The following is a 45,025-nucleotide window of genomic DNA, read 5'->3' on the forward strand; positions in this document are numbered from 1 at the left end:
GTCGCTGCACAGGCAGGGGGAGCCGGCGGGCTGGTACGGCAGCAGCCAGGTGCGGGCCTGCGCGTCGAGGACGCCGATGCCGGAGGCCCATTTGATCTCGCCGAGGGGGCGGGTGAGGTCGCCCATCTCGCCGGCCCAGGACAGGTGTTTGTCGGTGCCGGTGTTGGACAGCCGGATCTGGACGACGAGGTGCTTGCCCTTGACGCGGTTGAGTCCGACGACCTCGACCTTGAGGTTTTCGGTCATGGTGCTGCGGGTTTCGGCCAGGGCCGGCCGGGTGTCCTGACCCGATGCCTCGGCGGTGGTGGGGGGTGGAGCGCTGGTGGCCGGGGCGCTCGACGCCGGCGCGGTGGTGGCGGGCGGGGGTGCGGCGGCCTTCGTCGGCAGCATCCCGCACCCGGTCGTGGCCAGCGCGAGCACGGTCGTCAGGGCCAAAATCCGGTGAGCCATGGGGGAGAACCTATCTTGTCCGAAATTGTGGCGTTCGGGCCGCATGAGAGCGCCTGAGGTGTCCCGCCCGCCGGTCGCGCATACGACACCGCCAGGAGCAGGCCCGAACCTACGGCAACTCCTGCTGGTCGGTGCATCGGTCGGCGCCCGGGATCGCGATAGTCACCCGCGAGTCCTCAGGCTGCGACATGACCCGGTTTCGTGCTGCGGGCCGGGGTGACCGAAGGACGAGCGATCAGGCGCGTTGCAGCGCCGCGCGGCGGCGGGCGTGCGTCCTGGACAGGGAGATTACCTGACTGAGCATCACCTGGAGCCGGGCTCGGGCCGGTTCCTCCGCCGGGGAGCCGGTCTCGTCGATCAGCGCACGGTCGCCGGACAGCGTGACCCCCAGCGGCGTGGGCCAGCCGCGCAACGCGTGCCCGATCGTCCTGAGCATGGCCAGGGTGGTGGTGGCGCCCTGCTCTCCCTGGGCCAGCGCCACGCAGCCGATCGGGCGGCCGTCCAGCAGGGGCCGGTCGGGGTCGGCGAGCTCGTTGACGTAGTCGAGAGCGTTCTTCAGCAGGCCGGTCACCGCGCCGTGGTAGGAGGGGGACACCAGGACCACGCCGTCGGCACGTTCCATGACGTCCAGGTACTCGCGTACGGAGGGGGGAACGTCGGCGGCCGGGCGGTAGAAGGGGAACTGCAGCTCGACCCCTCGGAACACTCTCGCCCGTACGCCTTCGCCGACGCACCGGGCCGCGCACCACGTGGCGACGCGGTCGGACTTGGAGCCGCTGGTGAGCGACCCGCTGAGCAGGACGACCTCCGGCACGGCACTCATACCGGTGCCATTTCATTCTCGACTTCGTCCGGAATGAAATTGACATTGCTCGTGTCGTATTCGAGTTGAGCAGACCCTGCGACGCCGGAGTCCATATCGAAACGGCTTTCCATGGAATCGGCTCCAGCGGTGTCGGCGCATCAAGTGGTCTTTATCTTGACAAGATCATTAATTCATGTCAATGCCCTGACCGGGGGCTTTCAAGATTGCTGCCCTCGCCAAAAGGATATTTTCGGCGTGTTTCGACAAATGCTCCGGAGATCGGAGATGCCTGGTCGCACAAATGGGTTCGAAGCCCATGGCGGGGCCTCGTCTCGAATGGCAAAACTACATATTGCCATTGGCTGATTACGCAATGTAGTGTCCCCAGGTAGAGGCCATGATCCGGCGGCGGCGGTTGTTTCGGCACGGCGCCGCTCGCTGGTGGATCGCCCACGGAAGGGGAGGTCATGCCGGTTTCACTGTCCAGCTCGGCCGCTCGGATCCACGAACCGGTCACGAGCAGTCGGCAGTCGGCCGCGGTCTGCGCGGTCGCCGACCTCGTACGGACCGGCCGAGGACCGGCCGGATGACGGCCGACGGCGCGGACACCCCGCTGGCCGTCGTGCTCTTCTCCGGCGGGCTCGACTCCACGGTGCTGGCCGCCCACTATCGCCGGACCCACCGGCTGCTGCTGCTCTCCTTCGACTACGGCCAGCGGCACGGGCCACGCGAACTGGCGGCCGGCCGGGAGGTGGCCGCGCACCTGGCCGCCGAGCACCACACGGTGACGGTGAGCGGTCTCGGCCCCCTCCTCACCGGGTGCTCGCTGACCGACCGCAGCCAGACCGTACCGAGCCTGGTGCCTTCCGAGGAGGCCCTGAGGTCGATCACCATCCCCAACCGCAACGCCTTCATCACCGACATGGCGGTGGCCATCGCGATGGCGCGCCACGCCGAGGTGGTGGCGCTCGGGGTGCACCACACGCGAGAGGGATATCCGATGCCCGACGGCCGGCCCGACTTCTTCGCGGCCTACCAGGAGATGGTGCGCCTGGCCTCCCGCGGCTTCCACACGCCCCGGGTGGAGGTCCCGTTCGTCGGCATGCAGAAGGAGGAGATCGTCGCCTACGGCGTGCGACTGGACGCGCCGATGGACAGGAGCTGGACCTGCTACCTCGACGGCCCGGTCCACTGCGGCACCTGCCTGGCCTGCCTGACCCGCAGGAGCGCCTTCGCCCTCGGCGCGGCGCCCGATCCGACCGTCTACGACAGCGAGGCCATCGATGACCCATCAGATCCGCGTCCGGCATAACTTCGAGACCGCGCACCGCCTGCCGCACCTGGCCGGCAAATGCGTCAACCTGCACGGCCACTCGTGGTGGGCCGAGGTCACCGTGCGGGCGGGCCGGCTGAGCGAGGACCAGACGGTCGTCGAGTTCGGAGCGTTCAAGAAGGCGCTGCGGGCGTTCATCGACGAGCATCTCGACCATGGCGCGATGCTGGGCGCCGGCGATCCGCTCGCCCCGCTGCTCGCCGCGCACGGCAGCAAGGTCTACCTCTTCGGCGAGCCGCCGTACGCCCGCGATCTGCCCTACCCGACGGTCGAGGCGGTGGCGGTGCTGCTGGCCAGGGTCGCCCAGGTCATCCTGGACGACCAGCCGCGCGCCGCCGGCGCGACGGTCAGCCGGGTCGAGGTGACCGAGACGCACGTCAACGCGGCCGAGTTCGTGCCCCGGTCCGGCTCGCCGGGCGAGGAGCAGGCGCCGAGCGGCGTCCCACTGGCCTCCGGGGTGGCGCCGTGACCGTCGAGGACCTACCGGAAGAGGTGGTCTCCGCCGTCGTCGCCGATCAGGCTTCGCTGCACGCGCGGCGGATGATGGCCGCGCTGGGCCTCCCGCTGGACACGCCGGGGCTCGCCGACACCCCCGCCCGGCTCGTGGCGGCGCTACGCGAGCTGACCGCCGGACTGCGCGAAGACCCGGGACGGCATCTGGAGGTCACCTTCCCCCCGGAAGCCGCCAAGCCCGGCATCATCGCGGTCACCGACATGCCGTTCATCTCCCTGTGCGAGCATCACCTGCTGCCCTTCGTCGGCACCATGACGGTCGCCTACCTGCCCGCGCCCGGCGCACCCATCGTCGGCCTGTCCAAGCTGGCCCGGATGGCGCAGGGGTTCGCCGCCCGGCCGCAGGTGCAGGAGCGCCTGGGCGAGCAGATCGTCGAAAGCCTGTCGACGCGGGCCGACTGCCTGGGAGCCGCCTGCCACGTGACGGCCGAGCACTTCTGCATGACGCTGCGCGGGGTCAAGGCGGCCGGAGCCAGGATGACCACGCTTCACCTGAAAGGCGCCTTCGACCACGATCCGGTCATCCGCGACGGCTTCCTGCGCCTGCACCAGACCTGAGGCTCCGTCACGAGCGTGTGCTCCCACCGGCGCAACCACCCGTCCGCCTCACTCATGTCGTGCTCCGCCGCCGTGGCGGAACTCGATGACGGACAGCCGGCCCACCTGACGGACCGAGGTGACGGTCAGGCCGGTGGGGGCCGCCAGATCGGCGATCTGCCCGACGCTGCGCTGGCGTCCGCCGAAGAAGACGAGCATCCGCAGGTCCACCATGGCGATGAACGGATCGGTCAGATCGGTGGGCTCGATCACCAGGACCGAGCCGGTCTCTCCCGCGGCCTCGGCGCAGCGGCGCAGGATGCGGGTGGCGTCCTCGTCGTCCCAGTTGTGCAGGATGTCGTACAGCAGGTAGCCGCCGGCGGCGGGCAGCGGGTCGAAGAAGCTGCCCGCGACGACCTCGGCCCGGCCGGCCAGTCCGGCGCGGGCGAGGCGTTCGGTGGCCGCCGCGGCCGGGAGGGGCTGTTCGAGCAGGGTCGCGGTGAGCGTGGGGTGGGCGTTCAGCAGGGCGATCAGGAGTTCGCCGGTGCCGCCGCCGACGTCGATGAAGTGGCGCAGGCGCGACCAGTCGTAGCCTGCGGCGAGGGCGGCTGCCGCGTGGGAGGTCTTGAGCGCCATGTCGGCGTCGAAGGAGCCCGACCAGGCCGGGTTGGCGGACAGATCCTGCCACAGCGGACGGCCGTAGCGTTCGGCGTAGGTGGCCCTGCCGGTGCGCACGGCCCGAGCGAGGTCCACGAAGCACAGGTCCGCGCGGCCGTGGCCGCCGTCCATGTCCAGGGCGCGGCGGGTCTGATCGGGATGCTCGTCCCGCAGACAGTCACCCAGTTCGGTCAGACGGTAACGGCCGTCCGGACCCTCGGCGAAGACGCCGACGGCGATCAGGTAGTTCATCAACCGGCGCAGCGCGCCGACGTCCGCGTCCGCGGCCCGGGCCAGCGAGTCCGCACCGTCGGCGCCGGCCGCCACGTGGTCGGCCAGTCGCAGGGTGGCGGCGGTGCGGATGGCCAGGGGCCTGGTCAGATCGGCCAGTTCCCGCATGCTTGGCGGCTCGGGCACGGACGGCTCCTCGGGTTCGTCGGTGTGGGGGAGTGCCACCGGTCGGTCAGACGAGAACGTCCGCCACGGGGTCGCCGAACAGGATGCCGCCGACCTTCTCCACGACCCGATGCTGGGCGGCGATGTGCTGGCACGCGGTGATCGCGTCGCGCAGCCGCCGCTCCAGCGGGGTCCTGCCGCGATAGACCGCCTCCCCGCCGACCAGGTCGTAGAGCGTCTGGACAATCTGGCGGGCGGTGTGGAAGGCGTGGTACCGGGCCAGTACGGGCAGCGCCTGGTCACGTGCGGTCAGCGGCACCTCGGCCGCCAGTTGGAGCCACTGGCGCTCCAGCGAGGCGTACACGCCGGCGCGTGCGGCGGCCAGGAGCATCTCGCACTCGGCGACGGTGCTCCGGACCCGCGAGGACTGCCGCCAGGAGGCGCCGCGGCGGGGCGTCTGCTCCTGGCCGAGGGCGTAGACGTAGTCGAGGGATGAGCGGGCGATGCCGAGCGGGATGCCGGACATCTTCCGCAGGAGCGCGTCCGGATGGTACAGCGGGCCGCGGCGGTGCGGGGCGCCGAGCCGGAAGGTGTGCTCGTACGGGACGAACAGGTTCTCGACCGTGTAGTGGCGGCTGCCGGTGCCCGCCAGGCCCGTGGTGTGCCAGGTGTCGTCGAGGATGACGTCGGCGGGCTCGGCGAGGAACATCAGGACCTGCGGACGTTCCCGCTCGTCCAGCACCGGCCGGCCGTCACGGTGGACGACGCAACCGCCGGTGATGCGGTCGGCGTGGGTGCAACCGCTGCCGAACGCCCAGCGGCCCTCGATCCGGAAACCGCCGTCGGTCTCGTGCGCGCGTCCGACGGTGGCCACCTGACCTGCGGTGATCATGTCCAGCTCGGGATACATCCGGCGAGCCGCGTCGGGCCCCAGGTGGCCCGCGTAGATCCCGGAGTCCATGCCGATCATGACGCACCAGCCGGTCGAGGCGTCGGCGACCGACACCTCCTCGACGAGGGCGACCTGCTCCATCGAGGTCATCTCGGGCCCGCCCCAGTCGGCCGGCATCGCCGCCCGGAACACCCCGCACGTCCGAAGCACCTCCACCAGGTCCCGCGGCAGGTGCCGCTGCTCCTCGGCCTGCTGGGCGAACTGTTCGACGTGGGCCAGCGCGCCGCGGACCCGGGCCATGATGTCGCTTCCCGTGAGAACTGCCGCCGGGCCGGGCTCGTCTGCCGGGCGGTGGACGGTTGGCGTTTCGGTGGACATGGGCTGCACATCCTTAGGCTCGATCGTGACGCCCGGTCCGCCGTCCGCGCCGCTTCCTCCGACGCGCTCTCCGAAACCGGGCGCTCGGCCGGGACGTTCGCGAGGGCAGCAGGGTCTGGTCATCGGAATGACAATGTCGCCAGCCCTTACCGGTCAACCGACATCGCCGTATGTCATGAACGAGGACAGCCAGCCCTTGCTCTTTGCATAGAGTTATCATCCGGCTACTCTCGGTGCAAGGATTTCTGTCCCGAGGAGCCGCGATGAGTCCCCCAGCCGCCCCACCTCCGCCCGCGGCGGTCTGCGCCACCGGGCGCCATCGCGACCTTCCGTACTTCCCCGCCGGATGACCCGCCGCCCCACCGCAGCGGACTGGACGGCCCTGCGCCGGCGGATGCGCGGCGAGGTCATCCTCCCCGGCGACCCCGGCTACGCGACGGCCCGGCGGATCGCCGACCCCCGCTTCCATCAGGCACGACCCCGTGCCATCGCGCGCTGCTCGACGGAGGACGACGTCCGCGCCGCGGTCGACTTCGCCCGCCGCCACCGTCTCACCCCGCACCCCCGCTCGGGCGGCCACAGCTTCGCCGGCTACTCCACCGGCCCCGGCCTGGTCATCGACGTCTCCCCGCTCGACGCGATCCGCATCGACGACGCCCGAGCCCGGATCGGCGCCGGCAACAGGAGCGGACGGGTCACCCGGGTCCTGGCCGAACACGGCAGGCTCCTGCCGGTCGGCACCTGCCCGGAGGTCGGCATCGCGGGCCTGACCCTGGGCGGCGGCATCGGCATGGTCGGCCGTGCCTACGGCCTGACCATGGACAACCTGCGGGAGGCCGACATCGTCCTGGCCGACGGCAGTGCCGTCACCTGCGGCCCCTCCGCCCACCCCGACCTCTACTTCGCCCTGCGCGGCGCGGGCGCGGGCGCCTTCGGCGTCGTCACCGCCCTGACCTTCGACACCTATCCCGCCCCCGAGGTGCGCACGTTCTTCCTCGGCTGGCCCGGCCACCGCACGGCCGAGACCATCACCGCCTGGCAGCGCTGGTCCATGACGCTGCCCGAGCCGATGAGCACCCAGCTCTGTGTACGCGGCGGCGCATCCCAGACCTTGGTGATCGCCTGGTGGTGCGGAGCGCCCGGCGCCGGTGACCCCCTCGTCGCCCGGCTCGTCGCCGCGCTCGGCGAACCTGCTGCCGCCGGCACGCACACGTCCGGCTATCCGGACGCGATCACGCACCTCTGGGAGGTGCTACGGCCCTCTCCGGAGCCCGTCTACACCTTTCAGGAAGACCACCTGCTCGCGGCCCCGCTGCCGCCGAACGCCACGGCGCTCCTCGCGCGGCGGCTCGCCGCCCGTCCCGACACCATCCTGCTCCTCGAACGTCAGGGCGGCGCTCTGGGCAAAGACCCCACCACGGCCTGGGCGCACCGCGGCTGCCCCTTCGCGATGTGGTTCTGGAGCGAGGTCGCACCCGCGGCGGGCGTCGGCCGCGTCATCGAGGCCAGGAACCGGGTCGTCTCCCTGTGGCAGGAACTGCGGCCCTGGGCGTCCGGGCAGTCGTACCAGAACAACATCTCCCCACGCCGTCCGGACTGGGCCGCCGCCTACTACGGCGAGCACCTCGACCGGCTCCGCGCGATCAAGACCCGCTACGACCCGCACGACCTCTTCCACCACCCCCAGAGCCTCAGACCTGCCCTCCTGGCCGCCCGATCCGACTGAGGACCTACTTCGTCTAGCGCACGGTCAGCCGCCCCGTGTTGTACTGCGTGTTGCCGATCCGCATGAAGCCGATATAGCAGCCACCCTTGCTGACCCACCGTCGCAGTCCGCCGGTCACGACCTGGCCGGCACTGACATTTCCCGCGTAGACCCTTCGGCCGGCGGTGTCGCAGAGTGCGACGTACAGACCGACGTAACGCTTCGGACCGCTTCTCTTGTGATAGGAGGTCCTGATGAATGTGGTCTGATCCACCCCGCCGACCACGATGCAGAGAGGTGAGCCGGAGATGTTGTTACACCTCTGCCGTGCGAGCGCCGCATCCGCCGATGTCGGCGTCATGGTCACCACCATTACGGCCGCCGCAAGGGTCGCGATGACGGATCTATTCACAGACATGTGAACGTTGCCCCCTTGTTGAGTTCTGCCCCCTGCTGTTGCGCCCTCAACTTATCGGCCGCCGAATAGTCGGGCCAGGTCAGCGACAGGGCATTTCCCGGACATCACGCATCAGAGGTCAATACTTCTTCTGCTGGTCGCCCATCGGCAACCGGATGTCGGGCACGTCGGTATCCACGACGTAAACGGTCCGGATACGTGGGTCATCGGCGATGGCCCGGACGGGGCCAGGAAGATTCCGGGTGGAGAATCCGTAGATGAGACCGTCTCTCGCGTACTTTTGCAGGTGCTCAAGCTTGAGATTGAATTGATCGAGGACCTGCGCATCATCTTCCTGCAGCAGGCTCACCCATGCCCTGAATTGTGCGGTGAGCGGCTCTGGGTGCGCGTCGAACCGGCACGTGTCGAATCCTCGGTAGTCACAGGACGCCATCGGCTCCCAGATCAATGGCTGCCCGGGTGCCACCATCACGCTGCTCGGACTCCGCCACAGGGCGTTCACCTCCCTTTCCCTGAGCGGCTTGGTTAAGAGGACGAAGACCTGAACAGGCGTGTTGGAAGGGATGGCTTCGAGCAAGGTCTCCTGATCGCCCGGGGACGTCGCCTCACTGGCCGCGCTCAATATCGAGGTCAGTCGCCATGGGAGCGTATGCGGTGCCAGTACTTCGCCCGAATCCCCCCATCGCAACGCACCGGACCATCCTGGAGCTTCCCCCATCGCGCTACGCGGCCCCAGTTCCACTGGCAGGGCCCCGTCTTCGCAGGCGCTTCCGGGGGAGGCGGCACCGCTGTCCAGCTTGTAATCCCCGTGGGTTATGGCAAAAGAGTTGAGGGCGACTACCTGAAGGCGCTTGCACGAGGCGGCTGTCGCCGCGTCTGACGTACAGGAAGAAACGTTTCAGCCGCCCTGGGCGGCGCGGTCGAGGTATTCCTCGATGTTGAGGTAGCCGTCGCCATCGCTGTCGCCGTTGTGGTCGTCAGCGTTCGGGTTGAGTCCGTTGGCGGTCTCCCAGGTGTCGGGCATGCCGTCGCGGTCGGTGTCCCATCCGCTGGGGCTGTTCACCTGTGCGGCGTTCCACAGGTTGTTCCATTCGGTGGAGTTGGGATAGTTGATCAGTGTTCCGGTGGTGGTGCGCGTCTGGCTGACGATCCTGGTGTCGACGGCGTCACGCGCCCACCAGAACGCGCCGGCCCGGTCCAGGACCTTGCTCAGCGCCGTGGACGCGGGCTCGTTGGTGACGTTGGGGACGTCGAAGCGGGTGGACCTGTGGGTCGGAATCGCGGTGAACTGGTTCCAGGTGGCGTCCGTGCCGTTGGTCAGATCGGAGTCCCCGTCGTAGTCGACCTTGTTGCCCGACTGGTAGGCGCTCGTCCCGGTCGCCCCGACGTACACCTCTGCGTTGCTGGAATTGTGCCGCAGGTACGTGTTGCCGACGAAGTTGGCGTTGGCGAGCTGGTCCGTGCCGCTGTAGCCCTTGCCCTCGAAGACGACGTTGTTGCTCCACTCGACGTAGTTCACCGCGCCGGTCTCGTTGCCCAGGCGGGGCAGGCGGCTCAGGTTGTGCGCGAACAGGTTGTGGTCGTAGGCGATGTTCGAGCCGCTCACGTCGCTGCCGACCAGTGCGCCGTAGCTGTGTCCGTTGTAGTTCAGCCCTTCGGACACGATCGCGTACTGCACCGAGACCTGGCCGGCGCCGTCACTGGTGCTGATGCCTTCGTCGTCGGCCCAACTGACCGAGACATGATCGACGATGACGTCGTCGCCGGTGATCCAGATTCCGTCGTTGGTCGCCGTACCGGGATTGGCCTGGTCCTGCCCCGGACGGAACTTCAGGTGACGGACGATGATGTCGCTGCCCGTGATCTTGGTCGCCTGGCCCATGATCGTGACGCCCGGCTTGGGCGCGGTCTGGCCGGCTATGGTCAGGTTCTTCGCGCCGATCGTCAGCCAGCCCTGCCGCCCTGGAGGGGAGAGCCTGATGGTGCCGGCCACGTCGAACACGATCGTCCGTCCGGTGGCGGGCGCGGTGCTGATCCCGTGGCGCAGCGACCCCGCCTGCGGGCTGGTGGCGTTGTCGGTGAGGTTGGTGACGTGGTAGACGTCGCCGCCCCGGCCGCCGGTCGCGTACCTGGCCGGGCCCGCGGCACCCGGGAAGGCCGCCACCGAGCCGGGGCCGGAGACGAAGTTGAAGGACCACTGCGTCTGGGAGACGTCGGAGCAGGTCTGCTGCACGATCGGGTTGTTGCCGGCGGTGCCGGCGTCCTTGTCGGTGAGGCACAGGCCGGACGACGCGTTCCTGGCCAGGTACTTTCCGGACGCCGCGGTGGATGCGGTGAACGTCCAGGTCTGGTTGGCGGCGGCCGAGCAGGCGTTCTGGTGGAGTTGGGTGCCGGCCGTGGCGTCGGGCGCCTCGACGCACCTGCCGCTGTTGGCGTTGGTGAGCGCGAAGCCGCCGCCTTGCGAGACGACCTTGAACTGCTGGTGGGTGGCGCCGGCGGCGCACGCCAACTGTATGAGGAGGGCTTTGTCGCTGGTGGAGGAGGAGGCCACGTCGAGGCACTTGCCGCTGGCGGCGGAGACCACGGTGTAGGTGCTTCCGGCGACGGGCGCGACGGCGGCCCTGGCCGGACGGACGGACAGGGCCACCGTCGCGATCGCGACCGCCACCGTGAGGGCGAGCAGGGCCGCGAGGCCGGGACGCGCCACCATGGTTAACCTCTGGTGCATGAAGAACCCTCCGACAGAAGTTGATCGGATGTCACGCGGATGGTGTCAAAGCATTGCGGACGTATCAAGCCAGCCTTTCGACCGGGAAACCGCACGCTTCGGCTACCTTCTTTCTGAGTCCGTCCACGTCAAGGGGGCTTTCAACTTCCATGAGGGTCATCCGATTCCTCGGGCGTAAGACACCAGAACGGCTTTCGACATCCGACCATTTTCATGGAATTACCTGATTACAGCCCGCCGGCGATAGCGCGCGAACCAGGCCCGCCACTCGGATTCACCCGACGGGCCTCGAAGCAGCGCCGCGCCGGCCGGGGTGGGTGCATGTTCCATACGGTCACCGCTATGACTCCGCGGGAACATTTGTCCAAGACTGCTGGTCGGCTGCCCGTGCATAGTCTCCGCATGAATGAGTACGACATCGAGCATTCGCTTGGGACGCACGTGGTCCATGACGGCCCGCGGCAGGCGCCCCGGCGGTAGGCCGCCGCGATGGCGGGGTCCAGGGCGGTGGGGCGGCCCAGGGTCTTGTCGGCGGCCACGGCGGCAGCGGCACCTTCGCGGGCGCCCTGGCCGGCGACGACGCCGGGATCAAATGACGGTCTCCGTCCTCGGATAGGCACGGGAGCAGGGCGAGGATGACGACGAAGCGGATGGTGTCGCTCCCGGCGGCCTCGCGCCGCGTGGTGAAGGCCGCACGGTAGAGGGAGAGCCGCCGGCTGGAGGGGGGTTCGTAGACGGGGGCGAGGGCGGTAGGGCGTGCCGCAGGCAGACCCGGTCAGCCACGTCCGGCATCCGTGCGGGTGACGTCTAGGGCGATGGGCAGGGCGATGGGCAGGGCGTTGCCCGCACCGGTGCCGGCCTGCCAGGCCGGCTCGACCGGCCCCTCGCCCCCTCATACGCCACCCCTCACCCCTCATCGGCTCGGTCACGGGCCGGGTCGTGACGAGATCGACGAAACCGGAGAACGATGACCACCACCAGCGACCCCGCTCGGCCGACCGAGCAAGCGCATGCCGATTCCGCGGCGGGACAGAGCATGACACGGCTGTTGCGCCCGCATCTGCGGAGTTTCGCGGCCGTGGTGATCCTGCAGGTCATCGGCGCGCTCGCGGGCTTGGCCCCGCTGCTGGCGCTCGTCGAACTGGGCCGTGCCCTGCTGTCGCCCGGCCCGATCGACCACGTTCACGTCTGGACGGTGGTGATCGCGGGTGCGGCCGGCCTGTTCGTCCGGCTGCTGTGCACCGCCGCGTCGTCGGGAATCGGGCACGTTCTCGACAGCCGGGTGCAACTGACGTTCCGCCGGCAACTCGCCGCGTCGCTGGGACGCGTCCCGCTCGGCTGGTTCTCCCGGCGGCGCACCGGCGAGCTGGCCAAGGTGGTGGGCGAGGACGTGAGCGCCGTGCACCCGTTCCTCGCCCACGCCCCCGGCGAACTCGTCGCCGCGTTCGTGGTGCCGCTGGTGTCGCTGATCTACCTGTTCACCGTCGACTGGCGGCTCACGTTGATCACGCTGATCCCGGTGGCGCTGGCGACAGCGCTGGTTCCGCTGCTGATGCTGCCCGCCAGGACGCGCGAGCAGGAGGCCTACGACGCGGCCATGGGACGGATCGCCAGTTCCGTCGTCGAGTTCGTGCAAGGCATCTCGGTGGTCAAGGCGTTCGGCGGCGGCGAGCGCGCCCACCGCACGTTCCTGACGGCCGCCGACGACTTCGTCAGCATCTTCTCCCGCTGGGTGCGCGGCATGTCCGTGATCGCCGCCGGGATGCAGTTGGCGCTGTCGCCGCCGTTCGTGCTGCTGGTCGTGCTGGTCGGAGGCACGGCTCTGATCACCTCCGGCGGCCTGGCGCCGACGGACCTGCTGCCGTTCCTGCTGCTCGGGCTGGGACTGACCGCTCCGGTGGCGGCGCTCGGCCACGGCTTCGACGACCTGCAGGCCGCCGGCCGCGCGGTCGGCCGGATCAAAGAGGTGCTCGCGGTCCGGCCGCTGCCCGAGCCCGCCCACCCGCGTCCGCCGCGGGGGCACCGGGTGGAACTGCGTGACGTCCGCTTCGCCTACGACGCCGGCCACGAGGTGCTGCGCGGCATCGACCTGGTGCTGGAGCCGGGGACGGTCACCGCGGTCGTCGGGCCGTCGGGAAGCGGGAAGTCCACGCTGGTCCAGTTGTTGCCGCGGTTCTTCGACCCCACCCACGGCTCGGTCCTTCTCGGCGGCGTCGATCTGCGCGAGATCGGCAGCCGGGAGTTGCATCGGCAGGTGGCCTTCGTCTTCCAGGACGTCCGTCTGCTGCGGGTCTCGGTCGCCGACAACATCGCGCTGGCGGTGCCGCGGGCCGGCCGCGACGACGTGGTCCGCGCCGCCCGGCTGGCCGGCATCCACGACCGCATCCTCCAACTGCCGCGCGGATACGACACGGTGCTCGGTGAAGAGACCAAGCTGTCCGGAGGCGAGGCGCAGCGGATCTCGATCGCCCGCGCGCTGCTGGCCGACGCGCCCGTTCTGGTGCTGGACGAGGCCACCTCCTTCGCCGACCCGCAGACCGAACAGGCGGTCCGCCGGGCCCTGGCGACGCTGGGCGGCGACCGCACGATCGTCGTCATCGCCCACCGGCTGGAGACGGTCGCCGGCGCCGACACCGTCGTGGTGCTGGAGGACGGAGTGATCGTCGAACGCGGCAGGCCCGCCGACCTGCTGACACGAGGCGGAAGCTTCGCCGCGTTCTGGCGATCCCCCATCGAAACCCACGATGGCGTGCTGCGAGGAGACGAGCCCCGATGATCCGTATGCTGCTGCGCGTGCTCGGAGACGAGTACGCCCGGGCGATGCGCCGCACCGTGATCCTGATGACGGTCACCGCGGTGGCCGAGGGTTCGTCCTACGCGCTGCTGGTCCCGGTGCTGCGGGCGCTGCTCGGCAACACGCCCGCGGACGCCGTGCCGTGGCTGGTCGCGTTCGGGGCCGCGGTCGCCCTCTACGCCGTGCTGCGCTACATCAGCGACCTGTCCGGCATGCGGGTCGGGACCACCATGTTGCGCGGCATGTATCACCGGCTCGGCGAGCATCTGGCCCGCCTCCCTCTCGGCTGGTACAACGCCGGTCGCATCGGCGAGGTGTCCGTCCTGGCCGGCCGCGGCCTCCTGCAGGCCATGGGTGTGGCCGCGCATCTGCTGGCACCGTTCATCTCCGCCCTGGTCACGCCGCTGACCATCGTGGCCGTGATGACCGCCTTCAACTGGCGGATGGGGCTGGCCGCGTTGCTCGCCGCACCCGGCGTGGCGGCGATCCAGGCCCGGACGGCACGCGCGACGGCCGCCGCCGACTCCGACCGTCACGAACGCGACCAGGAGGCCGGCGCGCGTGTGATCGAGTTCCTCCAGGCCCAGCCGGTGCTGCGGGCCGGCGGCCGGACCGGCGAACGCTTCCAGCGGCTCGACGACTCGCTGCTGGATGCCCAGCGCGCCTCCCGCCGTACCGTGCTGGCCACGCTGCCCGGCGCCGTGGGACTGACGCTCACCGTGCAGGCGGTCTTCACCGGGCTGCTGGTCCTGGGCGCCTACCTCGCGCTCGGCGGGAACGTCGGCGCGGCGGAGATCCTGGCGATCCTGGTGCTGGCCGCCCGCTGCGCCGACCCGCTGCTGTCGCTGTCGGACATCGGCGGCAAGCTCCGTGGCGCGCGTTCGGAGCTGGCCAGACTCGAGACGGTGCTGCGCACGGAGCCGCTGCGGGAACCCCGCGAGCCGAGCCGGCCGGCGCACCACGGCCTGGAGTTCGACGCCGTCGCCTTCCGGCACGGCGAGCGTACGGTGTTCGACGAGGTGTCGCTCACCGTCCCCGAGGGACAGCGGCTCGCGGTCGTCGGGCCGTCCGGCGCGGGCAAGAGCACGCTGTTGCAACTGCTGGCGCGCTTCTATGACGTGGACGCCGGCGCGGTGCGCGTGGGAGGCGTGGACGTGCGCGCGATCAGCACCGAGGCGTTGATGGCGCGGATCGCCATCGTCTTCCAGGACGTCCATCTCTTCGACGGCACGATCGAGGAGAACGTGCGCCTGGGCCGTCCCGACGCGGGCGTTGCCGAGGTGCGGGCGGCGGCGACCGCGGCCCGGCTGGACGAGGTGATCGAGCGACTGCCCGGAGGATGGGCGGCGAAGGTCGGCGAGGGCGGCGCACTGCTGTCAGGCGGTGAGCGCCAGCGTGTCTCGATCGCGCGGGCGCTGCTGAAGAACGCGCCCATCGTGCTGCTGGACGAGGTGACCTCGGCGCTGGACCCGGTCAACGAGGCGGCCGTCCACGAGGGCATCGAGCGCCTGATGGCAGGCCGGACGGTGGTGATGGTGGCGCATCGCATGCGGACGGTCCGGCGCGCCGACCAGATCGTCTTTCTGGACGGCGGCCGGATCGTGGAGGCAGGCAGCCACGACGAACTGCTCGACCACGGCGGCCGTTACGCCGACTTCTGGAACGTCTCCCTGGCTCCCGCCGCGCGGGAATGAGCCCGCCAGGCCCGTGTTCCGGCCTTCGGACATCGGTACAGCCGTTATGGTGACGGCCGCCGGTCTTCAGCTCCGCGGGAACATTCGTCCAAGACTGACGCTCGGCCGTCCGTGCACAGTCTCCGCATGAGTGAATACGACATTGAGTACCCGCATGGGATGCACGTGGTCCATGACGGCCCGCGGCAGGCGCCGCCGTTGTTGCTCATCCACGGGTCGGGGGCCTCGGGTGGCTTCTGGGGCCCGGTGGTCCCGGCGCTGGCCGGCCACCATCACGTCATCCGCGTCGACCTGCCGGGTTGCGGTCAGTCCCCGCCCGCGCCGTCGTATGACGTGCCCGCGCAGGCGGGCCAGGTGGCGGCGCTGCTGGACGACCTCGGGCTGCGTCACGTCGCCGTGGCCGGGCACTCCAGCGGCGGCTATGTCGCCACCGCGCTTGCCGAGCAACGTCCCGACCTCGTGGGTGCGCTCGCGTTGATCAGTAGTGGCCCGAGTCCGGATGCGCTCCTCCGGCAGCCGTTCATCCTCCGGGCCCTGCTGGCCCCGCCGTTGGGCCCGCTGCTGTGGCCGAGGCGTTCGGACGCCATGATCCGCAAGGGGATCAGCGCGACGGCCGTTCGCCCGGTGGACCTCCCGGACGACGTGGTCGCCGACGTACGGGGCATCTCCTACCGGGTGATGCGGACGGTGCTGCGCCGCAACACCGCCTACATCGCCGAGCGGAGCCTGCCCGAGCGCCTGGCCGTCCTCGACGTCCCCGTGCAGGTGATCTTCGGCGCTGCCGACCCCCGCTGGGAGCCGTCGTCGGCACACCGGTACGACGCGGTGCCGCAGGCGCGGGTCGAACTGCTGCCCGGCGTCGGGCACCTGCCCATGCTGGAAGCGCCGGAGACGGTCGGCGAACTGCTGCTGAACTTCACGGCAATGGCCGCCGAGGACCGGTGATCCCCTGATACCCGGACCGGCCAGGTGCCGCCGACCGCGCGAACTTGTCCTCGGCCAGACGGCTAGTCCGGCCGCCGCTCCGCCGCTGTGCTGCTGGAACGACTGCGATCGGCTCCTGTTCGCGGGCGTCTGCGGGATTTGGGCTTGCCGGTATGGTCCGTGTACTCCAGCCACCACTCGGCGATCAGCAGGTTGACGACCCAGCTCAGCCAGACGCCGGCGGCTCCGATGGCCTCGATCATCGCCTGTTCGTCGCCGCCGTAGACGGAGTCGAGCTGCGGAAGCTGGATGAGAAGCAGTATCCCGGCCCACAGACGACTCACGACGATGGACGTGGTCAGCGCGAAGCTGCGGATCATCCACCTGCGGTGCTCCGGGAAGCGCCGCTGCCGCGCCATCCGCCATCCGGCGATACCGGTGATCAGCCACACCAGGCCCAGCATGGTGTTCCCGGTGTTCCCCCCGAAGCCCGTGTGGCCGAACGGGGCGACTCCGAGCACGGTGATGCCGGCCGGGAAGACCCCGAGGAAGAAGTACGCCCGCCCCGTCCAGCGGTGCGCCCGGGGGAACGAGCGGCGAAACCACGGCCACACCTGGAAGCACCCCGTCAGCAGGGCCACTGTGCCGAACATGATGTGCGCCACAAGCAGGGGGTAGAAGAATGGCGGGGAACCGGACACCTCGACCCTCGATTGCGCCGGATCGAAGGTAAGGTACGGCGGCACAAAGTACGCCACGAAAGCGAGCATCACGATGAACAGCGGTGCGATCCAGCGAAGCTGGCGCCGTCGCTGTGGTCGCGCCGCCGGCTGCGGAGGCGGCGCTCCGGCCCCGCCCCCGTCGGGTACCGAGCCCGGTCCTCCCAGCATCGTGGCCACAGAAGGTCTCCTCGTCGTCGGGGCAGGCGGGAGTCACCCGCCCATTGGGGCCAGCCTCGCGGGGACGCGGATTCGGGGCCAGAGTCGAACCGACTGCAGTCATTCGGGAGACCTCCGGCGGGGAGCCGGGACTCACCGGTGATGCACGGTCGGCACGGAGAACAAGGTGCCGTCGCCCGGCTGCTCGCCGACGCGCGGAGCGGACGTAGCGGGGTGCTGGTCCTGCGCGGGGAAGCGGGGATAGGGAAGAGTTCGCTGCTACGCCATGCCGCCGAGAGCGCGGCCGCTTCCGAGCCCATGCGGGTGCTCGCGTGTGCGGGGGTGGAATCCGAGGTCGAGCACGCGTTCAGCGGGCTGCTCGGGCTGCTGCGGCCGGTGCTCGATCACCTTGACGCGCTGCCCGGCGTCCAGGCCGAGGCGCTGCGCGGCGCGCTCGGCATGACCGACTCGGCGGCCTCGGACTTCCTGGTCTCGGCGGCGGTGCTCACCCTTCTCGCGGCGGTGGCGGCGGACCGCCCGCTGCTGGTCACCGTCGACGACGTGCAGTGGCTGGACCGGGCCTCCGCCGCCGCGCTGCTGTTCGCCGCTCGCCGGCTGGCCGGCGAGCGCGTCGCGATGCTGCTCGCCGTGCGCGAACCCGAACCGCTGCCGGTCAATACGGCCGGGCTGACCGAACTGGTGCTGCACGGGCTGCCCCCCGAGGATGCCGCGCTACTGCTCGACGCGTACGGCTGGACGCTGCCCACTCCTCAACGGGACGCCCTCGTCGCGGCGACCGGTGGCAACCCGCTGGCGTTGATCGAGTTGGCCCGGCTCGACGAGCCCGAGCGGGCCCTGCCCGATCTCGCCATGACCGGAACCCTGCCGGTGAGCGCCCGCGTCCGCGCGGCGTTCCTTCGGCAGGTCGAAGCCCTGTCCGCGGAGGGCCGTGCGGCGCTGCTGGTCGCCGCCGCGGAGGAGAGCGGGAACGCCGGCACCGTCCTCGGGGCCGCCGCCCGGATGGGCCTGCCGGCCGACGCTCTGGGCCCGGCCGAGCGGTCGGGGCTGGTGCAGCTCACCGGGGCCGAGATCCGCTTCCGGCATCCCCTGGTCCGCTCCGCCGTCTACACCGACGCCTCGTTCGACCGCCGCCGTACGGCGCATCTGGCCATCGCCGCGTACCTGGGCGCCGCTGGGGAGCAGGACCAGGCGACCTGGCACCTCGCCGTGGCCACGACCGCACCGGATGAGAAGATCGCCGCCGCGCTGGAACGAGGCGGCGACGCCGCCCGGCGGCGCGGTGGCGCGGCCGCGGCGATCTCCGTCCTGCGGCAGGCCGCGCGGCTCAGCGAGGTGCCCGCCGACCGCTGCCGCAGGACGGTGACCGCCGCCTTCGTGGCGCTGGACGCAGGCCGGCCCGGCCTGGCACGGACGCTCACCGACCAGGTCCTGGCCGAGCCCGTGCCCCCCGCGGTACTGGCCCGGCTCAATGGGACCATCGAGCTGTACAGCGGGGACCCCGCGATCGCCTACGCACACCTGATGCGCTGCGCCGAGCTCATGGCATCCGCCGAACCCGAGGAGGCGGCCTGGATCTTCACCCTTGCGGCGGGGGCCGCGTTGCACGCCGGAGACATGGCGGCGACGATGCTGGCGACCGGGCGCATCACCGGCCTGGACTGCTCCCCGGCGACGCTTCGCGCCGCCGAAGGTCTGCTCAAGGGCTACGAGGGTGTCATCACCGGGGCCGAACTGTGGGAACTTCCGGGCGCCATGGCCCAGGCCGGGGGCGGGGGCGGTGAGCGGGAGTGGATGTGGGCGACCGTGATCGGCTGGATGGGGCCCGACGACCACCAGGCCCTCAGGCTCGCTGAAACCACCGGCCGCCGGGTCCGTGCCGCGGGCTTTCCCGCGCTCCTGACCGAAGTGCTGTTCTACCACGCCGACATCGAGTTCCGGCTCGGGCGCTGGACCGAGGGGGCCGCGCACGCCCTGGAGGGCTTGCGGTTGAGCTACGAGACCGGCCAGCGGGGATGGACGGCCAACTTCCTCGCCCAGTCGGCCCGGTTCGCCGCCGTGCGCGGCGAGGCCGCGGAATGCCGCAAGCTGGTCCGGCAGACGCTGGAGATCGCGCTCCCGCTGCGCGAGCGGGTCGCGGCGGCGACCGCGACCGGTGCCCTTGGGCTGCTGGCGCTGGGTGAAGACGCTTCAGGGGAGGCGTTCACGGAGTTGATGCGCCTGATGGAGCGGGGTTCGCCTCGATCCAATGACTTCGTCGCCTTCGCGATGCTCCCGGACCTGGTCGAGGCCGCCGTACGCGCCGGACATCCGGAACCGGCCCGGCGGGTCGTCGCGGCCATGGAACCTCAGACCGGTGGCATCCGCGGGCCCGTCGCCCTGGCCCGGAAGCACCGCCACCGCGCGATCCTGGCAGACGACGCGCACGCCGAGTCGCACTTCCGGAGCGCGCTCGCGGACGGCGGACTCGACCAGCACCCCTTCGACCGGGCGCGGACCGAACTTCTCTATGGGGAATGGCTGCGTCGCAACCACCGCAGGACCGAGGCCCAGCCGATACTGAGGGCCGCAGGCGAGACGTTCGAGGCGCTGGGAGCGGCACCGTGGGCACGGCGCGCGGTCGCCCAGTTCCGCGCGGCCGGCGGCGCCGTGCCCCGCAAGAGCCGGGCGGTCGCCGCGCTGCTCAGCCCGCAGGAACTGGAGGTGTCCCGGCTCGCGGCCAAAGGGCTGAGCAACCGCGAGATCGGCGACCGGATGCACCTCAGCCCGCGGACGGTGGGCTCGCATTTGTATCGGGCGTTCCCCAAACTCGGGATTTCCGCCCGCGCCGAACTTCGCGACCTCGACCTCGACTGATCTTCCAGGACGTCCATGCAGGTCAAGCGGCATGTGTGTATTCACGGAGAACGGTGTACACGCCTCGTTGCGGCGTTCTTCGACCTGGCCGGCACAATCATCACCGTCCGTAGCCTCCTCCGCCGTGCCTGGACCACCCACTGCTGGGACGGGCGCCTCACCAGGCGACCATGACTTCGGGCCCGTCGCGCGAGCATTCAGCCCGGTTGCTTGATGCTCTCGATGATTCGGGCGAAGCCTTCCGCTCCGTGGCCCGCATCGATCTGGCGCTGGATGAGCCGCTGGACCATGGCGACCACCTCGGTGCTGATGCCCTGGTCGGAGCTGGCGGCAAGGAGGTTACCGAGGTTGGAGAACTCAAGGCTCTGCTGCCCTTCGACGGTGTAGTCCCCGCCGTCGATGACCGCAGCGAACCCGTGGAACGCACCGGTCATGGCGGTCTGCCACGGTGCGGCCCTGGCGGCGAACTCGCCCGCCGTGATGCCGGCCGGCGCGACCATGGCGGCGCCGTGCATGAATCCGGCGAACATGGCGTACATGCCCGAGAGCAGGGCGAGGTCGTACAGAGACGCCAGCCCGGCATCCTTACCGAAGTAGGTACTGGTTCCCCACAGGTCGAGCAGCGGCTTGTACTGGTCGAAAACGGCGGCCGATCCGCTGTAGAGGATCGATGACCCGGGCCGGCCGATCATCGCCGGGACGGCCATGATGCCGCCGTTCAGGTACGCGACCCCAGCATCGGCGGCCCAGGCGGCGATCTCGCGCGACTGCTCCGGTGACATCGTGGTCACGTTGATCAACGTTCGTCCGACCAACTCCTCGGCGAGCGGATCGAGCACCTCGTGGACCGACGCGTGGTCCAGCAGGCATGCGATCACCAACCGGCCGGCCCGGACCGCGTCGCCTGCCGTGGCGGCCGCCTGCGCCCCCTGCGCAACCAGGTTGCCCGCCTTTCCCGCTGAGCGGTTCCAGACCGTTGTCGCGTGTCCGGACTCCACCAAGGCGGCTGCGAGAGCGTTGCCCATCGCGCCCAGTCCGAGAACGCTCACCTGAACGCTGTCGTTGGTTGTCATGTTTAGGGGCTCCCCTCGTGTTCGTCGTTCGGGGAGATCCTCTCCACTGCCGGTAGGTTTGACCAGTACCGACTAATTTGTCAGGTACCCACCTGAAGGTAAGTAGGCATGGGAGGGCGGGATGGCAACGTCAGCACGACGTGGCCCCTACTTCTGCGGCATCGATGCCGCGATGGACGTGGTCGCCGGGAAGTGGAAGTGCCTGATCCTCTGGGAACTGCACAACTACGGGACCCGCCGGTTCGGCGAGCTCCGGCGCGGCCTGCCGGGCGTCAGCGAGAAGATGCTGATTCAACATCTGCGGGAGATGGAAGAAGACGGGCTCGTGCATCGGGAGGTGTACCGCGAGGTGCCGCCGAAGGTGGAGTACTCCCTGACGGAGCACGGCGTCTCGCTCAACGCTGCCCTCGCCCTCTTGGGGCCGTGGGGCACCGAACGCATGCGGCGGATCGGGGCCGAAAAGGTCTCCGTCGACGTCGCCGCGACGGTTCGACGATAGAAGCGGATGGGTCGGATCGTAGATCGTGCCCTGTGGCAGCACCACGAATCGGTCCCCCCGGGGGGCCGGTCAGCCGTGATGGCAGTGCAGGTACAGGTCTCCCGGCGATCACAGAGCGTCGCAACTCCGTGATCACCCGGCGTGGCGTTCCCACGAACCGCTCCGCGAACGCGAAATACGGCCGCGCGGAGACCATCACGCGGAGGCGCGGGGATGGTTCTGTTCGCGCCAGGCCCGCGGTGAGATGCCGTACGTCTGTTTGAACACCTTGCTGAAGTGGGTCGCGTCCGCGAAGCCCCAGCTCCGCCCTATCGCCGCGATGGTCCGCAGTCGCCCGTTCGGGCCGGCCAACTCCCGCCTGCATTCGGCCAGACGGCGCGTACGGATCCAGTCTCCGAGGCTGATTCCCGAGCGGGACAGCACAGCGTAGAGATGGCGTACGGAGATGTCGTGCGCCGCGGCTATCCGCGCCGCCGACAGATCCCGATCAGCCAGATGCTCACGGATGTAACGAGTGACCCGCAGGCTGAGCGTCGCCTCCAAGGGCGCCTTGGCCAGGCCGGAGTCGCCGTGCTGGGACGTCAGAACGGCACGGAGGAGTTCGACGCTGGGTTGCACGGCGGCGTCGGCGTGCACACCCTGGTGCAATTCGTCGGCGACGGCCAGTTGGGAGAAGTAGGTGAAGGCGAGACGCGCGATGGGGTTGTCGGATCCCAGAGGGACCGCGGTGATGTCTCGCAGCAATCGGTCGGGGAGCGCGAGTGCCGCGCGGGGGAAACGGATGAAGCGGTGGTCGACTCCCTCGTCGAAGAGAAGTGTGTAGGGAGCGACCGACTCGAAGACGGCGCAGTCTCCCGGCCTCAGCAGGCACTCACGACCGTTCTGCACCACCATGCTGCTGCCCGCCATCTGAACACCTAGAGTGACGGCCGACTCCTCATCCTCCCGGAGGTGCCGCTCCGTCCGGCGGAGCGTGACCGCGGTCGCCCGCGCCGAACAGATCCTGAGGGGCCCGACGGCGCCGAACCCCATGCGAACGGCGATGTCCTCAGTCGGCGGACCGTGGTCGATGTCGACTGCCACCATGCCTTCCCACACCGCGTTCCGGACCACTTCCTCCCGGTCCCGCGGCGGTATGAAAGCGGTGTCCAGGACCGGGCTCATGAGGTGGACCTTCGTCCGCGTCGGTCACAGAGCCGGCCTGGCAGCACCTCGGCCCGTTCCCCCACAAAACCCCCGCTCGACACGGCCGGGTTCGACGGCACACAGGGCCGTCGCCTGATACGGCGTCTGAGCTGTGCACCACTGACAAAGTTCCCAGCATGACTGACAAAGTCCGAAACCCACGATAACCCTAAGGTCTACTGACGAGGTCAGAGAAGGGAGAGCTTCGTGGCGGCCGTGGCCGAGCGTCGTCACGGTGGATCACGAGGAGCTCGTTCCAGGGCATGCCGAGTCGCAGCCTCGTTGGTCCCGGTGTCGTCACTGCTCAAGCCTGTGGGTTTTCATGATCGGTTGCGTGGACGCGGCGGCTGTAGTCCTTGATCGTTGAGCCTTGATCCACGGACGGCCCGTCATCCCTGGATGTCCACGTGGGGCCGACAGGGGCTCGCTCGGCGGAGCAGAAGGCGTCGATCATGTAAGAGTCCAGCTCAAACTGCTCATGCGCGGAACTGATTCAGTCGATTGCGCATTCTGATCCTTTCTCATCACCCACAAACAGGGGGAAATAATGTCGTATACGGGGCGTAACACGAGGATTGCGGCCGCGGCGGCGCTGGGCGCACTGACGGTGCTTCTCGCCGCCGGATGCTCCTTCAGCATCGGCGACGTGAAGAAGAAGAATGAGGCGACGGCCAGCGAGGAAGCAACCGCTGTCGAGGAAAACCCGGCCGAGAAGCAGCCGAGAGCCGAGGAGGGGCCGGTCGGCGACGACCCCGCAGAGCCCGGGAGCACGGGCGCCAGCGAGGACGGGGCCGTCCACAAGGCCCGAGTCGCGCAGACGATCTCCGACAAGCTCGCCGCGAACTCCGGCAAGCGTCCCGACAGGGTCACCTGTCCTCAGCACCTCCCGGCCCGGGTCGGCGCCACGATCCGTTGCGAGCTCACTGCCGGCAGCGACACCCTCGGTGTCACCGTCACTGCCGCCTCGGTCAACGGCAACCAGGTCAATTACCGCTTCAAGGTCGATAACAACGTCGGGTGAACACAGAACCCGCGCGACCCGTTTCACCAGTCGAACTAAACATATTCGAGCCGGGTTCGGCCCAGCCGGTCAGGTGCTCGGGAGCGCCGCTGAGCAGCCAGGCCCCGGTGCTGGCCCCTGCCGACCTCGATGACCAGGGCTACCCGGCGGCCGTCCTGCCGCTGCCCGGGGCGGCTCCCGCGGCTGACCCGGTCGGCCAGGACGCGCAGCACCTCGTGCCCGCCGGTCACGGTGTCTTGGTCTCTTCGGACAGGTAGGCCCGGGCCTCGGCCCAGATGCCGCGGTCGGACTGGGTGGTCATCCACGTGGTGGACCTGAGCCGGCCCCGCCCGCGGTAGCGCCGCACGATGGCGACGTGCTCCGGCCAGCCGACGAACCGGCGCAGGGCCTGCTCGTCCAGCCAGATCGACACCGAGCCGCACCTGCCGCGCAGCGGCTCCGTCCAGAGCCACATGCCGACCGCGCCGGGCAGTTCGGGCCAGGCCCGGCGCAGGGCGAGTCCGGCCCGGTAGACGCCGGGCAGGTCGCGCAGCCGGTCGGCTTGGAAGTCGGTGATGCTGACCAGCACCGACCCGGGGGTGCCGGCCGCCTCCCCAGGTGTCCAGCGGCTCGTCAGCATGGCGCCGCCCACGACGGGTCGCGGCCCAGCAGGCCGAGCAGTCGCTGGAAGTCAGGGGCGTCGTCGGGCACCGGAACCCTGGTGTCGAACGCGGCGCCTGGACCGCGGCTCTTCGGCGTGTCCGGCCACCGGGAGGCCATCGCCAGCGCGGACGCGACCAGTTCGGGGTCGGGCCGGTAGAAGGTGTCGATGCTCGTGGCGACGTCCCATCCGTGCACGAGGCAGTCGACCAGGTGCATGCTGATCGCGACCCGCCCGGGGAAGACGCCGAACTCGCCGATCTCGACCTGGCGGTCGTAGAAGTCAGGGGCGGCGAACGCCTTCGTGACCGCGGCCGCGGAGTCGTGGAAGGCGCCGAACGGGTCGTCGCCGTCCCGGACGGACCGCTGCGCCGGCGGGTTCGCGGCGGCGGCGAAGCCGTGGTTCTCGTCCGCCATGTGCCGCAGCAGGTCGTCCAGGTTCCATTCCGTGCACGGCGTGGGCCGGTCGAGGTCCACGGCGGTGACCTGGGCGATCGCTCCTCCGGCGAGGTCCAGCGCGCGCCGATGCAGGTTCCGGAGGTCCACGGCTGGGAGTCCAGTCATCATCCACCCTTCTAAGTACGAACGTTCGTGCTGAGAATAGGAGTGTGCTGAGTCAAAGGTCAAGCGGCTATCGTGAACCGAACGTTCGTGCACGGAGGGGTGGAGATGCCGGGAAGACCGCGGGACGAACGGACACGCAGCGTGATCCTGCGCAGGGCGGCGGACATCGCCTCGCTGGACGGGCTGGAAGGGCTGTCGATCGGTCGGCTGGCCACGGACCTCGGCGTGAGCAAGAGCGGCCTGTTCGGTTACTTCGGCTCCAAGGAAGAGCTGCAGCTCGCCACGATCCGCGCCGCGACGGCCGTGTACGTCGAGGAGGTCGTCCAACCCGCGCTGAGCGTGCCGCCGGGCCTGGGCAGGGTGCACCGGCTGTGCGAGAACTGGCTGAGCTACTCGCAGCGGCGGGTCTTCCCGGGCGGCTGCTTCTTCTTCGCCGTCAACGCGGAGTTCGACGCCCGCCCGGGCCGGGTGCGGGACGCCGCCGTCGCGGCGAGCCTCGACTGGACCCGCTTCGTGGCGCGCGCCGTCGACGACGCCCGCCAGCTCGGCGAACTCGCCGTCGACACGGATCCCGACCAGCTCGCGTTCGAGCTCATCGCGTTCATGGAGACGGCCAACGCCGTCTCCCTGCTGCACGACGACCCGAACGCCTACGAGCGGGCCAGAACCGCCATCCGCCGGCGTGTACCGCTTCAAAAGTCATCGCAGGGCGCTTGACCTGCGGATCGGCCTGATGCGGCGGTACGGGCAAGAGGGGTTCTTGTCGGCCCGGCGCCCCGGGACGTCGGCACCTCCTGGCGAACGTTCCTGCGCACCCGGCACGTGCACATCCTCGGCCGCAGGCCAACTGCTGTGCCGAGCGGTGGGTGCGCACGGTACGGACCGAATGCACCGACCGCATGCTGATCTACAACGAACGGCACCGGTCCCGCGCGCAGCGGCCACCCGATCACGATGAGCAGACCGTCGTATCGCTGGAAGGCCGGATCGAACGCCGCAGAGTGCTCGGCGGGCTGATCAACAAGTACCACCGAGCCGCGTAGCCACTCTGGAGAACTTCCAGCTCAAGGCCCACGTGATGAATGTCGAATCGGTACAGGCCGACACCCTGAAATCGAGAATGTCCAGGTCGGAAGGGGTGAAGAGTGCCGTTATCGAAAATGTCCAAGAATGCCACCCGATGCCATGTCGTATCAGGTGCCGATGAGCATCCGGCGAGCAACCGCGGGGCGGATAGTATCCTTCGACCGCTCCTGATTCACGTTCGATTTGCGAGCTTGCTGTTGGCGCTCGAACTTACGACAGCCGAACCTGGAACTCGCAGGTCAAGGCGGCAGTGACGCGCGGATGATGTCGGCGTTGAGGGGGCGTGCGCAGCACGACGGCACATGTGCTAAACTGGGCTCAGTTGCAGTTGTGGTACCCATAAAAGACTTGTGTGCACCTGACGGTATGTAGCCTCAGGTGCATTTTTTGTTCTCCGGTCATCTCCGGGTGTGTGGTCCTATCACGGCGACGCGGAATCCGTTCGATGCGGATTCCGGCTTTGCACCCATCTAAGGAGATCAACATGGCTTCTGGCACCGTGAAGTGGTTCAACGCGGAAAAGGGCTTCGGCTTCATCGAGCAGGACGGCGGCGGCCCCGACGTCTTTGCGCACTACTCCAACATCGTCGCCAACGGCGGCTACCGTGAGCTGCGCGAGGGCCAGAAGGTGGCCTTCGACGTCACGCAGGGCCAGAAGGGCCCGCAGGCCGAGAACATCGTTCCCGCCTGACACTGCGCACCACGTAGCCGGGGCCCGCGCCGCAGGCGCGGTCCCCGGCGCGTTGCTTTTGTGGCATCCATCGTGCCGTGAATGCTTTTCATCCTCACGCTGCCTGCGCAACTCGGTGATTCTGAAGGACGGCGATGGCCGAGGGATGCAAAAGCCTCACTTACCTCAACGAGCAACACCTACGCCAAACCCTCACCCGCTACCTGCAGCACTACAACACCGCCCGACCCCACCGCAGCATCGGCCAATTGTCCCCAGCGCAAGCCGAAACCGGATCGCCGGCTGATCAGGTGGCCGGCTGACACCACCCGAGAACGCGCAGGTCAAACACCCCATCCCATTTTTGGGCCCCACAGGCTCCCTGAGAAGCACGCCGTGCGGTGCCCCAGATCCCGCCCGGCTCGCCGACGCCCGCACACGGGCCACCAACTCCGAAGCCGCGGCGTCGTCGAGGGGTTTGCCTTCGTGGTGGACGGGTGCGGGACGGGTGCGGAAGACTGCCTCGATGACTGCTGAGTACGCCCAGAGTGACCAGTTCCGTGGCGCCCGCATCCACCTGTGCGACCTTGCCGGTCTGGAGATCCGCGATTGCGAGGTCAGCGGTCTGAAGATCGTCGACTGCTATGGGAGCGACGTTTACCTCGGTGGCGACTTCGAGCGTCTCGTCGTCAACGACGTCGACGTGACCGCCTACGTCGAGGCCGAGCTCGACCGCCAGCACCCCACGCGGGTGCTGGCGCGTGATGCCGCGTCCCCCGGCGACTACCGGGCTGCTTGGGATGCCATCGAGACGCTGTGGGCGGCGACGCTCGACCGCGCCCGGCTGTTGCCCGAGGCCAAGCTGCACGAGCAGGTCAACGGCGAGTGGTCGTTGGTCGAGACCCAACGGCACCTGCTGTTCGCCGGCGATGCCTGGCTGGGCAATGCCGTGCTGGAGGAGGAAGCGCCGTACCACCTGTTGGGTTTCCCTTACGGCGGGATGCCGCCCGACGCGACGGCGAAGCTCGGTCTCACTCTCGAAGCCACCCCGACGCTGGAGGAGGTGCTCGCGCCGCGGCTCGCCCGGATGGCCACGATGCGGCGTGTCGTCGACGGGCTCACCGAGGCCGAGCTCGATCGGGTGTGCGGTCGCAAGCCGGCGGACCCGTATCCCGACCAGGAGTACGTCGTGCGCCGCTGCCTCAAGGTGGTGCTGAAGGAAGAGGCCGAGCATCACCGTTATGCGGTGCGCGACCTCGCCGTGCTCGAGGCCGGTGCCTGAACTGGCGCTGACCCGGCCGGAAATGACCTCCAGCCGCATTGCGTGCTGCTGTTCCCGGCTCCTCAACTCCCCGTCCCTGCCAGTTCCGACCTGCGGAAACGGCCCAGTGATCGTTATCGCGCCGGACTTATCCCCTGACGTTCGAGCCGTAACCCTCGCGCGCACACCTGCTGCGACCAGGAGATTGCCTCTTTCGCCGTTACTTGTCCGCTGAACCGCCCCACGCGCTGGCGGGTTGTGCCTGCGGTGGTCGCCGAAGCCGTCCGGGCAGGCTGCCACGAGAGTGTCAGTGGGTCTGCCGTCGAACGTCAGTGAGTTCGCCACGAGGGGTATCAGTGGGGGCGTCTACGCCGGCGAGGACGCCCGCGTCCGAACGTGAGGCCGCTCGCTTCCAGGAGCAGGCCAGTCGGCCGCCCTCACCGTCCCTTCTGCGCAAGCTGGACGGTCTTTGTGCCAAGCCTGTCTTCTGACCTCGTCAAATGCGTACCTGTCGCTGTTGGTGACGCGGTACCGGCGGAAAGACCTGTATCGGGGGGCAACCCGCCGCCGCCGTGGCCCCTGCCGATCGGAGCTTGGTTGATGCGTGACAGGTCACCGCGATTTCCCGTCCACCTGGACAGGAAGCACCTGCCCGAGCCGGAGTGGGACTACGCGGGCGCGAAGATCGGCAGGTACGCGACCGAGTCGACCCCGGACTTCCCGATGCCGCAACAGGCGCCGGAGGGGGCGCCGAACATCCTGCTGGTGCTGCTCGATGACGTGGGCTTCGGTTGGCCGAGCGTGAACGGCGGCCTGGTCAGGATGCCGACGGCCGAGCGGTTGGCCGGCAACGGGCTGTTGTACAACCAGTTCCACACCACGGCGCTGTGCTCGCCGTCGCGGGCGGCGCTGCTGACCGGGCGCAATCACCACACGGTGGCGACCGGGGTGATCCAGGAGATGGCCACCGGCTACCCGGGATACAGCGGCATCATCCCCAAAGGCACCGCGACCTTCGCCGAGTTGCTCAAGCACGCCGGCTACACCTCGGCCTGGTTCGGCAAGAACCACAACGTGCCCGACAATCAGACCAGCCCGGCGGGCCCGTTCGACAACTGGCCCACCCACCAGGGCTTCGACTACTTCTATGGGTTCATCGGGGGCGAGACCGACCAGTTCTTCCCCTCGCTGTACCGCGACACCCAGCCGGTCGAGCCGCCGGCCCGGCCGCAGGACGGCTACCAGCTCACCCGCGACCTGGCCGACGAATGCATGGGCTGGATCGTCAAGCAGAAAACGATCGCGCCCGGCCGCCCGTTCCTGGCCTACTTCTCGCCTGGTGCGGCGCACGCCCCGCACCAGCCGCCGCTGGACTGGCGCGGCCGTAACGAGGGCCGCTTCGACATGGGCTGGGATGACTACCGCCGGATCGTGCACCAGCAGCAGCTCGATCGCGACATCATCCCGGCGGGCACCCGGCTCACCGAGCGGCCGGAGCAGATCCCGTCCTGGGACAGCCAGCCCGCCGAGCATCGCCGGCTGTTCGCGCGTCAGGCGGAGAACTTCGCCGACTTCCTGGAGCACACCGATCACGAGGTGGGCCGGGTCGTGGAGGCGATCGAGCAACTGGGCGAGCTGGACAACACGCTGGTGATCTACATCATCGGTGACAACGGCTCCAGCGGCGAAGGCTCCTTGATCGGTACTCCCAACGAGGTCATGAGCCTGAACGGACGCCAGCCCTCCATCGAGGAGGCGATGGGATTCCTCGACTCCTGGGGGCTGCCGGGCACCTCACCGCACTACGCCGTCGGCTGGGCTCATGCCGGTGACACGCCGTTCCAGTGGACCAAGCAGGTGGCCTCGCACTTCGGCGGCACCCGCAACAGCATGATCGTGTCATGGCCGGCCCGCATCGCCGACGTCGGCACGGTGCGCTCGCAGTTCCACCACGTCATCGACGTGACGCCGACGCTGCTCGAAATCGTCGGTATGACCCACCCGACGGAAGTGAACGGCTACATCCAGAAACCGATCGAGGGAACCAGCTTCGCCTACACCTTCGACGCCGCGAACGCCGACGCGCCCAGCCGCCGCACGCAGCAGTACTTCGAGATGATGGGCAACCGGGCAATGTACGCCGATGGCTGGATCGCCTCCTGCCGGCACGGCCGCCTGCCCTGGGAAACCGCGGGCACCTTCAGCTGGGACGACGACGTGTGGGAGCTGTACAACCTCGCCGACGACTTCAGCCAGGCCGTCGATCTCGCCCAGCAAGAACCGGAACGCCTACGGGCACTGCAGGACCTGTTCATGGCCGAAGCGGCCCGCTACAACGTCCTGCCGCTGGATGACCGCTTCGCCGAACGACTCGACGTGACCCTGCGCCCCAGCCACTTCGCCGGCCGTCATCGCGTCACCTTCCACGAGGGCATGATCCGCCTGCCGGAAGGCAGCGGCCCCAAGCTCGTCAGCGTCCCGCTCACCCTCACGGCCACGGTCGACATCCCGGATTCCGGCGCCGAAGGCGTGATCTTCGCCGTCGGCGGCGACGCCGCCGGATGGTCACTGTTCGGCTGGCAGGGCAAGGCCCGCTTCCACTACAACTTCTTCGGCATCCGCCGCCACGACCTGCTCTCGCCCGGCACGCTTCAGTCCGGCCGCCACACGATCGCGGTGACGATCACGCCCCAGACCGCCCGGCCGGGAGGCCCCGCGAACGTCACCATGTCCATCGACGGAACGCCCGCGGGCGAGGTGCATCTACCCGAGCAGATCCCCCAAAGATGCGGCACCGAGTGCATGGACGTCGGCATGGACTGCGTCTCACCCGTCTGCGACGACTACGCCGACCAGGGCCTGTTCCCCTTCACCGGCACGATCCACGAGGTCACCTTCGACTTCCCACAGGTGACCCAGCCGACCGGGCACGAACGGCTTGAGCTGGCCACCAGGATGGATTGACCAGCGCGCGGTGTTCGTGTGTACGACGGCCGCCCGGCGATCTTCGGGAGTGTGTCCGTTTGGGGAACCCTCAACGAGACACGTCCCGCCATCGGTCTACGGCTCATCGCCCGGCCTGGAGTCCTCGGCCCCGATGCCCGCACACGGCTTCAGCAACTCGCCTACCAGCGACAACCCAGAGACGAGCATCGGCGGGTGTTGTTTCCGTCGCAGGCGTTCGCGGACATGTATGCGCCGGTCAACGGGCGTCCATCGGTGCCGCCGGGTCTGCTGGCGACGGTGGTGGTGTTGCAGGCGCTGCATGGATTATCCGATGAGGAGGCGGTGGCAGCGCTGCGGTTCGATCTGCGGTGGAAGGCCGCGTGCGGGGTTGGTCTGTATGACCAGGGGTTCGATCCGTCGCTGCTGACCTACTTCCGGCGTCGGCTGGCCCGCTCCGCGCGTCCGGACCGGGTCTTTGAGATCGTCCGGGAAGTGATCGAGCAGACCGGAGTGCTGGCCGGCCGGAATCGGCGGGTGCTGGATTCGGCGGTGCTGCTGGATGCGGTCGCCACTCAGGACACCATCACCCAGCTGATCGCCGCGATCCGCCGGGTGGCCCGCCTGGTGCCCGGGGCCGGCCGCGCTGGTGGCGGCGCACTGCCATGCCCACAACTATGACGTCCCCGGCAAACCGAAGATCGCCTGGGACGATGAGGAAGCTAAGAACACGCTGGTGGGCGGGCTGGTCACCGACGCGCTCACCCTGCTGGGCCAGCTGACCGGCCAGGATCTGGACGAGCCGGCCGGGCACGCGGTCGGTCTGCTGGCGCTGATCGCGGGCCAGGACGTCGAACCCGCCGAGGACTCCGACGGCACCGACGGACGCTGGCGGATCGCCCGCCGCACCGCGCCCGACCGGATCATCTCCACCGTTGATCCCGAGGCCCGCCACATCCACAAAAGTGCGCACCAGCGCGACGACGCCGACAAGGCCCACGTGGCCATCGAACCGGAGATCGGCCTGTTCACCGAGGTTGCTCTGCGGATCGGCGCGGGTGCCGATCACCACGAGGCTGCCGTCGCCCCCGACCTGCTCGCCGATGAGGACGGTGAGCTGCAGATCCTGGCCGATGCCGCCTACGCCGCCGCTGAATTGCGCGCCGGCCTGGCCGCAGCCGGACACCGGCTGCTGATCAGACCGCCCGCACTCAAGCCCGCCGTGCCGGGCGGGTTCACCCTGGACGACTTCGCCATCGACACCAGCGCCGGCACGGTCACCTGGCCCGCCGGCCACACCGTCCCCCTCACCGCGCCAGGCGGCCGCTACCAGCAACGCCGAGCCACCTTCACCGGCCTGTGCACCACCTGCCCTTTGCGTGATCGGTGCACCACCGCCAAGACCGGCCGCGTCGTGACCATCCGCCCGCACCACGATCTGCAGGCCGCCGCCCGCCACCAGGCCGCCACCGACCCCGCCTGGCAGCACGACTACCGGCGCTGGCGGCCCATGGTCGAACGTGCCGTGGCCTGGCTCGTCGCCCGCGGCAACCGCCGCCTGCGCTACCGCGGCTCCCACGCCAACGACCGCTGGCTCCACCACCGCGCCGCCGCCCTCAACCTCCGCCGCCTGATCAACCTCGGACTCACCCACACAAGCGGCACCTGGACTCTCCAACCGATCACCGCATAACAAGAGAATGAGCCAGCTCATGCCGACCCACCCACCAAGATCTTCAGGACATTCCTAGGCCCCGTGATCGGCATGGAAGATCCCCCCGTGCAGTCTGCCCCGTGTCGCGGCGGCCGCGCAGCCGCGTCGGTCACCAGCTCGGTGCGCATGTGATCGGCGATCGACCAGCCCGCCAGCCGACGTGAGCCCAGGTCCAGCACGTGATGTCGCCGACGTAGCGCCGGTTCGGGGCGGGCGCGATGAAGTCCCGCCGGATCAGGTCCGGCACCTTCTGATGCGAGGGTTCCGGCATCGTCGGGCTGCACCTACTTGCGTAGGTGCAGCCCGACGACGCCGGACGTGTGCGGTGGTGGCAGTCTTGAGTGACCTGGAGACGCTGCCATGGATCGCGGGCGCCGGCTCGTTCGCCGTCGATGGCCGGGCTTCTCCGTCTCCCTCCTCCTGTAGGTTTCGCTACCTGCCTCGCCATTGGGGTCAGGAGCTCAGGACGCCGGCTCTGGCTGCGGCGAGGGCGGCGTCGGCCGCGCGTTCGGCATCGCGTTCTGTGACCGGCTCGTGGGTGATGAACAGCCGGTAGTAGATCGGCGCGACGGCTGTCCTGATCACGTCGGCCACGTCGGTGTCTGCCGGTAGCTCGCCGCGTACGACGGCCCGCCGTACGACCTCTGCGGCCTGCTCGTGGCGGGTGGCGTAGAAAGCGTGCAGCGCCCGCGCGGGCCCCTCGCCCTGTACGGCGGCCGACACGAACGCCGCTGAGATCGGCCCGGCGATTGGATCGGCGAACCCGCCTCGCACCAGCTCGGCGATCTCCCGCAGGTCGTCGCGGAGCGAGCCGGTGTCGGGCATCGGCCACTGCTCCTGTCTGGCTAGTTCGAGCGCGTCGGCGATCAGGCCCTCCGGGCTGCCCCATCGCCGGTACACGGTGGTTTTGTGCACTCCAGAGCGGATCGCCACATTCTCCACCGTCAACCTGCCGTAGCCGTGCTCGGCCAGTTCGGCGAGGGTCGCCTGCCGTACGGCGTCGCGCACGCGGGCGCTGCGACCGCCGGGACGTTTATCCAAAGTCTACTCCAGTTGCGTTAGTCGGTACCCTGATGCTAACTTAAAGCCACATTAGTTGCGATTGGGGTTGTTCTGACTACACAACTTTCCCTCCGGGGAGTTTCGAAGTCCTACGGCGAGCGCCGCGTCCTGGACCAGCTCACCTTCAGCATCCGGCCGGGCGAGCGTGCCGGGATCGTGGGCGAGAACGGTTCCGGCAAGTCCACGCTGCTCAGGATCATCGCCGGGGTGGACCTGCCGGACGACGGCGAGGTGACGGTGTCGGCCGCCGGCGGTATCGGCTACCTGGGCCAGACCCTCGACCTGCCCGGCGACCCCACCGTCCAGCAGGCCATCGACGCCGTGCTGGCTGAGCTGCGCGCACTTGAGCGCGGCATGCGGCGCGCCGCCGAGGAGCAGGACCTGACGCTGTACGGCGAGCTGCTCACGGCGTTCGAGGCCCGCGACGGATACGAGGCCGACGCCCGCGTCGACAAGGCCATGCACGGGCTCGGCCTGGCCGGGATCGAGCGCCCACGTCGGCTGTCGACCCTGTCGGGCGGCGAGCAGGCCCGACTCGGCCTGGCCTGCGTGCTGGCCGCCTCACCGGAGATCCTGCTGCTGGATGAGCCCACCAACCACCTGGACGAGGCTGCGCTGACCTGGCTGGAGAACCGGCTGCGCGCCCACAAGGGCACAGTGGTGGCGATCTCCCACGACCGGACCTTCCTCGACCGGGTAGCCACAACGATCATCGAGATCGACGGCGGCACGACCACCCGATTCGGCAGCGGCTACAGCGGCTTCCTGACCGATAAGGCGGCTGCCCGACAGCGCTGGGAGCAGGCCTACGCCGCCTGGCGGGAGGAGATCGATCAGGTCAAGGAGTTCGCCGCGACCACCGCGCGCCGCATCGCGCCGGGCCGTGAGATGAAGGACAACAACAAGATGGCCTACGACCGCAACGCCGGCCGCGTGCAAAGCTCAGTCGCCTCGCGGGTACGGCAGGCACAAGAGCGCCTGCGCCGCCTGGAGGCCGACCCGGTGCCGCGCCCGCCCAAGCCCATGCGCTTCAGCGGCACGTTCTCCGGCACCGGCACGACCCTCGACCACGGAGAACTACGGCTCGAGCCGGGCGACCAACTGCTGATCACCGGGCCCAACGGCGCGGGCAAGTCGACGCTGCTGGCCGCGATCGCCGCCCGGGCCGGTCAGCAGGCCGGGTACCTCGCACAGGAGGTCGCCTTCGACCCCGACCGCACGGTCCTGGACACCTACGGCGGCGACCCCGACGCCCTGCTGGCGACGGGCCTGTTCCGCCCCGAGGCGCTGCACCTCAAGGTCGGCGCCCTGTCCGAAGGCCAACGGCGGCGGCTCGCGCTGGCCAGACTGCTGGCGGGCGAACACGACCTGCTGCTGCTGGACGAACCCACCAACCATCTCTCGCTCGCCCTGGTCGAGGAGCTCGAGCAGGCACTGCGCGATTACCAGGGCACGCTCGTGGTGGTCACGCACGACCGGGCGCTACGGCGCCGCTTCACCGGTAAGGAGATCTCGCTTCCATGTTGATCGACGGTTCACCGTACGGCATCACCTGCGGCCCCGACGGCGCGCTGTGGCTCACCCTCGTCCACCAGGGCCGCATCGCGCGGGTCGTGCCAGGCGAAGAGCCCACGCTCTTCCCTCTCGACCCGGCCGACGGCCAGCCAACCATCATCACCGAGGGGCCGGACGGCGCGCTGTGGTTCACCGAGTTCGCCGGCGGCCGGATCGGGCGGATCACCGTGGACGGCGCTGTCACCGCGTTCGAGGTGGCCTCGCCGTACGGCATCGCCGCGGGTCCCGACGGCGCCATGTGGTTCACCCAACTACAGGAGGACCGAATCGGACGCATCACCCTGGATGGCGAGGTGTCCGCGCACCCGCTGCCCGCCGCGGGCGCGATGCCCTCGGCGATCGCGGCGGGACCGGACGGCGCCATGTGGTTCACGCTCAACCAGGGCAACGCGATCGGCCGCATCACCGCCGACGGCAAGGTGTCGACATACCCGCTGCCCACACCGGGCGCGGCACCGGTTGGCATCTGCGCCGGGCCGGACGAGGCGCTGTGGTTCGTGGAGATAGGCGCCGGCCAGGTCGGCCGGATCGACACCTCGGGCGAGATCACCGAATTCCCGCTGCCCGACCCTGCCGCCCGACCGCACGCCATCGTGGCGGGGCCGGACGGCGCGCTCTGGCTCACCGAGTGGGGCGCCGGCAGACTGGCCCGCTTCACGACCGAAGGGAAGATCCAGGAGTTCCCACTGGGAGGCGCCGAACCCCACGGGCTCGCCATCGGCCCGGACGAAGCGATCTGGGTCGCCATGGAGTCAGGCGCCCTAATTCGTCACAGCGTGTAGACGAGCGTGAGCAGGAGTGCACGAAGATGCGCCGTAGCGTCACGATCGGGTCCTTCTTGCGCTGCCCGGCCAGCGTCATGGCGTCTTCGCGCACGTGCCACACGCCGCGCCGGTCGACGCTCTTGCCCTCGCCCAAGTTCTCCGAGTCCACTGACACTCCCTGTCAGTGGATCGTCGCTAGCGTCCGCTTCATGACTGTTTACCTCGAAGAATTCGTCGACCGCTACGTCGAGGTGTGGAACGAGCCGGACCCCAGGCGGCGTCGCTCCGCAATCGCGGGGCTGTGGGCGCGGGACGGCGTGGAGTTCACCGACTCCGCCGAGTACCACGGCCATCCGGCCCTGTACGAGCGGATCACCCTGGCTCATGAGCAGTTGGTCGAGGGGGCGGGTTCGTGTTCCGCGCGGCCGGGGACGCCGTCGGACACCACGGCGGGATCCGTTTCACCACCTACATGCTCCCGGCGAACGGCGGTGAGATCGCCTGGACCGGGTCCGTTTTCGTCCAGTTGGACGAGCACGGGCGCATCCTGCGCGACCACCAGTTCGGCGACCCACCACCCGCAGGGGTGGTCACCGGGAACGCGCCCGGGACCCGGGCCGTGGTGCGGGAGTACCTGCGTCGCTGCGCGCAGGGCGACCCCGAGCGGATCGCCGAGATGTACGCGGCAAAGGTCGACTGGCGGGTGAGCTGGCCGGTCGAGCGTCACCCTCACGTGCCCTGGATCCGCCCCCGATCCACCCGCGCCGACGTCGCCGACCATCACCGCACCTTCAACGAACACTGCCCGCCGGACGAGGCCCGGGTGTCGATCGACCATATGACGGTCGACGGCACGGACGCGGTGCTGATCGGTACGAGCTCGCAGGCGGTGAAGGCGACAGGAAGGCGTTTCGCCATGACGTTCGCGCTGCGCCTGACCGTCGAGGACGGCCTGATCACCCGGCACCACATGTACGAGGACAGCCTCGCGGTCGTCGAGGCGTTCCACCGATCCTGACCCGACGCCTTGCCGGGCACTGGGTCGCGGCCCCCTACCACTCGTACGGCCGTGCTCTCCCGGACGATCAGCTCCGTGGCAAGCTCCACCCGCTTCGGAGTCCCACAAGCATCCGCGAAGGGGAGCTGTTGTCGATCACCCTGCTGCGGCGGCTGCGGCCCGACTCCAAACGCAACAAGATCTACCGCGCCTTCCGTGAGCTGGGCCGCGTCAAGAGGGCGATGGTGCTGTTGCGCTACATCTCCGACTGACTCGCCACAACGTGCAGACGTCGGGCCGATGCCCGGACATTGCGCCTGCTGAAACCGACGCGCCCTCAGCGGGAAGATCGCTGTTTCGTGGGCGATAGCGGCGGCGACGATGACGCTGCCGCGCAGCAGGTGAGAGGCACCGACGGCTACGGTGCGGGATGGGAGCGGGCGACGGCCAGGGTGAGCGCGGTGACGTGCTCGGCGAGCTCAGCGACCAGTGCGGGCGGATTACGGACGGTGAAGGGCCAGGGCAGGCCGGTGAGGATGCGCGCCATGGCGGGCAGGTTCTCCGCGCCGCTGACCAGGAGCACGCCGCCGTCAGGGCAGGCGTGCAGGTCGCCGAAGGTGACCGACAAATGGTCGCGGGCGGTGTCGAGGTCGGTGTCGAGCCATACCTCGGTGCGGTGGGTCCAGGCGCCGAGCGTCAACGTGTGCAGCACCTGGGTGACGGGGTCGAAACCGTCGGGCGGGGTGAACGTCCCGGGGAGTTCGGCGGCGCCGCTGATCCGGTCCAGGCGGTACATGCGGATGGCGCCGCGAAGGTGGTCGTGTCCAACGAGGTACCAGCGGCGTGCGTGCACGACGAGCCCGTACGGGTCGACCTCGCGTGCGCCGCGGGTGTGCTCGATCCGAACGGTGTGCCGCGCGTGGACGGCCGCGGCCAGCGTCAGCGCCAGGTGGGGTTCGGGGGTCAGCGGGCCTGTTGTCGCGGAGGTGGTGGCGATGAGCGCGGTGACGCGCCGGCGCAGCGGCGCGGGCAGGACGCGGTTGAGTTTGACCAGCGCCCGGTCGGTCGGGCCGGGTTCTCCCACCTGTTCGTGCTGCTTGCCGGTGGCCAGCGCGACCGCGACGGCGATCGCTTCGTCGTCGGCGAGCATCAGGGGCGGCAGGTGTACGCCGCGGGCCAGCCGGTAGCCGCCGTAGCGTCCGCGGACGGACTCGACGGGGATGTCCATGTCGCGCAGGGCGGTGATGTAGCGGCGAACGGCGCGGGCGTCGACGTCCAGACGCCGGGCCAGTTCGTCGGCGGGCACCAGACCGCGGTCTTGCAGGATCTCCAGCAGCGCCAGGACGCGCGTCGCGGGACGGGACACGATCACGATCCTAATGAGGGCAGAAAGCGTCCACAATCCACTCTAGATTGGCGCCGTAAGAGATCGATCGAAAGGAGTCGACCCCGGTGTCGACCATCGTTCTTGTCGGCGGTTCGTTCCTCGGCGCATGGGCCTGGGAGCGCGTCACGCCGCTGCTGACCGCGTACGGCCACCAGGTGCACCCGCTGACACTCACCGGTTTCGGCGACCGCGCGCACCTGAGCTCGACGGACACGACACTCACCACGCATGCCCGCGACATCACGGCCGCGATCGAGTACGCCGGACTGAGCGAGGTGGTGCTGGTGGCGCACTCCTACGGCGGAGCCCCGGCCACGATCGCCGCCACCACGATTCCCGAGCGGATCGCCCGCGTGGTCTACCTCGCCGCGCTTCTGCCCGAACCGGGCAAGAGCCTGTTCGACAGCACGCCTGCGCCCGTCGTCGAAGCGATCATGGAAACCGTCCACAACGGACGGATCCCGGTGATGAGCGACGAGATCATCGACGCCAACTTCGGCGAGCACGGGCTCACCCCCGAGGACCGGGTATGGCTGCGGGCACGCGGCGTCGACCAGCCCATCAGCACCTACCAGGACCCGGCGCCGGCCGACCTGCGCGCGGCGCAGGGGCTGCCCTGTACCTACATCGCCTGCGCGGGCGACCCGGGCGGCCCGCCGAGCATGCCGGGCTTGGAGGTGATCACGCTGGACTCCGGGCACTGGCCGATGATCACCGAACCGGAGCTGCTGGCCCGGGTGCTGGACGAGGTGGCCCGGTCATGATGCGGCCGTACCGGGTGAAGATTCCGCACGAGACCCTGGATGACCTGGTCGCCCGGCTGGCCGCGACCCGCTTCACCCGCCCGCTGCCCGGCCATGGGCTCGGCGTGCCCGCCGACCGCGTCCGGCACCTGGTCGAATACTGGCGCGACGGCTATGACTGGCGCGCCTGGGAGCGGCGGATCAACGTCCATCCGCAGTTCATTACCGAGATCGACGGGCTTGACGTGCACTTCCTGCACATCCGTTCAGCCCGGCCGGACGCCCTGCCGCTCATCCTCACCCACGGCTGGCCCATGTCGGTCGTAGAGTTCCGTCCGCTGATCGACCGGCTGAGCGACGCCTTCCACCTCGTCATCCCCTCAGTGCCCGGCTTCGGGTTCTCCGGCGTACCGCGTGAGCCGGGCTGGAACCGTCGCCGCGCCGCCGCGGCGTGGGCGGAGTTGATGCGCCGGCTCGGTTACGAACGTTACGGCGCGCACGGCAACGACGTCGGCTCTTTGATCTCCATCGAGCTCGGACGCCTGGATCCGCACCGCGTCGTCGGAGTGCACGTCACCCAGATCTTCTCCCTGCCCTCCGGTGATCCGGCGGAGCGCGCCCTGCTGGGCCCGGACGATCGGGCGAAGCTGGCCACCCTGGAACGCTTCATGGCCGGCCGGAGCGCCTACCTCGCCCTCCAGTCCACCCAGCCGCAGACCCTGGCGCACGCGCTCGCCGACTCCCCGGTCGGCCAGCTGGCCTGGAACCTGCAGATGTTCGGCGACGCGGTGAGCGACGACTACATCCTCACCAACGCCACCATCTACTGGCTGACCGACACCGCCGGTAGCTCGGCCATGATCGGCTATCACGGCAACAGGCCACCTGCCGGACCGTCATCGATCCCGCTGGGCCTTGCCTGCTTCGCCGACGACTTCTTCCCCTCCATCCGCCCGCTCGCCGAACGCGACCACAGCGCCATCATCCACTGGAACGCCTACGACAAAGGCGGACACCATGCCGCGCAAGAGGAACCCCAACTCCTCGCCGACGACCTCCGCACGTTCTTCACCCTCCGCCGATGACGTCGCCCGCGGGCGCACCGGCCGCGGCACCGGTGGTCTACACCCGACTGGGAACACAACGCATGCCGACCGCATTCGTCGTCTTCTACCGGAACTTGAACCTGGGCCATCCGAACAGCCACACCCGCTCAGACAGATGATCCTACTCTCCTAGCTCACCGTCACCACCGGATTCGTGCCAGAGCCGTTCACTGGACAGACCCGACAGACGGTCGATCTTCGTAGATGCCTGGATCAATGCATCTGCCATACACCGTGGGCTCGGGCGAAGTCGGCCGCCATCAGCGCGTCCCGTGGGATGAAGATGTAGACCAGGCCGTTGTCGCCGAGTTGTGCGCCCGGTTCGGAGTCGATCTGGGCCAGGAGTTGCCATTGAGTGGGTGACGTGGTCGGTTCGGCGGTTGCGCAGTGTTGCCACGGATCGTCCTGAAGGGGGTCGGCGTAGCCGAGCAGGCGGTGCCTGGGTCGGTCATCGTCGGATAGCGGGGGATGAAACTCGTTGAGGAATCCGATGAACGCCGCGAATTCCTCGCTCGGGCGGGCCGGATCATCGCCAGTAAGGTCCAGGCCTGTGAGGTCGTGGTAGAAGGGGCTGTCCAGCGGGGGCAGTGTGGGATCCACTGCTGGGATCATCGCGCGGTGCGGAAGTATCTCCGCTCCTGGAGGCGGTTTTGCGACGATCAGGTTGCGGGCCTGCGATGGCTGCGTCATGACCAAGACTCCGGAATCGTATGTCATGTCATCCCAAGCGATACCGCTGCCCAGGTCGGCGAAGATCTGTAGCAGTCCGGCGGGGGGCAGCAATCGCTCGTCATCGCAGCGACTCGTCTCGGCCAGATCAATCTGCGCCAAGAGGGTCATGGGGTGGTTTCGGCGGTGCGGCCAGGGTACGCCCAGCGGCAGTTCGGGGATGCCGCCCAGGTGGGTTCGACCGGCGGTCATGCCCTTGCCGCGGGAAACCAGACCTATCCCGGCGCGGCGCAATGCCACCAGGCTGTCCGCGTGCTGGCCGAGCCTGAGGTCCTGGCACACAGCCCGGATCCAGTGCTCGTCGTTGGCGGCATCGACCGTCGCGGCCCAGGTCTGCAGCATGTGGGGATCGGTGAACCGCTCAAGAAACTGAAGCGTGGTCTGTGCGTGTTCGTCTTTGAATGCAACCTGGGAGAACTCCAGCATGCTGGGCGTCATGAGCAGCCCGCCTGTCCGGTCGACGACGCAGGCCAGCAGGGACGGCAGCGACTGAACCCACGCCTGGATGTAGGCGTGAGTTCGCTCGAGAGTCTGCCCTGCCGGGACCAGCTGGACTGTCTGTTCTGCGCGTTCGCCGGTGTTTTCGTTATGCAGGCACAACCTCAGGTCGAGGGATCCGTCGCTTGCGAGAACGGGGCCAGGCTCGGCGAGCTCCAGGCGTACCTGCTCATGCCTGGTGGGCAAGCCTGCTCGCAACAGTGCTTCCAGCGCTTCCACATTCACATCCTGTTCCCGCACCGGACGATCATGATCCGCAAAGTAGCGGCTGATCTATTCGGCGGCATTGACTTCGTTGACGACAAGCCACGATCTCTGTGAGAACGTCGGCGAGGGTGCGTTCGAGCGTGGCCATGATGAAGGTCCTGACCGGTCGTTGGGGTTGTGGTCCGTCCGAGGACGGTTGGGCACGGGGCACGATGGCGGCCGGAGTCAGCCTGCCGCCGGTTCGGTGAGCCGGGCTTCGAGATCAGCGATCATCTGGTGGGGAGGTTGGTGTTCTCGGACTGGACCGTCTGCGGGCCAACCCTGTCGATGCTGGCAACGTTGGTGATGCACCCGTCGGCGGCTTGGGCCGTCGTGTCGAACTCCGTGCGAAGGATCGAGTGGGTTGGCGGCCTCGACGGTGATGGCGCAGTCATGCCTTTGACCGATGTCATCGCCGCTCGTGCGGCCGACATGGCGTCGCGAGCGCTGAACTTACAGTGGGGCACAAGGCACCCGTCCAGATCAAGACGGTCCGATACAGGCCTCTGTTCCTGGATGATCCGCTGGCGGCGGGTCAGGCCCGGCGGTGGGCCCAGGTGGAGCGGAACCGGGCGAGGCTGACGATGAGCACGATGCTCAAGATGAGCGCGCCGCCATCGGTGACAATGGAGGGCAGCAGGCCGACAGTGCCATACAGCTGGGCGCAGGCTTTCCACATGACCGGCGGAATCATGCCGAACGGGCCGGCGGCCTGGGTCACGTTGACTGCGAGCGCGACCCAGAATGTCCACTTCCAGCCGCGCAGTGCCAGCATTCCCAGGGCGTTGCCGATGACGTAGACGGCGCCGACGGTGCGGAAGCCAGCCAGGAATCCTGGGACCTCCGTGGCCGCTTCCGCCGGTGTCTTGCCGCTCAGCGTCATCATCAGTTCCAAGGTGCCGGGGTTGATGATGACCCAGCCGTGCAGCAGGGTGCCGATAGCGAAGACGACGGAGCTGATGAAGGTGAGGACCTGCAGTCGCCGGGTCCACACAGTCGGAATCTTCGCTTGGCGACGGGTAGCGGTGATGTCCATGATGTGCGCCCTTCGTTCAGAGTGGTCACCATCGTGCTGATCGGCGGCAGAATGATCGTCCTACGCGGGCAGGCTGTTGGTACTGCTTCGCCACCGACGCCTCGCCCCACAACAACTCCAGGGCCTGGCCGATCTCCTCATCCTGCATGCCGCCCAGCAGCCGGCCCGCGCCGAGTCGGCGGCAATCTTGTCCAGGGTGGTGGTGTAGGGGCGGCGAGTGTTGAGGTTGGCGCACGCCGGCGAGTCGAGGAAGGCGTCGGCCGCCGCCCTCACCGTCCCGCCCTGCCGCCGCCCTCACCGTCCCGCCCTGATGAGCCTCGCCGGAACGCAGGTTGATCACGGCCGGCACCGCCGCCCACCTCTCCCAGCGCGCTTGCCCACAGATAGAGGGCTCGCTTCATGTAGCCGCCCTGGAGACCGGTCCGCAGGCCAGGCCGGAGTCGTGATCCACGACGCTGCAGAGTAAGGACCGTTATCTGCAGGAAGCCCTCAAGCTCCGCGCCACCCGACTCTGGCATCTGTGAGAGGGGCCGTTCGCCGATGGAGAGCTCGGGCACCCGCCACTTTGGGCTGGGTTGAGCTCGGTGGGAGGGCTCATGAAACAACAACCGACCGCCCCGGCAAGCTGCCGTACCGCGGTCGCGCCGGGGTTCAGGAGGTGGCGGGGACGCGGTCGGCCGGCTGGTATTTCATCAGGACGACTCCTGAGGTGAACGGCTCGGCCGAGACCAGTTCCAGTCGTTGCGGTGGCCGGCCGTTCTCGAACAGAGCCTTGCCGTCGCGTAGGGCCACCGGGTGCACCAGCAGATGGAACTCCTCGACGAGCCTGAGTTCAACGAGCGAGCGGATCACTGCGAGACTGCCGTAGACCACGATGTCCCCGCCGGGGCCGCGTTTGAGTCCGGTGATCTCGTCCGGGTCGACGTCTTCGAGTTTGCGGGTGTTCTGCCATGCGGCGATATTCCCCGAGGCGGAGACGACAATCTTCTCCATGGTGTCGACCCGGCGGGCGTACTCGCGCACCCCGTCGGTCTCGCCAGGGTCGTGGGCGGCCCGCGGCCAGTGGCCGGCGAAATCGGTGTGCGTGATCCGCCCCAGCAACAGACTGCCGGAGCCTTCCACCAGCTCCCGCTCATATTTCAGCATCTGATCGTCGATCAGTAGCCAGTCCATCTCGTCTCGCGGGCCGGCGACAAATCCATCGAGCGTCGTCCACATCGACACAACGATCTTGCGCATCTTCCACTCCATCATGGTCCGTTGAACTTGGCCTCTTGCCCGGGTGGCGTACCGACTCCCGGGCGCTCTGGGCCAGGCGAAGGGTACCCAGCTACTGGCCGGCGCCCATTGCTGCCAGGACGGGTTCGGGCGTCAGCCCCGGGAACCGTTCCTGGAAGTCCAGGACCCCGACCCAGGCCGGGCGCAGCGCGATCCGGACCATCCGCAGGCCGGGCTTGTCGATCGCCGCCACATAGGCGTCACCCGCCCGTTCGCCTAGTCCGGCGCGCTGCATGACGGCGTACTCGGGCAGGACGCCCTCGACCTCGGCCAGGGTGACCGTTCCGCGCAGCATCAGCACCTGCGGGGGACCGTCGGCGGTGTCGATGGTGACCGCCACCTCGGGGCGGGCGTGCAGGTCACGGACCTTGAAGGTGCCAGCGAACGCGGCGATGACGACCTCGTCGCCGTTCCACAGGAAGTTGACCGGGATCAGCCGTGGCGTCCCGTCCTTGCCGGTGTAGGCCAGCCGCGCCACCAGAGTCGAGTCATTGAGCAGACGCTGCGCGGTGGGAGTGGCCAGCAGTCGCACGTCGCCCTGCGGGAGGCTTGCCGCCCGGGTGTCGGAGAGGTTCATGAGGCTTATGCTAGGAAGCTAACTCCTAAATAACAAGTAATGCTCCTAAATTAGGATCGTCGAGGTAGCCTGACGGCCATGAGCGGTATGCGCAGCTATGGAGACCCGTGCGGTGTGGCCCGCGGCCTGGACGTCATCGGCGAACGCTGGGCCCTGCTGGTGGTACGCGACCTGCTGCTGGGCCCTAAACGCTTCAACGACCTGCACGCCGGCCTGCCCGGCGTCAGCCCGAACGTGCTCACCCAGCGGCTACGCGACCTGACCGAGCACGGCGTCGTCCAACGCCGCGACCTGCCGCCCCCGGCCCGCATCCGCCTCTACGAACTCACCGACTGGGGCCGCGCCCTGGAACCCCTCCTCCTCCACCTCGGCCGCTGGGGCAGCCAAGCCCCCACC

At 69.1% G+C, this 45,025-nt stretch carries 44 protein-coding genes and 2 pseudogenes; 26 read left to right on the forward strand and 20 right to left on the reverse strand.

Going from position 1 to position 45,025, the window contains the following annotated elements; translation table 11 throughout:
* Together FAF44_RS23470 and FAF44_RS23475 are read right to left on the reverse strand one after the other, a co-directional pair.
* Positions 1–450, reverse strand: a 450-nt coding sequence (locus tag FAF44_RS23470; RefSeq protein WP_237105386.1) for a hypothetical protein, incomplete at its 3' end; no start/stop codon positions are given.
* Positions 451–685: 235 nt separating this feature from the next.
* The gene (locus FAF44_RS23475; protein WP_237105387.1) at positions 686–1,273 is read right to left on the reverse strand and encodes an NADPH-dependent FMN reductase; all 588 of its coding nucleotides are present in this window, start codon (positions 1,271–1,273) and stop codon (positions 686–688) included.
* A 568-nt stretch (positions 1,274–1,841) separates the two neighbouring features.
* Between FAF44_RS23475 and FAF44_RS23480 the strand changes: the two genes are divergently transcribed.
* The 3 genes from FAF44_RS23480 to folE are packed head-to-tail and all read left to right on the forward strand — an operon-like array spanning position 1,842 to position 3,659.
* Positions 1,842–2,567 (forward strand): 7-cyano-7-deazaguanine synthase, encoded by a 726-nt coding sequence (locus tag FAF44_RS23480; protein WP_237105388.1) that lies wholly within the window; start codon positions 1,842–1,844, stop codon positions 2,565–2,567.
* The gene (locus tag FAF44_RS23485) at positions 2,539–3,057 is read left to right on the forward strand and encodes a 6-carboxytetrahydropterin synthase (protein WP_237105389.1); all 519 of its coding nucleotides are present in this window, start codon (positions 2,539–2,541) and stop codon (positions 3,055–3,057) included. Before FAF44_RS23480 ends, FAF44_RS23485 begins: the two co-directional genes overlap by 29 nt.
* Entirely contained in the window at positions 3,054–3,659 is a 606-nt protein-coding gene (gene folE / locus FAF44_RS23490; RefSeq protein WP_237105390.1) for a GTP cyclohydrolase I, read from the forward strand. The genes FAF44_RS23485 and folE overlap by 4 nt, the downstream gene beginning before the upstream one ends.
* A gap of 48 nt (positions 3,660–3,707) precedes the next feature.
* Here folE and FAF44_RS23495 read toward each other — a convergent pair whose 3' ends face one another.
* On the reverse strand, positions 3,708–4,712 hold the full coding sequence (locus tag FAF44_RS23495; protein ID WP_237105391.1) for a methyltransferase: 1,005 nt from the start codon (positions 4,710–4,712) through the stop codon (positions 3,708–3,710).
* A gap of 46 nt (positions 4,713–4,758) precedes the next feature.
* Positions 4,759–5,883, reverse strand: a complete 1,125-nt coding sequence (locus FAF44_RS23500; RefSeq protein WP_237105392.1) for an acyl-CoA dehydrogenase family protein — start codon at positions 5,881–5,883, stop codon at positions 4,759–4,761.
* A gap of 424 nt (positions 5,884–6,307) precedes the next feature.
* On the opposite strand from FAF44_RS23500, the gene FAF44_RS23505 reads away from it, so the two are divergent.
* A complete protein-coding gene (locus tag FAF44_RS23505; RefSeq protein WP_237105393.1) occupies positions 6,308–7,687 on the forward strand; it encodes an FAD-binding oxidoreductase in 1,380 nt (459 codons plus the stop codon).
* Between the two features lie 13 nt (positions 7,688–7,700).
* On the opposite strand, the gene FAF44_RS23510 is transcribed toward FAF44_RS23505, so the two are convergent.
* The 3 genes from FAF44_RS23510 to FAF44_RS23520 all read right to left on the reverse strand — a co-directional run bounded on the left by FAF44_RS23510 (position 7,701) and on the right by FAF44_RS23520 (position 10,812).
* Complete coding sequence (locus FAF44_RS23510; RefSeq protein ID WP_237105394.1) at positions 7,701–8,027, reverse strand: hypothetical protein; 327 nt, start codon at positions 8,025–8,027, stop codon at positions 7,701–7,703.
* A 175-nt stretch (positions 8,028–8,202) separates the two neighbouring features.
* A complete protein-coding gene (locus FAF44_RS23515; RefSeq protein ID WP_237105395.1) occupies positions 8,203–8,661 on the reverse strand; it encodes a hypothetical protein in 459 nt (152 codons plus the stop codon).
* 321 nt (positions 8,662–8,982) lie between these two features.
* Positions 8,983–10,812: an RICIN domain-containing protein gene (locus FAF44_RS23520; protein ID WP_237105396.1), complete on the reverse strand. Its 1,830-nt coding sequence runs from the start codon at positions 10,810–10,812 to the stop codon at positions 8,983–8,985.
* A gap of 1,036 nt (positions 10,813–11,848) precedes the next feature.
* Between FAF44_RS23520 and FAF44_RS23525 the strand changes: the two genes are divergently transcribed.
* From FAF44_RS23525 to FAF44_RS23535, 3 genes are all read left to right on the forward strand, one after another.
* Complete coding sequence (locus FAF44_RS23525; protein ID WP_237105397.1) at positions 11,849–13,588, forward strand: ABC transporter ATP-binding protein; 1,740 nt, start codon at positions 11,849–11,851, stop codon at positions 13,586–13,588.
* Entirely contained in the window at positions 13,585–15,300 is a 1,716-nt protein-coding gene (locus FAF44_RS23530) for an ABC transporter ATP-binding protein (protein ID WP_237105398.1), read from the forward strand. The genes FAF44_RS23525 and FAF44_RS23530 overlap by 4 nt, the downstream gene beginning before the upstream one ends.
* Positions 15,301–15,426: 126 nt before the next feature.
* The gene (locus tag FAF44_RS23535) at positions 15,427–16,245 is read left to right on the forward strand and encodes an alpha/beta fold hydrolase (protein ID WP_237105399.1); all 819 of its coding nucleotides are present in this window, start codon (positions 15,427–15,429) and stop codon (positions 16,243–16,245) included.
* A 62-nt stretch (positions 16,246–16,307) separates the two neighbouring features.
* Here the strand turns inward: FAF44_RS23535 and FAF44_RS23540 are convergent, their stop codons facing one another.
* Positions 16,308–17,114, reverse strand: a complete 807-nt coding sequence (locus tag FAF44_RS23540) for a DUF2306 domain-containing protein (protein WP_237105428.1) — start codon at positions 17,112–17,114, stop codon at positions 16,308–16,310.
* 150 nt (positions 17,115–17,264) lie between these two features.
* On the opposite strand from FAF44_RS23540, the gene FAF44_RS23545 reads away from it, so the two are divergent.
* Positions 17,265–19,976, forward strand: a complete 2,712-nt coding sequence (locus tag FAF44_RS23545) for an AAA family ATPase (RefSeq protein WP_237105400.1) — start codon at positions 17,265–17,267, stop codon at positions 19,974–19,976.
* 63 nt (positions 19,977–20,039) lie between these two features.
* Positions 20,040–20,150, forward strand: a pseudogene (locus FAF44_RS23550) (IS5/IS1182 family transposase); the annotation flags it as partial.
* A 23-nt stretch (positions 20,151–20,173) separates the two neighbouring features.
* Here the strand turns inward: FAF44_RS23550 and FAF44_RS23555 are convergent.
* A complete protein-coding gene (locus FAF44_RS23555) occupies positions 20,174–21,049 on the reverse strand; it encodes an NAD(P)-dependent oxidoreductase (RefSeq protein WP_237105401.1) in 876 nt (291 codons plus the stop codon).
* A gap of 172 nt (positions 21,050–21,221) precedes the next feature.
* On the opposite strand from FAF44_RS23555, the gene FAF44_RS23560 reads away from it, so the two are divergent.
* A complete protein-coding gene (locus tag FAF44_RS23560; RefSeq protein ID WP_237105402.1) occupies positions 21,222–21,548 on the forward strand; it encodes a helix-turn-helix domain-containing protein in 327 nt (108 codons plus the stop codon).
* Between the two features lie 195 nt (positions 21,549–21,743).
* On the opposite strand, the gene FAF44_RS23565 is transcribed toward FAF44_RS23560, so the two are convergent.
* On the reverse strand, positions 21,744–22,712 hold the full coding sequence (locus FAF44_RS23565) for a helix-turn-helix domain-containing protein (RefSeq protein WP_237105403.1): 969 nt from the start codon (positions 22,710–22,712) through the stop codon (positions 21,744–21,746).
* Positions 22,713–23,280: 568 nt separating this feature from the next.
* Between FAF44_RS23565 and FAF44_RS23570 the strand changes: the two genes are divergently transcribed.
* Positions 23,281–23,754: a DUF4333 domain-containing protein gene (locus FAF44_RS23570; protein WP_237105404.1), complete on the forward strand. Its 474-nt coding sequence runs from the start codon at positions 23,281–23,283 to the stop codon at positions 23,752–23,754.
* Between the two features lie 35 nt (positions 23,755–23,789).
* Here FAF44_RS23570 and FAF44_RS23575 read toward each other — a convergent pair whose 3' ends face one another.
* Genes FAF44_RS23575 through FAF44_RS23585 form a run of 3 tightly spaced genes read right to left on the reverse strand, consistent with a single transcriptional unit; the run spans position 23,790 to position 24,939 of the window.
* Complete coding sequence (locus FAF44_RS23575) at positions 23,790–23,984, reverse strand: hypothetical protein (protein ID WP_237105405.1); 195 nt, start codon at positions 23,982–23,984, stop codon at positions 23,790–23,792.
* Entirely contained in the window at positions 23,981–24,373 is a 393-nt protein-coding gene (locus FAF44_RS23580) for a hypothetical protein (protein WP_237105406.1), read from the reverse strand. Before FAF44_RS23580 ends, FAF44_RS23575 begins: the two co-directional genes overlap by 4 nt.
* Positions 24,367–24,939 (reverse strand): TIGR03086 family metal-binding protein, encoded by a 573-nt coding sequence (locus FAF44_RS23585; protein ID WP_237105407.1) that lies wholly within the window; start codon positions 24,937–24,939, stop codon positions 24,367–24,369. The genes FAF44_RS23580 and FAF44_RS23585 overlap by 7 nt, the downstream gene beginning before the upstream one ends.
* A 90-nt stretch (positions 24,940–25,029) precedes the next feature.
* Here FAF44_RS23585 and FAF44_RS23590 point away from each other — a divergent pair, with 90 nt between their 5' ends.
* The 8 genes from FAF44_RS23590 to FAF44_RS55895 all read left to right on the forward strand — a co-directional run bounded on the left by FAF44_RS23590 (position 25,030) and on the right by FAF44_RS55895 (position 32,610).
* Positions 25,030–25,674, forward strand: coding sequence for a TetR/AcrR family transcriptional regulator (locus tag FAF44_RS23590; RefSeq protein ID WP_237105408.1), 645 nt, complete (start codon positions 25,030–25,032; stop codon positions 25,672–25,674).
* 182 nt (positions 25,675–25,856) lie between these two features.
* Positions 25,857–26,000, forward strand: coding sequence for a hypothetical protein (locus FAF44_RS23595; RefSeq protein WP_237105409.1), 144 nt, complete (start codon positions 25,857–25,859; stop codon positions 25,998–26,000).
* A gap of 527 nt (positions 26,001–26,527) precedes the next feature.
* Positions 26,528–26,734 (forward strand): cold-shock protein, encoded by a 207-nt coding sequence (locus tag FAF44_RS23600; protein WP_237105410.1) that lies wholly within the window; start codon positions 26,528–26,530, stop codon positions 26,732–26,734.
* Between the two features lie 134 nt (positions 26,735–26,868).
* Positions 26,869–27,036, forward strand: coding sequence for an integrase core domain-containing protein (locus FAF44_RS56410; protein ID WP_368857767.1), 168 nt, complete (start codon positions 26,869–26,871; stop codon positions 27,034–27,036).
* Positions 27,037–27,239: 203 nt separating this feature from the next.
* The gene (locus FAF44_RS23605; RefSeq protein WP_237105411.1) at positions 27,240–27,995 is read left to right on the forward strand and encodes a DinB family protein; all 756 of its coding nucleotides are present in this window, start codon (positions 27,240–27,242) and stop codon (positions 27,993–27,995) included.
* A 579-nt stretch (positions 27,996–28,574) separates the two neighbouring features.
* Complete coding sequence (locus tag FAF44_RS23610; RefSeq protein WP_237105412.1) at positions 28,575–30,938, forward strand: arylsulfatase; 2,364 nt, start codon at positions 28,575–28,577, stop codon at positions 30,936–30,938.
* Positions 30,939–30,956: 18 nt separating this feature from the next.
* On the forward strand, positions 30,957–31,598 hold the full coding sequence (locus FAF44_RS23615; protein WP_237105413.1) for a transposase: 642 nt from the start codon (positions 30,957–30,959) through the stop codon (positions 31,596–31,598).
* Entirely contained in the window at positions 31,567–32,610 is a 1,044-nt protein-coding gene (locus FAF44_RS55895) for a transposase (RefSeq protein WP_237105414.1), read from the forward strand. The genes FAF44_RS23615 and FAF44_RS55895 overlap by 32 nt, the downstream gene beginning before the upstream one ends.
* 57 nt (positions 32,611–32,667) lie before the next feature.
* Here FAF44_RS55895 and FAF44_RS23625 read toward each other — a convergent pair.
* Both FAF44_RS23625 and FAF44_RS23630 read right to left on the reverse strand, forming a co-directional pair.
* A pseudogene (locus FAF44_RS23625) lies at positions 32,668–32,905 on the reverse strand (IS3 family transposase); the annotation flags it as partial.
* 179 nt (positions 32,906–33,084) lie between these two features.
* Positions 33,085–33,672, reverse strand: coding sequence for a TetR/AcrR family transcriptional regulator (locus FAF44_RS23630; RefSeq protein WP_237105415.1), 588 nt, complete (start codon positions 33,670–33,672; stop codon positions 33,085–33,087).
* A gap of 72 nt (positions 33,673–33,744) precedes the next feature.
* Here FAF44_RS23630 and abc-f point away from each other — a divergent pair, with 72 nt between their 5' ends.
* The 4 genes from abc-f to FAF44_RS54905 all read left to right on the forward strand — a co-directional run bounded on the left by abc-f (position 33,745) and on the right by FAF44_RS54905 (position 37,301).
* Positions 33,745–35,220 carry a ribosomal protection-like ABC-F family protein gene (abc-f, locus tag FAF44_RS23635; RefSeq protein ID WP_272894916.1) on the forward strand — a complete coding sequence of 492 codons (1,476 nt, stop codon included), beginning with the start codon at positions 33,745–33,747 and terminating at the stop codon, positions 35,218–35,220.
* On the forward strand, positions 35,214–36,050 hold the full coding sequence (locus FAF44_RS23640) for a virginiamycin B lyase (RefSeq protein ID WP_237105417.1): 837 nt from the start codon (positions 35,214–35,216) through the stop codon (positions 36,048–36,050). The genes abc-f and FAF44_RS23640 overlap by 7 nt, the downstream gene beginning before the upstream one ends.
* Positions 36,051–36,444: 394 nt before the next feature.
* Positions 36,445–37,050, forward strand: coding sequence for a nuclear transport factor 2 family protein (locus FAF44_RS23645; protein WP_237105418.1), 606 nt, complete (start codon positions 36,445–36,447; stop codon positions 37,048–37,050).
* Complete coding sequence (locus FAF44_RS54905) at positions 37,047–37,301, forward strand: Tn3 family transposase (RefSeq protein WP_272894918.1); 255 nt, start codon at positions 37,047–37,049, stop codon at positions 37,299–37,301. Before FAF44_RS23645 ends, FAF44_RS54905 begins: the two co-directional genes overlap by 4 nt.
* Before the next feature lie 146 nt (positions 37,302–37,447).
* On the opposite strand, the gene FAF44_RS23655 is transcribed toward FAF44_RS54905, so the two are convergent.
* Positions 37,448–38,395, reverse strand: coding sequence for a YafY family protein (locus FAF44_RS23655; RefSeq protein WP_237105420.1), 948 nt, complete (start codon positions 38,393–38,395; stop codon positions 37,448–37,450).
* Positions 38,396–38,481: 86 nt separating this feature from the next.
* On the opposite strand from FAF44_RS23655, the gene FAF44_RS23660 reads away from it, so the two are divergent.
* Together FAF44_RS23660 and FAF44_RS23665 are read left to right on the forward strand one after the other, a co-directional pair.
* Complete coding sequence (locus FAF44_RS23660; RefSeq protein WP_237105421.1) at positions 38,482–39,180, forward strand: alpha/beta fold hydrolase; 699 nt, start codon at positions 38,482–38,484, stop codon at positions 39,178–39,180.
* Positions 39,177–40,244: an epoxide hydrolase family protein gene (locus tag FAF44_RS23665; protein WP_237105422.1), complete on the forward strand. Its 1,068-nt coding sequence runs from the start codon at positions 39,177–39,179 to the stop codon at positions 40,242–40,244. The genes FAF44_RS23660 and FAF44_RS23665 overlap by 4 nt, the downstream gene beginning before the upstream one ends.
* A gap of 234 nt (positions 40,245–40,478) precedes the next feature.
* Here FAF44_RS23665 and FAF44_RS55900 read toward each other — a convergent pair whose 3' ends face one another.
* The 4 genes from FAF44_RS55900 to FAF44_RS23685 all read right to left on the reverse strand — a co-directional run bounded on the left by FAF44_RS55900 (position 40,479) and on the right by FAF44_RS23685 (position 44,629).
* Complete coding sequence (locus FAF44_RS55900) at positions 40,479–41,732, reverse strand: DUF1963 domain-containing protein (protein ID WP_237105423.1); 1,254 nt, start codon at positions 41,730–41,732, stop codon at positions 40,479–40,481.
* 541 nt (positions 41,733–42,273) lie between these two features.
* The gene (locus FAF44_RS23675; protein WP_237105424.1) at positions 42,274–42,774 is read right to left on the reverse strand and encodes a hypothetical protein; all 501 of its coding nucleotides are present in this window, start codon (positions 42,772–42,774) and stop codon (positions 42,274–42,276) included.
* A gap of 651 nt (positions 42,775–43,425) precedes the next feature.
* On the reverse strand, positions 43,426–44,013 hold the full coding sequence (locus tag FAF44_RS23680; RefSeq protein WP_237105425.1) for a dihydrofolate reductase family protein: 588 nt from the start codon (positions 44,011–44,013) through the stop codon (positions 43,426–43,428).
* 91 nt (positions 44,014–44,104) lie between these two features.
* On the reverse strand, positions 44,105–44,629 hold the full coding sequence (locus tag FAF44_RS23685; RefSeq protein WP_237105426.1) for a pyridoxamine 5'-phosphate oxidase family protein: 525 nt from the start codon (positions 44,627–44,629) through the stop codon (positions 44,105–44,107).
* Between the two features lie 78 nt (positions 44,630–44,707).
* Here FAF44_RS23685 and FAF44_RS23690 point away from each other — a divergent pair.
* Positions 44,708–45,025: helix-turn-helix domain-containing protein (locus tag FAF44_RS23690; protein ID WP_237105427.1), on the forward strand; the 318-nt coding region annotated here is incomplete at its 3' end.

The organism is Nonomuraea sp. MG754425, from assembly GCF_021699195.1.
Lineage (GTDB): Bacteria > Actinomycetota > Actinomycetes > Streptosporangiales > Streptosporangiaceae > Nonomuraea.

Coding starts and splice junctions, on each gene's coding strand:
- FAF44_RS23600 (WP_237105410.1), top strand. CDS start 26,528: ATGGCTTCTGGCACCGTGAAGTGGTTCAACGCGGAAAAGGGCTTCGGC.
- FAF44_RS23675 (WP_237105424.1), bottom strand. CDS start 42,774: ATGGACATCACCGCTACCCGTCGCCAAGCGAAGATTCCGACTGTGTGG.
- FAF44_RS23610 (WP_237105412.1), top strand. CDS start 28,575: ATGCGTGACAGGTCACCGCGATTTCCCGTCCACCTGGACAGGAAGCAC.
- FAF44_RS23570 (WP_237105404.1), top strand. CDS start 23,281: ATGTCGTATACGGGGCGTAACACGAGGATTGCGGCCGCGGCGGCGCTG.
- FAF44_RS23535 (WP_237105399.1), top strand. CDS start 15,427: ATGAGTGAATACGACATTGAGTACCCGCATGGGATGCACGTGGTCCAT.
- FAF44_RS23595 (WP_237105409.1), top strand. CDS start 25,857: ATGCTGATCTACAACGAACGGCACCGGTCCCGCGCGCAGCGGCCACCC.
- FAF44_RS23480 (WP_237105388.1), top strand. CDS start 1,842: ATGACGGCCGACGGCGCGGACACCCCGCTGGCCGTCGTGCTCTTCTCC.
- FAF44_RS23530 (WP_237105398.1), top strand. CDS start 13,585: ATGATCCGTATGCTGCTGCGCGTGCTCGGAGACGAGTACGCCCGGGCG.
- FAF44_RS23560 (WP_237105402.1), top strand. CDS start 21,222: ATGGACGTGGTCGCCGGGAAGTGGAAGTGCCTGATCCTCTGGGAACTG.
- FAF44_RS23565 (WP_237105403.1), bottom strand. CDS start 22,712: ATGAGCCCGGTCCTGGACACCGCTTTCATACCGCCGCGGGACCGGGAG.
- FAF44_RS23555 (WP_237105401.1), bottom strand. CDS start 21,049: ATGACAACCAACGACAGCGTTCAGGTGAGCGTTCTCGGACTGGGCGCG.
- FAF44_RS23640 (WP_237105417.1), top strand. CDS start 35,214: ATGTTGATCGACGGTTCACCGTACGGCATCACCTGCGGCCCCGACGGC.
- FAF44_RS23475 (WP_237105387.1), bottom strand. CDS start 1,273: ATGAGTGCCGTGCCGGAGGTCGTCCTGCTCAGCGGGTCGCTCACCAGC.
- FAF44_RS23540 (WP_237105428.1), bottom strand. CDS start 17,114: ATGCTGGGAGGACCGGGCTCGGTACCCGACGGGGGCGGGGCCGGAGCG.
- FAF44_RS23665 (WP_237105422.1), top strand. CDS start 39,177: ATGATGCGGCCGTACCGGGTGAAGATTCCGCACGAGACCCTGGATGAC.
- FAF44_RS23685 (WP_237105426.1), bottom strand. CDS start 44,629: ATGAACCTCTCCGACACCCGGGCGGCAAGCCTCCCGCAGGGCGACGTG.
- FAF44_RS23525 (WP_237105397.1), top strand. CDS start 11,849: ATGACACGGCTGTTGCGCCCGCATCTGCGGAGTTTCGCGGCCGTGGTG.
- FAF44_RS23545 (WP_237105400.1), top strand. CDS start 17,265: ATGCACGGTCGGCACGGAGAACAAGGTGCCGTCGCCCGGCTGCTCGCC.
- FAF44_RS23485 (WP_237105389.1), top strand. CDS start 2,539: ATGACCCATCAGATCCGCGTCCGGCATAACTTCGAGACCGCGCACCGC.
- FAF44_RS23520 (WP_237105396.1), bottom strand. CDS start 10,812: ATGCACCAGAGGTTAACCATGGTGGCGCGTCCCGGCCTCGCGGCCCTG.
- FAF44_RS23605 (WP_237105411.1), top strand. CDS start 27,240: ATGACTGCTGAGTACGCCCAGAGTGACCAGTTCCGTGGCGCCCGCATC.
- FAF44_RS23500 (WP_237105392.1), bottom strand. CDS start 5,883: ATGGCCCGGGTCCGCGGCGCGCTGGCCCACGTCGAACAGTTCGCCCAG.
- FAF44_RS23510 (WP_237105394.1), bottom strand. CDS start 8,027: ATGACGCCGACATCGGCGGATGCGGCGCTCGCACGGCAGAGGTGTAAC.
- FAF44_RS23580 (WP_237105406.1), bottom strand. CDS start 24,373: ATGCTGACGAGCCGCTGGACACCTGGGGAGGCGGCCGGCACCCCCGGG.
- FAF44_RS56410 (WP_368857767.1), top strand. CDS start 26,869: ATGGCCGAGGGATGCAAAAGCCTCACTTACCTCAACGAGCAACACCTA.
- FAF44_RS23680 (WP_237105425.1), bottom strand. CDS start 44,013: ATGCGCAAGATCGTTGTGTCGATGTGGACGACGCTCGATGGATTTGTC.
- FAF44_RS23505 (WP_237105393.1), top strand. CDS start 6,308: ATGACCCGCCGCCCCACCGCAGCGGACTGGACGGCCCTGCGCCGGCGG.